Below are 57,671 nucleotides of genomic sequence, written 5' to 3' on the forward strand. Positions count from 1 at the left end.
GCTGGAGCTGCTCCTGGCGATCCGTGCCTCCGAGAAGGTAACCTGGCGCGGCGGCCACCGTCCTGCCATCGATAACCTGCCGGTCTACCCGCGAGCTGTGCAGGACCCGCTGCCGGTGTGGATTGCGACAGGCGGAAATCCCGAGTCGGCGATCCGCGCAGGCACGCTGGGCCTTCCGGTTGCGTTCGCCATCATCGGCGGAATGCCGGAACGGTTCGCTCCGCTGGTTAAGCTGTACAAGGAGGCTGCTGTCCGGGCCGGGCATAACCCCGACAAGCTGCAGATTGCGACCCATTCCCACGGCTTTGTTGGAGAAACTACAGAGCAGGCTGCTGCCTTGTTCTACCCTTCCACCCAAGCGCAGATGAATGTCATCGGACGCGAACGCGGCTGGGGCCAGACTTACAACCGTGCCACTTACGACGATGCCCGCAGCCTGCGCGGCGCGCTGTATGTCGGCGATTCCGAATATGTGGCGGAGAAAATTATTTTGCTGCATAAAAATCTCGGCGTGACCCGCTTCTTCCTGCATGTCAACGTCGGCACCATGCCGCACCGTGAGGTCCTGCGCGCTATTGAGCTGCTGGGAACCAAGGTGGCTCCGATCGTACGCCAAGAGCTGGCCCGGGGCTAAACATTATTTTTGCGAGTTTAAAAGAGATGTTCTGCAGGCCGTTTATCCGGCTTACAGAACATCTCTTTTTTAGCTTTTCACACCATAATAATTCATATATTGAAACTATCCTGCCCTGCTGTTGACTTTGAGCCGGCTTCCCCTTATATTATACTTAACTCAAGTTAATTTATTTACTTTAGTTAATCAAACTCCCTGGAGGTCCTCTTATGATAAATAGGCTGGCTAAAGGTCTTGAGGCTGTAACGGTTAAGCTATGGTTGCTGTTTCTACTATTGTCCCAATCTATTTATGCCGTCATGCAGAACTATTCTATTCCACGAATAAGCCGAGAGGCAGGCGGTCTCCTGATCTTTGATATGAATCCTTTGGGGTATACTTATGAGTATGCGCGTAAGTTTCTAACCCAGTTATCTGAAGAAGGCTATACACTCTATCTGCATGTGCAGTTACCCCTCGATATTTTGTTTCCTATTCTAAATTGCTTGACTGGATTATCTACTTTCATTCTGCTGATTCGTCTATATAATAAGGTGAAGATTACATCAGCATTACCAATATACTCCTCTTTTTCAAAAGCCGTATTGGCCCTCCCAATAGCTGCAATGTTATTTGATTACCTCGAGAACATTATGATATTCATGATGCTTTCGTACAGAGCGGCAGTTCCAATAAGCCTTGTATATGTTGCAAGTATTTTTACAATTATCAAAAGTATATCAACTGTAGTATTTTATATTGTGGTTATCGCTATCTTACTAGTAAACGGTGTAGCCTGGATTAGAAGCAGGTCCAAGAAGGAGCAAAAAGATGGAGAATTTCGGGATTAGAGAAAAAAAAGCAGCTCTTCTGAGGGTTTCTATTCTGGAAGAGATGCTTTGTCTGCTGAGAATGAAAAGTATTAATGATTTAACCCTTGAAGAACTGTGTTCTAACATTAATACAACTAAAGTAACTTTTTTTAAAGACTTTAGCTACAAAGAACAGGTGTTAGATTACTTTATTTGTAAGTGGCTTTATGATAGAAGTTTTGATATACACCTCAAAAGGTATCCAGGTAAAGCAGGATTGTATAAAGTATTTCAATCGATTTGTGAGGATACGGTTCCCGGTAAAAAAATCATGATATCACTCATTCAATATTACAGTAAGCTTACCGAAAAACCACCCGCTATCGAACCTTCACCTTACGAGTATTATCTGTTTAATAAGGAAGCATTTGAACAACAGGTAGAGCCGCTGAGCCTGCAGCAGGTTTTTATCTACCATCTTTCGGAGATAAAAACGATACATCCTTCACAATATAATGAAATAGTAGCTCAATTATTCGCTTTAATGTATGGAGTGCCCATTCAAACGCATATTATGGAACTTGAGAATATGTACCCTTTTTATGAGACAGGTATCAAGCGGATTATAGGGGAATCGTCATAAAAAAGAGGCGGTATCCGGCTCACAGAACATCTCTTTTTTAGCATTATTTAATACCGGAGCTGTGCTTCCACCACGTCTCGGTCGAATAGGGGCGAAACCCGATGCTGTAGTAGAACTGCTGCGATGAGCCGACATACGCCCTTTTTGCTCCCCGTTCCCCGCACCGTCTGATGCCTTCCAGAACCGCAGCCTTACCCAAACCTCTCATCCGGTAGGCGGGATCGGTTGCAACAGGCTCTACCAGCGCATAATCATTCCCGGGCAGATGCCACATGCCGCAATAAGCAACAAACTGGCCGTCCGGGGCGGCAACGGCAATTTTCAGATTCAGATCCGCATGAGGCCCGGAGAGCTCCATCTGTCTATCCAGCAGATCCTGGACGGCTTCAGGCGCTTCTCCTTCATGGTTGAACCCGCGCCACAATACTTTATTATATTTGTTTAAATCGAACTCCTCTGCCAGGCTGACGATACGGTATCCCTCAGGCAAGGTATATTTCATTAAGGATTCCTCGATGGGAATCACAGCATTACACTCCTGTTCCTGCGTGGGTTTGAAACCCATCCCGGCGGCAATCTCCTGAAAATCACTGTCGGAATCACGGATCAGCACCTGGACTTCACCGTCTTTATCCAGCGAGTCTTTGGCATAGAGCAGCATTTCCTTCTTCAAAAAACCATAACCGGGGTCCACACTAAACCAGACATTGCCGACAGTTTGTTCATAGGTAGCGAGTCCCACAATTCTCCCGGCGTCCTCCCAGATCCCGATTTTATGCAGATTCGCTGTATCCAGGAACTTTAAGGAAAACATCCACTCCCAGCGTCCCCACAAAAATCCTTCATTAATCACCTTCGGATCATTCAGCCGCAATAGAAACTCATGAACACGCTGAAACTCTGGAGTAAACCCGGGCACACGGGTATAGGGTTTAAATGATATTGGCATATCCTTTAGCCTCCTGGAACGCTTGATGCCTCTTATTATAGGAGCCGGCAATGGTTAACGATATACCGAGAATGTTTTAAAAAGAAATGACCCGCTCATCCGCCAACAACTCCGAATCGCAATATGTGCAAAAACATGAAAACGCTACTGACATACCGTTGTCAGCAGCGTTTTTTTATAATCAAAGTATTCAATATAAAGGAGTGGGAATACATGCACTTTGCTTCTGTACGCATCATTACCGACGACGTGGACCGTCTCGTCGAGTTCTATGAGAACGTCATGGGTATTTCAGCAGAACGCCCCGCACCCGTCTTTGCCGAATTCGTGTTGCCAGCGTGTACCCTGGCGATCGGCCACTCCCAGACGGTGCAGCTGTTCGGCGCTGGTACGCCTGTGGCAGACAACAATCACACTCTCATCCTAGAGTTCCGCGTCCACGATGTGGATGCGGAATACGAGCGCTTGAAGCCGTTTGTTGACAAGTGGGTACAGGAACCCAGCACGATGCCATGGGGAAACCGTGCTGTACTGTTTCGCGATCCCGACGGCAATCTGGTTAATCTCTTCACGCCGGTGACCGAGGAAGCGATCAAACGGTTCAGCGGCAGACATTGACGGACATTTGAAGCGAGCTGGAGCTCATTTTGTGGTCAATATCATATAGTGTGCAAGAATATTCATAAGCAAGTCAAAGGAGCAGCTGCAGCTGCTCCTTTACTGTTTTTTAATTTTGTTTGCTTTCTGGATTATTATCAGCATGGACTCAGTTCCAAAAGTATTTCATTTCCGTATACCCAACATCCCATATTTTTTCGTCCCCATCAATAGTTATCTTAAGTTCGCTCCCAGCCTCGACAGGAATCTCAAACACCGCCGGAAATAGTTCTGGATCACGGCGTTGAATTTCTCCAGAACTGGTCAATACCTCGCGTCCAGCGACGGAAACACGGATACTTCCGGAATAATCGGTTGGTTCAGGTATTCCGTAATACAAGGAGAAGATAATCTTCTTCTTGTACGAATATGTAAACGTTTCTAAATCCCCACCTGCAACGCCATACATATTATAGCGGGGTTTTACCTTTTGGGCGCTTATTTCAAAGCTATTCAGATTTTTTCCAGTTGATAAATTTCCGGAGCTGTCCATCAATTCGTTTATTGCCACAAAGGGACCTTCTTCTTTGCTGAACGCTTTATCTACAATCCCACACACTCCCCATACCCCTAAAAAAAGAACCATAGAGGAAATGGCGGTTATCAAAGAATTGCGCCAATTGTTTTTTGAACGAGCACCAAGCTTATATGCCCCAAAACCGACTGCTGCGCCTAATGTATTTTGAATGGCATCGTTAACATCGAAGCTGCCGAGAAACGAAAGGGCCTGTATGGTTTCCATTAGAATAATCGAAAAAAAGAACGTTGTAATGAATCGAAGAAAGGTAGCCCGATATAACAATTGAATCAATATACCGTAAGGGATGAACGCTATGACATTTCCAAATCCAACAAAATCCATGAGGGTAGGGTGTAGAAGATCAGATATAGTAGGCAATTTAAAGAAACTATCTGGTAAAAAAATAAAGGTGTAGCCAGCCGTTCGCTCTGCGGCACCCATTCTACCAAATGCGAAAAATAAAAAATAAAGAATTAAGGCAGTATAGAGCATGGTTATGATAAAAATACTTTTACGTTGTTTTGACATGGTTAACTCCTTTGTCGGGTACGTACGTCCAAACTTGCTGCCTCAACCCGTTTTACTACATAAGATTGCATTAATTAATACTTTCCGCATGCTATTCTAAAGCCAAGGTCATCCGTTTTAAAATCAGGCATGCTTTTCCTTCTAATTGTAGATCCACAATTGTTCTCAACTTCTGCCCAGCTGCCTCCCCGAAAAACTCTATAGTTCCCATAACGTTTCGTATCATACAGATCCCAGCACCATTCCCAGACATTTCTATTGGTAATAAATGAATAACCTACGAGTTGGTGCGAAGTATCTAATACTTTTGCGACAACACTCCCCGCCTTGATAAACCCATTTCCATCTCGTTCTTGCTCTAGTTCAATGACTGACCTTATTATCACTTCGTCCAGAGCAGATTCATCAGTACCTTTAACAGAACCTTCTTTCCACAAACGGAGCACATGATTTTCATTCGAGAGCATCAGCCATTCTGATTCATACCTTCTTCTTTGGTTAGGCTCAAGAGGAACACCTTCATAATACTTGTTTACGATTACCTGAAAATGCTCTCGATCGATTAAACCGCTGAAATAGGGATTAAATACTTCTTTATTATGAAGCCCAGTAGTATTAAAGAGCTCTGTCACATTGACTACATTAACTGGCTGTTTTCGATCTCTCAACAAATGCAATACGAAACGTAAGCCTGTTTGATCATGCGCGTTATCCGCGTACCAAATAACAATGGTTTTATTTTCAGGAATATTCTTTACTGCTTCTACCATTTTAAAAAGCATATGCTCTGGGTCATAGCTGAAATCCCCATCGTTTTCCGTCAACCAAAATAATCTATTCTGCTGTCCAGTTTTTGTATCTAAGTTAGATATTGGTCTGACTGAAAACAATTCATTGAATGCTAAGACTTGGCATAGCTCCCGTTTTCCGATTTTACTTAGAGTTACTTTTAAAGAACCTGCATCAGAGAGACTGAAAACAAGATAGACATATTGTTGGAGTTCATTCATTTGTAATTTATGGTTGTGAACTGCCTCTATCTGGCTTTGAAGTATATTAACGAGTCCTTCTGCTAACTTTTTTTCTTCAATACTGCCGTCCTTACCATAACGATCTACTGTATTTAATAAATTGTAAAGAAACAACCGCAAGTCATTTCCATCAAATCGATGTAGGCTATCGTAGAACTTCTCCATTGATATCCTCCTCACGGACATATTCAATATAATACCATATATTGTAATTTAACTGCCAGTTAGTTGAATAAAGGCAGCCGATCGCGTATACCGACCAGCTGCCTTATCGCTAAATGCTCCAAGACCCGGACCTAGCTTACAAATGTGATCCGCCGGTTGCATCGAGAATCTGTCCCGTTACCCATCGACCGTCCGGCGAAGCCGCAAAAGCAACAACATCCGGATATCCGAGGGCTCAACGACGCGTCCAAGCGCCGACATCTCTATTGCAAGCTTGCGGTCATCAGCCGTCTACAGCCATGGCGCATTGACATCCGTATGGACGATGCCTGGCATAACTGCGTTCACGAATGTCGCTCCAGTTCCTTTCGTCTCTTAAGCTACATATGCTCTGCTTGCGTCAGAGAGGCCTATCCGATCAGCAGAGGTCGCATCATCTCGAGGGTCAACCCCTGCTACTTGAACCCCGCGATACGACGGATGGTGAGCAGTTGCTGCTGGTTCTCGTTCGTTGCGAGACATGCCAATGCTGTAACAGCCCATCACTCCAGTTCGTCCCCCCAGTGTCTCACGAATACATGGAAGGTGGTAAACGTCTCTTAAATAACCGTTCAGCCGATACAGAATTGGTAATGAATAAGATTGGCTGAATTTGAAAAAAATAGCCGCAGATTTCATACAAAAAAGGGGGAGCGGATTGGATTATCATTTTATATGGAAAGCGATTGTCATTGTTCTGGGTGGCGCGCTTATCTTGCGATTGGCGGGAAGAAAGTCGATATCGCAGCTTACGGTCGCTCAGACCGTTATGATGATCGCGGTAGGTTCATTAATTATACAACCTGTAGGTGACCGCAATATTTGGATTACGCTGGTCATCACACTTTTGATGGTCTACACCCTGATAGGTATTGAATATATCGTAATGAAATCGGATGCTCTTGAGACATTTATTTATGGAAAATCGATTCCGGTGGTCGAGAATGGAGTATTACTGGAGAACAATTTGAAAAAACTGCGGTTGACTGTAGATATGCTGGAAGTCAGGCTTCGGCAACAAGGCGTCCAAATGATCGGTGATTTGCAGTGGGCTACCATAGAATCGAACGGACAATTAGGGTATATGCTTAAGCCCGGCAAACAGTATGCGACCAAAGAAGACATTGACAGGGTGACAACAGCATTAGCGGCTGCTCTGCCCCACCTGTCCATTCCGGAACCGCAAAACCAATCCCTAGGAAGTGATTCACTATTTGCCGAAACCAAAAATAAACAGCATCCGAATGAACATTCGGATCGCCTGAAATGAAGGTACGGAATATGAAAACAATCCTAACGTATAAAAATGTCCTGAAGGTTCTTAGTATATGGATTATTATAGGTGGTTTAATCGGTACCGTTGTAGGATCGTTGACGTCATTGCTGTTGGAAACTAATGATTTTCTGGGAAAGGTCAGAGAAGCCAACACCTGGTTGATAGCGCTTCTTCCACTGGGCGGTATTGCAGTGGGGTTTCTATATATGAGGTTTGGGAAATCCATCTTGAACAACACTTTGCATGACTCTGCCGAAGGGAATAATCTGGTGATTGACAGCGTTAACGGCAATAAAAAGGTTCTAAGAAGAATGGGGCCCATTGTATATTTAGGTACGTTCATTACAGTTTTTTTCGGGGGTTCTACAGGCAGGGAAGGTGCTGCGATCCAAATGGGAGGGAGCGTTGCGGAAGCCGCAAATCGTTGGCTGAAGGTAAAGCCGGCCGATACGCTAATCATGCTGATGAGCGGAATCAGCGCCGGGTTCGGCGCAGCCTTCGGGGCCCCTATCACTGGCGCAGTGTTTGGGATGGAAATGGCCGCCCTCGGAAAATTAAAGTTCGAAGCGGTCGTCCCGTGTCTTGTTGCCAGCTTTGCCGCCCACTTTGTGACGGAAGAAGTGTGGGGGGTTGAACATGAAAAATTCATCATCCAGACACTGCCCGGGCTATCGATGATGACCTTTTTAAAGGTAGTGCTCGCAGCCGTTATTTTTGGCTTGTTGAGTGTTGTTTATAGCCAACTGAGACATGGAATTCAAAAGTATTCAGAAAAGCTGTTTAAGAAAAGCCATATAAAAAGGGCTTTTGTCGGCGGACTACTCATTGCAGGGTTCACTTTATTGGCCGGGTCCCAGGATTATAACGGTCGCAGTCTGGACTTGCTGGAGCAAAGTTTTAAAGAAGACGTCCCTCCTTTCGCCTTTCTGGCAAAGCTTGTGTTCACAGCGGTGACACTCGGAACCGGCTTTGTCGGCGGCGAGGCAATCCCTTTATTTATTATGGGTGCCACCTTGGGGAATTCCTTACATCATATGATTGGTTTACCAATGTCATTCTTGGCCGCCCTAGGTTTGGTCGCTACATTCTGTGGCGGTGCGAATACACCGATTTCTGCCTTCCTTTTAGCCATGGAGTTTTTTGGCGAGAAAGGAGCGGAATATTTTTTTGTGGCTTGTGTGGTCAGTTACATTGTATCGGGGCACCATGGATTGTGGCCTTCTCAAACCGTGCATGAACCGAAGAGCCGCTTATATCAAGTAGCTAAAGGAGATACGATTGGGAAAATTGAACAAAGGAAAAAGTGAGACTTCTAAAATCGGGATTTGGGGAGCTCCCGTATTTCCAGCGTATCTGGTTGACCTAATCATACGCAAAAGGCTGTCTGGAGTCAGGTCTCCAGGCAGCCTTAGCTATGTGTTGCTTATTACATTGTTTCAATAAGTTCCTTAATGGAACTGTCGCTCTTTAAAGCGCGCAGGAGGACGGTTACGGCTTCAGCGCGTGTGGTCTGGTTATCGGGCCTGAACGAAGAGGGGGTTACCCCTTGAATTAATTGGGCTTTATAGGCTTCCCCAATCACATTCTTAGCCCAATGTTCCTTGTCTACATCATTGAAAGAAGCCTCCTTCCCCGTTGCTAGCTGACCGAGGTCAAGGATTCGAGCCAAAATAGTAACGGTTTCTGCCCGGGAAATTTCCGCATTTGGTCTAAAGCTTCCATCTGAATACCCGTTAATAATCCCCTTCGCAGCTAATGTCCGGATGTAATCGGAAGCCCAATTCGTTGCCGTATCCTGAAACGGCGCCGAACCCTGATCTGCATCCAATCCGAAAGCACGACAGACCATGGCTGCGAACTCTGCTCTTGTTACGGAAGCATTAGGACGGAACGTTCCATTCTGGTAACCGGTGATGATACGCAGCTTCACTGCCAGAACAATCTCATTGCGGCTCCCATGCTGAGAGATGTCGCTGAACGAAACGCTCATATTCTTCGTGGCGTTAATCGATTCCTTGATGGCTTGAATTACATCTTCCCCGTTAGTCACCTTATTCTGGAAGACATTCGTCTTGGCAGGCACCGGGTTTGTGCCAGCCGCCGGTGGCTTTGGTGTCGGCGAGGCCGTTGGTGCCGGTGAAGCCGCCGGTGTCGGCGAAGCCGTCGCGGTTGGTTGTCCGCCGCTCCCCGGAATAGGCGAAGCTTCCCGGATCACCGTTACTGTATAGGTCTTCGTTGTGCCATCTTGCGCTGTAACAGCAATCGTAATCAGGTTGCTTCCTACGCTCAAGGCGACTGACTCACTGGCCTGACCGATTACAACCGCTTTATTATTTACTTTAATCATCGCATTGCTGTCAATTGCTGTAGCCGTTACGCTGGTACTGGCTACCCCGTTTGCAACGCTGGCGCTGTACGATGTGATCCCGGCTCCGAAGGCGGGGTTAATTGTGGCATTCGACAGCGTGAGTCCGCTCAAATCTGCATTACTGCTCTTGGCACGGTTCACTATCAACGTATAGGAATTTGTCGGGCCATCCCCATTCGACAGCTTAATCACGATTGGATTCGGACCCACAGCCAGATTTGCGGTGCGATACTCGTATACGTTGCCGGTCACCGAGGCGTATGTTGCGCCCGTAACCGACAGAACCGGATTGGAGTCCCCTGTCTTCAAGAAGATGCCGAGACTGGAAACGGAATTCGCTACATCAACACGATAGTTGAATACCGGTGAAGAGAATGCCGGAGATATCGTTCCTTGATCCACGGACAATCCGGCCAAGAATGCCGGCATCGGAATTTCTCCTCCGGTATTCCCGGAGACTACCTTGATTGTCTTAGCTTCTGTAGTCGTCCATGTATTCCCTCCATCTCCTGAGAACCTCATTACATATTCCCAGTTTCCGGCTATATCCGGAGTGAAATTAGCCCGGTAGACGTCGTTATTGCCATTGTCCTTAGCGTAAACGGCGTCCGCCCAAATATACTGGGTGTCTTCGCTGAGCTTGTATCCTAATTGAGCTTGAATATGAACACCGCGTCCCGTGTAATTCGTCACATTCTGTGAATTCACTTCTGCTGTAATGTCGTCGGTTTTAGTGCCTGCGTTTATTTCTTTAGACAATACAGACAAGTTCTCTGCTTTTGTGATCGGAAGGTTTGGCAATTTTGCGCTCGGAGTTCCGGCCGTTTTATCAATGGTGTACTCGTCAAGCACGTTGCCATTCTTCTCAATGGCTTTAACCGTCAGCTTATCTCCGTTTACACTCACCGAAAGATAGTTGGTGTCATCCGTATCGTTTTTGTAATACGCATCCCATACCTGTTGAAACGGATCACTGTAGTTTTTATTGCCCGAACGGCCGGTTATATAGTACACGGTACCCTTGGCCGTATTGTCAACAAAGTTGTTATTGTTAATCGGATAAGTTCTTGTAATGGTATGGTCATGGGCTCCGAATACCAGATCCACATGATACTTGTCAATTACCGGTTGGAACGCCAATTTAACTTGCTCTGCATCGGCTGCACGGCTGCTTCTGCTGTAATAGGAGGCCTTATGATAGAACACGATTTTCCACTTCTTATCCGTGTCCTTCAAGTCCTGATCCAACCATTCCGCCTGCTCCGCAAGAATGTCTCCCATTTTCTCGGTCTGATCCGTGTTCGCTTCTGTATTCTGCGAGTTCAGAACAGCAATATGCACATCCCCATAGTCATAAGAATAGACCAGGCCCTTCAGGCGGTCTGGACCGTTCTGCGGGAGATTGAATTGCATCTTGAAATGATCCGCCTGCTCATTCACACCATAGGTGGAGTAATATTCATGATTACCTGTGACCGGCATCTCAGGGATGTTTTCGATTACGCCTTCTGCGCCTTCAAACCATTTATGCCAATGCTCATAGCTTCCCTTTTCCACCAGGTCACCGTTATTGATGATGAACTTGGCTCCCGGATTCGCTTGATAAGCGGCGTTAACCGTTTCTCCCCATTTTGCATAATCCGACTCTTCTTGTCTTCCGCTTTGACTATCACCGAAGATCAGAAACTGGAACGGCGCGGCAATAGACGCCTCTGTTGTAAAGGTCGCGGTGTCGCTCCAATCTGTACCCGCTCCGACCCGGTACACATATGTAGTCCCCGGCTTCAGACCCGTCAGTGTTGCAGTATTTACGTTTGTGCTAACGTTTGCACTATGAGGCGTGTTAAACCCTTTCCCTTCCGCCTTTACCAGGGTATTCACACCAGGGAAAGACCCTTCATTGGCCTTCTCGGTATACTGGACGTAGCTTTCGCTAACATCCGACCCGGTTTTCCAGGTAATGGTCTGGGTAGTTTTCGCGTCCTTCGTCCATGTCAGCATAACATCAAACGGTTTAACAATTGTCTGTTCGTCAAAGAACTTATTAACTTTATTGCCCAACATTTTGTGATCCCAGGTTAAACCGTTGTCCAACGAAAAGCGCATGGCATAATACCATTTGCCCGCACGGTCAGGAGTAAATTGTGCACTGAACCGGTCGCTGCTGCCAACATCGTCTTTATACGCCGCATTTGTCCAAGTATAATCCGGATCGGTTTCAAAACGGTATCCCAGTTGGGCGACCAGGTTGTTCCCCTTGCCGGCACCGTTCGTGATATCCTCAACCTCAACCTCACCTGTGATCTCTGGAGTCGCTTGGCCAATCATCAGCCGGTCATTCAAATCCGTCAGGTTGGCTGCTGATTTAACTTTCGGAACTGCCAATGTTTCTACAATTTTTAGGGTAGTTGTCGCGCTGACCCCTTGATAAACACCGGTAATGGTCACCGTTCCCGTTGGAGCCTCAGGAGCAACCAGAACCGTTCCATTCGAGAATGTAACAAAAGCCGGTTCACTGCTTGTCCAAAGTACAGCATCCGTTAAATCGGTTTTATTTCCGTCTGACAAGTAGCGAAACGCCTCGACTGATGCGCTTTGACCCGGTTCCAGTTGCTTCTGACTCAGAGCAAGCTTCAAAAAATACACCGCAGAATTTCCGCTAACCTTCGGGCTGGCGTTCAAAAAGTCAACATAATCGCCCGACCAGGAGGCCTGTGGAATGTATTTGTACTGAACGACGCCTCCCGTCTTATTGAAGTCCTGAGTACTCATACTGTAGGAGAATACGTTCTGTTGCACGCCGTCAACCAGGATCGTGCCCGTTAATGACATGGGCTTAAATACGACCCAATCTGTAAAATTACCATTGATATACATCTCATTCTTGGGGGAATATGTATTCACGGTAACCGTTCCATCTCCGTTAAACTCCGGACTGCTTACAGTTCCGCCGCCATCGGCAGCGTTGACTCTTTGAAATCCACCTGGCATCACTACACCTAAAAGCAGCATACTAACCAAAATGATTGCAGATACCCTTTGAAACCTTAATCTTGAAAACAAAACTCTTCCTCCTTCATGAATGTAATTATTTGTAATCATTTGAAGTTGCTCATGCTTTTTTTGAGCAACTTCAAATGATTTAATAATAATCTTAGCGCGGATTTGTCAACTGCATGTGCATAGAATGTAAAATACGGCCCTTTTGCTGTTGGCTATGCTTTGGGCTTGCTGTTGTTTTTTTGCCTCGCTACTGACATCGTTCTTATACTTCTCTTTAAGTACAGTTAGCTCCGGCTGAAGGACGGCCATCTTTTCTTTCATGTCCATTTGTTTCTTGGTTTGATTCATCATAAGCGGCATGATCGCAAGTCTGATGATGAAAGTCATCAGCACGATCGATAATCCGTAGTTTCCGTGAAATGCATTCGCGAAGAATTTGATCAAGAGCGAAAATGGATAAATAAAAAAGTGGTTAAATATCCCTGATGAATCGGCATTAATCGAGTTTAATTGGGATGCTGTCGAACACCCGCTGAGCACAATGATCGGAATAACTCCAATCAACATGAAGAGAATGGGCTTGGCCCATTTTTGGAGCAACAAAATCTTTTTCATCGTTGTCCTCCCTAATTGAAAGTATGGAATATCAATGTGGGGAAGGACCATTGTCTTCTTCATCAGGAGCTTCTCTTCGTCTGGCGATACGTTATTCTTTGTTTTCTTTACTTAACAGATCGGCGAGCTCTTCCGAGTTATGATCCTTTAAGTCCAGCATCTTTTCACTATTACTTTGTTTAATCAAGAAGCCATTTTTGGTTTTGAAGTCCATATAAAGGCTGTATTCAACAACCTTAGAATCAGCGTAGGTAACGGTCATCCGGTATGTTGGTGAACCCACATCAACAGACCCGCGTACTTTTTTAACAGTACTTATCGCATCTTCGAAGATTTGAACGCTCTTACTGTCAGAGTAACTGATCTCATTAGTTTCGGACACCAGGTTAACGCTAACGATATCTTGTTTGGGTCTGGCAAATACAAAAATCAAAATCACTAATAGTATGATTGAAATTGAAAGGATTCTAATTTTTTTCATATACTACCTCCCTACTAAGGAAATCTGGAGACTGAATATTCAGCCGGAATCCCGTTAACTGAACCTAAATCCACTCTTTTCCATGTTCCCGAATGAATTTAATATCGCTTTGATAATGTTCAAGATGCCCCTCATCAATCATCTTTTGAAAAGCAATGTCACCTTCACTGCTTTTTCTCACCATTGTTTTACATAACCCTTCTAATCGTAGCAATACCATTTCCAAATATTCTTCTTCTAATTCTTTACCGTAAGATTCAAAAAACAATGTAACCCTTTGTTTTATACGGTTAGCATGCTCAAATGAATTATAATAAATGACCTCTCCTGATTCAGAAAGATGAAGCCTGCTTAAGGGAACGCAAGTATAGAGAGTATATGCTATGTCGTAAAGTCTTGGACCAGGTCCGGCATTGTCAAAATCAATAATACCTATTGGTCTTTCATTATTAAAAATAATGTTGTATATCGCAAAATCATTATGGCACAGCACTTCAACTGGTTGGGGTGTGAGATCTAGCAATTCCCAGCTCTCATCAAATGAAAAATCTTGCACAGAATCATGATAAAAGCGGAGCATTTTTGCTATTTCGATTAAGCAATCATCAGAGCACATGTATTTTTTCAATGGATAATTACCAGCTTCTCCTTCAATATACGAGAATTCTCTAAATGCTTTAATAGCTTATGAATCCTGTAACTATCTGGTTTCAACTCGCGTCGTACAGTGTCTCCCGAACGATAAACATTAGAGACATTTCCACCTGTCAGCATTTCTTCGCTTTCCTGGTTTGTCATTAAAATATCCCCCCTATACGTCTAGTTAAGAAGCCGCACCCGCAGATTCTCTGCTTCCTCCGGCATCCCCATCTCTGTAAGTTGCCCGGCACACCATTCAACCAGCAGCGGGTCTGAACTTGCATCATGCTGCATATTGCGGATGAATGCGAGCTTTACTTCCTTTTCTGCTGTGCGAAAATAAACCTGTAATTCCTCCAGATCCTCCTCATCTGTTAAATGATCAGGTATTTCCGCAGAGATGATTCCCGTTTGTCCGTTCAGCGCCAGAACCCCCAAGGTATCATTGGTTGCAACGCGAACGTTCCGCTCGCGCTCCGCACGAAGCTCCTGCTGGTATTGCCAAGCCTGCGGAATCGGCGCAAAATGAAATTGTTCCGCAGCCCATGCGGTTACCTGAGCCTGTTCGCGTCTCCAGCGGTCCAGATCAAACCACTCCGTACTTTCCTGCCGGGCAGCCTGCTCCTGAACACTTTCGAGATACTCCTCCTCACTGCTATACTCCCCAAGCAGCAGCAGTTCATCATAAAAATGCAGACAGAAGAAATCGAACAAATTCCGGGCTACCAGCCGGGTATGCTGAGACTCCATCGGCATAACACGAATAACAGGGGCTTCCGCCAGACTCATGGTAGTCCCAAAATCACTCAGAAACGCAAAGTGTTCTCCATCCGAGCCCGTCCGGGCGAAACCCACAGCATCCACAGGCGTGCAAAAGTAACCCGTGTCACTACGGTCGATCCCCAGATACAGTCCTGTAGGGGGCTCGAGATAAGGAACCTCCGAGGCAATCTCCATTTGCCAGCTCCGGAGCTGTTCAAGCAATATTGGCGTTTGATATTTGTAAGTCATCACGCTCAGTTCCTCTCTTTATCTGCATCGTTTTTACTGCGAAGTCACATTATAAGTTACGGTCTTTACCTTCCCGTCAGGCACTGTGGCATAGGTGAACGTCATCACGTTGCCCTCCCGCTTCTTTAGCACCAGCATTTTGGTCAGATAAAAGGAATCCGTCCCATCCGCCCGATCCCATTCCTTGCGGTCCTCGCTGCTAATTAACTTTTCGCTCAGGTTCGTGCTTAGTCCGCTCGCCGTATGAATGGCATACAAATGTGTGTTTGTCATCATGCGCACCAGGATAATATCTTCGGCGGCATACTCGACGGAGAAGTTCCCTTCCGTTCCTGTGATACTCTCCAGGTCAAAGAGATTACCCAGACTGCCGTCATTGTTAATATACTGGATGCTTGCGCCGTCGGTCATGTAGAGCTGTGTAGTTTTTAACAGCGGGACTTTGGTATAGGAAGCGCCGCTGTAGTGATATTCCATTTGCTTTACTATTTTGCCGTCTTGAATGAGAGCCTGGTAACCATTGCTGAAATCATTAAACATCGCATAGTGGTTATCCGTAAGCAGCAGCAGGTCAACTCCCTTTCCGACACTCTTGACCTCCAGGCCATGAGTATAGGTTAAATCAGCAAACGGAAGTTCGCCGATCAGCACTGGCTTGCCGGCAGATGAAGCGCTGTAGAAGACATCACCATTTTTTTGCGAGACCCAGTATAGTCTGCCTTGGGCAGAAGCGACCGAATAACGGAGTTCATCCACAATATTCAGGCTGTCGCTGTTTTTGTCGTACACCGTTTTGCCGCCCATTGCACTGACCGCTGAAACCAGCGGCACATAAATTTTTCCTTTGAGGACGCGCGGCGCTTTTGCCAGGGTTATCACCTTATCGTTTACTGTAGTCGTGGTCACACCGGCTGTCACTGTAACTTCACGGTCTGGACGGACCAGCCTCGCGGACTTCGTGCTCTGGTTCCAGCTAAGGGCATAGCCCATCGTCTGTGCCAGCTGCTGCAGCGGAACAAGCGTAGTTCCCCCCGTAACCACCTGGCTGCTCCCTAGTAAAGTCTCTTTGTAATTCAGCAGAATATGGCTATCCGCCGCTGCGGATACGGAACCCGGGCTTAAAGCGATGGCTGCCGCCAGAATGCCAATTGAAAGCTTCCCTTTTCTCACCTCTGCCAATCTCCCCTCATCATAGTTATCTTTAATATTGGACGAAGCGGATTGGAAAAAGTTTCTATAAGCGGCACTTCCCGCTTTCATATAAAAACACCCCGCCTGCCTGCAGTAACAACTACTGCAGACGGACAGGGTGTCTTCAACGTTTATGAATTCATCAGATAGGGGATTACCGGATAAGAGATCAGGTTGCGGTCTCTGTGTGCAGAAAGGATTACGTCGCTGTGTGCGCTCAGAATTCCATTTTGCAGCAGAACCGGCCGGAAGCCGCGCTCACTCGCCCCGTTATAGGTGAATTGGACGCAATGCTCAGCCGAGAAGCCGGATATGATCAGCAGCTCAACACCATGATCCTTCAAGATCTGCTCCAGCTCCGTCTTCCAGAACGCATTGGAGTACTCTTTGGTTACCTTCAGATCACTATCCGATACTTGAACTTCGGGAATGATATTATACTGCTCTTTCGTTGCTTCCTCCATGCCTTCGATATCCTGAATATGGATGATCAGCTGGTCCTTCGCCCGGAGTATATCTGAGACATAATTGATATATTCACAGGCCCGGTCCAGTGTTTTCTTGTCCACATGCTCCCGCACGTGGATTTCCTGCATATCGATAATCAAATACCCCAGCTTCATGAAGAACCTCCTTGTAGGAAACGTTATGCCGATATCGTACAACATAATGGGCAGGAAGCCAACTGGCCATGTCCTCAAGCCCGCTTTTAACTATCACATTAGAACTATAGGTGATATCCTGAAAATAACTTGTTTTTCAGTGAATGATCAAGAATAAACCTTTAATCCTATATGCAAATTTGCAAGTCCTTTGTGTAAGCTTATTAAAAGCAATTGGCTTTTAATCTTATTCGACAAGGGAGACATCTTATCATGCGATCAACTGCCACTTACGTAGAGGAAAATACTTCTACACTCAGCGTCTCAAACCGTCTTCCGTGGGTGGGGCTGCTTGCGCTGGCCATGGCGGGATTTATCTGTATTTTGACAGAAAGTCTGCCTGCAGGGCTGCTTCCGCAAATTTCCCAGGACCTTCAAGTCACGGAAGCACTTGCAGGACAACTGGTCACTCTATATGCGGCGGGTTCTCTGCTGGCTGCCATTCCGTTAACGGCCGCTACTCGGGGCTGGAGGCGAAAGCCGCTTTTACTGCTGTGCATCACCGGATTTCTTGTATTTAATACCGTAACCGCATGGTCTTCCGACTATGCAGTAACGCTTGTTGCCCGTTTCTTAGCTGGAGTATCCGCCGGGGTGTTATGGGGAATGACTGCCGGTTATGCGCGCCGCATGGTTCCTGATGTTTTGAAAGGAAAGGCGATGGCTGTGGCGATGGTCGGCACCCCGCTGGCTTTGGCATTAGGCGTCCCTGCCGGAACTTTTTTGAGTAGCTTCGTTGGCTGGCGGCTGATTTTTGGAATCGTATCGGTACTGGCAGCAATGCTGATACTTTGGGTTCTCTGGAAGATGCCGGATTTCGATGGTGAGCCCCGCGGTGAGAGGCTTCCCCTCCATAAGGTCTTGCTGTCCCCTGGAGTACGGCCTATTCTGGCAGTAGTTGTCGCTTGGGTGCTGGCTCATAATATTTTATATACTTATATTTCTCCTTATCTTGCGGTAACCGCTCTTGGTGACCGTGTTGATGTGGTCCTCCTTATGTTCGGCATCACCTCGGTTATCGGTATTTGGGTGGTAGGCATACTGATTGACCGCTTTATGAGACGGCTGCTAATCGCAAGTATTACGGCTTTCATCCTGGCCTCCCTGGCAATGGCGCTGGCTATTCATCAACCTTTGATCGTCCTCACCGCTGTCTCCATATGGGGACTTACCTTCGGCGGTGCTGCCACCCTATTGCAGACAGCCATTGCTAAGGCCGCAGGCAAAAGCGCAGATATCGCACAATCGATGCTGGTAACCGCCTGGAACTTAGCAATCGGGGGTGGAGGTATTGTCGGCGGGGTTCTGCTGGAGCTGCTCAGCGGCGGCTTCCTTCCCGGCTCCTTGTTTATACTGCTGCTTCCGGCTTTACTGACAGTCTTGTTCGCCCGAAAGTCTTTTTCCTAAAATACAGCTTTTATCTGCCTATAACAAACAGGAATCCGATCACCGGATTCCTGTTTGTCTTTTTATAATGAAGCTAATCCTTATGAACGGCCACTAGATTAGGTCCTTGAATGAGATTTTTATAAGGAATCGGAGACGATATCACAATTATTGTGGTGTAGGTTCCGTATGCATCGCATCTATTCCCAAACTCTTCGAGGTCTTGAGTAGATTCCGTCAATACTTTTAACAGGTAATTATGTTCTCCGCTGATTCGGTAACACTCGGCGACCTCCGGCGATGAACGGCAGAAATCAAGAAAAGCATGGCACTCTCTAGTCCGGAAAAGCACGTATGCAGCGCTCTGTTTATTTAATTTATGAGGGGCGAGTACGGTACGATATTCCGCGATAACCCCCTTTTCCTCCATTCGCTTGACCCGCTCCGTGACTGCTGGCTGAGATAACCCGACCAGCTTGCCCAATTCGGTCATCGATAATCTCGCGTTATTCTCTAAATGGAACAGAATATTGTTATCGATTTCGTCCACTTTCATCTCTCCCTTCAATTTCAAAGATATTTCAGGAAAATACCTTTAAATCCATACCAGTTGAATTCATATTACCTTAAATGGCTTATGTAAAGAAGCTAAAAATATTAATATAATTAACCACACTTACTCTAAATAATCAAGTAAGCAATACAAGGAGAGGATTTGAAGACCATGAGTACCAGCGAGGCTAATTTTTCACATCATTATGTAGATCAAGTCATCAAACGGACAATTGCCGGGAAAAGAATTGTAGGCACTGTTGTTCTAATAGCTTTAAAAGGGCAGGTGGTGTACTGCCGTGCTGCCGGTTTAGCAGATCGGGAACAGAACCGTCCTATGCATGAAAATGCCCTGTTTCGCTATGCATCTGTAACCAAACCGATTGTATCAACTGCGGCACTTAGCTTAGTGTCGCAAGGAAAGCTGCGTCTGGAGGACCCTGTGGTAAAATGGCTGCCTGCCTTCAGCCCGAAGCTGCCGGATGGCCGGGGAGCGGCTATGACGATTCAACACTTAATGACTCATACAGCTGGGTTAACTTACCGCTTCTTTCAGGAAGAACAAGGAACCTATGAGCTGGCCGGAGTGTCGGACGGTATGGACATTGCCGGAATCACCCTTGAAGAGAATCTCCGGCGGCTCGCATCGGTGCCGCTGTTGTATGAACCGGGAAGTTTGTGGAGGTATTCCATCGCAACGGATGTCCTTGGAGCCATTATCGAAAAGGCTGCGGGAATGCCGCTGAGTGAAGCCGTAGAGCTGCTTGTCACTCAACCGCTTCATATGAGTGACACTAGTTTTGCAGCCGTAGACAACAACAGGTTAACCGCGGCCTATGCGGATGGCCCAGACGAACCCCGCCGCCTGGCTGATAACTATGACACCGTGCCTTTTATTGAAGAGACAGCCGGTTTCCGCCTTGCACCGGACCGTGCTAAACATAAGCTTGCTTATGCTTCAGGCGGAGCCGGGATGGTCGGAAGTGCCGGAGACTTCCTGAAATTGCTGGAAACGCTGCGGCAAGGAGGCGCCCCTATTCTGCCAAAGTCAATCGTCACAAAAATGACCACCAACCAGATTGGCGGGCTCGAAATGCCTTTTTGGCCGGGAAGAGGATTTGGCTTAGGCTTTACGGTACTTAAGGACCCTGCAGCAGCCCATACTCCGGAATCCACGGGAACATGGCGGATGGGCGGGACCTACGGGCACTCCTGGTTTGTTGATCCCACCGAAGAGCTTAGCGTTGTAGCCTTCACCAATACAGCACTTGAAGGAATGTCAGGCAAATTCACAACGGATCTGTGTGAAGCAGTCTATACGGGTTTGCATGGGTAAATAAAAATAGAGGAATCTGCATATTAAATAGGATTTAATATGCAGAGCCCTCTATTTATTTGAATCCGACAAGAACACTGTATCGCTGCCTGGCTGTTATTCTTTAACGCCTCCGAGTGCTACACCCGCAATAATATACCGGGATAACAGGAAGTAAACAATGAACAGTGGTAGTGATGTCAAAGCCAGACCCATATAGATCGATCCGAACTCCGTCTTGTAGATATCACCGCGAAGCAGGCTGACCATAATTGGCATCGTATATTTTTCTTTCTGTGTCAACAGGATCAGCGGCATGAACAGGTTGTTCCAGTTGGCCACAAAAGCAAAGATCGCTTGTGTCGCCACGGCCGGCATCATCAGCGGCAGGATGATCCGGTTGAAGGTCTTGAATTCACCGGAACCGTCTACGCGCGATGCTTCTACGATCTCGAGCGACAGCGTTGCCAGCAGATACTGGCGCATGAAGAATACTACCGCAGGCGCTGCAATCGCAGGCAGAATCAGCGGAAGAAAGCTATTGGTCCAATGCAGTTTGTACATGAACTGATAGAAGCCGATCGCGCTTGCCTGGGATGGAATCATCATCACGCAGATTATGAAAGTAAAGAATGGCTTACGCAGCTTCCAGTTATAGGTCACAAGCCCATAGGCGGCCAAGGACGAGAAATAGACCGTGCAGAGGGTTGCAAAACTGGAGATAATCAGTGAATTCAGAAATCCTTGAAGCGGATCAAAGCTCTTGTCGAGCAGCACCCGCAAATTGCTCATCATGTGAGTCGAAGGAAGCAGCGAGAGTCCGCTTTGGATTTCCGGTGTAGATCGTGTGGCGTTAACAAACATGATCCAGAACGGCAGGATACTGAGCACCGCCAAAAAGATACAGACGATATAGATAATCGTTCTGGTTATTTTTTGGTTAACCGAACTGCTCTGTTGAATTTTCCCCATGGGTTACACCTCCCTCACGGCTGCTGCTTTGGCCGCTTTTCTATAGTTTTTTTGCGCTTTTTTCAATTTCGCCTCATCACGGTCGCGCATCAGGTAGAAGAGGAATCCTGATAAAACTCCCGAAATTACGAACATAATCATACTCGCCGCTGCAGCGCGATTATACATATAGCTGCCCTTGAATGCCTGCCCATATATAAACATTGACGTGGTAAGGGTGGAGTCATCCGGTCCGCCTGCAAGGAACAGCTGCGGAATATCGAACATGGTCAGACCGCCGACCATCGATGTAATCAAAGTAAATAGTAATATCGTCCGCAGACTTGGCAGCGTGATTCGGAAGAAGGTCTGAAACCCGTTCGCGCCATCAATCGCCGCTGATTCAAAGAGCGCGGGGTTGATACCCATAACGCCTGCCACAAGAATGATCATAGTATTGCCATACCACATCCAGAACTGGATGAACGCCACAACGCCGCGTGCCGTCGTCTTGTCCTGAAGGAAGAAAATCGGAGCGTCGGTCCATCCCAGCATTTGAAATAAACTGTTTACGGGACCCATCGGATAGGCAAACAAAGTGCTGAACAGTACGGCAATCGTACTTGCAGTGATAATATTCGGCATATACAGCAGAACCTTGAAGAGGCCTTTTCCCTTTATGTTAAGACGCGCATTCGTGAACCATGCAGTGAGCAGGAGCGCGAGGGCAATCTGGGGAACGAAGTTGAGAATCCATAGTAGCCCGGTATTGATCAGTGACTTCCTGAAGGATGCATTATCAAAGAGTAGATCTTTGAAGTTCTGAAAAGGATTATCCAGAACATGGATTGGTTTCGGTATTAATCCCTGCATATTGGTGAACCCGATAAATGCCGTATATAAAATGGGATACAGCGAAAAAATCAGAAATGCCAGGACAAACGGGAAGGTAAAAATATAGCCGAATTTCGAATAGTTGACACCTTTGCGGCGCATGCTCTCACCTCATTAATTGATATGAAGGGGCGGGAAAACTCGCCCGCCCCTTCTGCTCCATCTTATTCGCTGTCAATGCCAAGCTGGTCTTTAACTTGCTGTTTGAACGTTTCGATCGCTTTTTCACGATTTTTGTTGCCCGCAGTATATTCGCGGGTCTGATCGCGCCAGAGCTTATTGATCGTTTCGTCGTACTGGGTCAGGTTTTTACCAGAAGCGTTAGCGTTAGCCGGAACGAATACATCGAACATGTTCTGTCCGCCGAGCAGCGGAACTTCGCCGTTGGAGTTGCCCATGACTACGGCGGAGGCCACACTGTCCTTCGTGCCTTGCTCGCCTTCCTTCATTGTGCCGTTAGCCCAGTATGATTGAAGTCCTGTATCGGAAGTATCGAGTGTAACCCATTTGATAAAGTCAGCTACAGCCTGTTTCTTGGCATCGTCCTTAGCAGCTTCTTGGCTGGCAAGCAGCCAGGTGCCTCCCCAGAAGAAGCCTGTAGGCGGTTCTGTTACAGCCCAGTCGCCATTGGTGTCTTTCACTTGACCGTTCATTACGTAGTTAATGAGCCAAGCTGGACCGAAGAAGCCAAAGATCGGCTGAGCGCCGGCACCGGACATATCCGCGTACCAGGCTTCTGTCCAGTCTGTCGTATCATTATGATAGCCATTGTCTTTCAGCTTTTTGGAGAGATCAAGGAACGCTTCGCGTTTCGGATCAATGTGAAGCTTGCCGTCAACAATCCAGCCTGCGTCCGAACTGTTCTCGATCGGGTGCCAAATGTCCCCGTCGCCGGAAACAATACCGTATCCTTTAGCTTTTAGCTTTGCGGCTGCATCGAAGAACTTGTCCCAGCCGGGTCCAACTTCAGTTTTGATTGTAGCCGGATCGTCTGTTCCGAAAACTTCCTTAGCAATCGAACGGCGATAGATAAAGGCACCGCCAGTCGCCTGGTAGCCAAGACCCTTCAGCTGTCCTTCTTTACTGCCGATATCTACGGAGTATTGGGCGATGCCCGCATCCTTAACCAACTGGTCATCCAGACCCAGGTCAGCATAATTAGCGGCATAGCTGGAAGCGTCGCCTTGTGTATACTTGAGCACGAATGCCGATTCAGCGGCATAAATATCCGGGGCATCTTTACCGCCAGCGGCCAGAGCCTGGTCAAGAGCCGGCTGATAGGCGCCATCGGTGGTGGCGATCACCGTAGTTTTGAACTCTACATTCGCTTCAGGATGAATTTCCAAATACTTCTTAGTCATGTTCGGAATCTCATCCGTAAAGCTCCAGAGATTGATGGTGACTTTCTCGCCATTGCTCTTTGCTGGAGCTTCGGTAGCGTTTGCAGCTGGGGCTGTAGTTGGACTTGAAGCGTTTGAGTTCGAGTTTGAATTTGAGTTACCGCCGCACGCTGCGAGAGCAGATGACATCACGAGCAATGTGGAGATCCCTACTAAAACACGTTTCATACTTTTCATACTTTGCCTCCCCTTTTTTTCTTAATCACTCGGTTTTATGTAACCGCATTCATATTATAGAACCTAGGGATCCCGGACATAAGTAACCTGCCATTGGGAGAAATTCCACTATTTTTGGATTTCACTCCCTATCAAACAAAAAAGACACCCAGGCTATACCTGGGCGTCTCAAGAACTCTAATGTTCTATTTTTCTAGTTCAGCAGGTTTTGTAATCGTTGTAACCTTGTTGTTCTTAGAATATTTAGCTTCAATTTTTGTGGTATATGTATCTTTCGTTCCGTCCGCAGCCAGCGCATAACTCAGATCAACGGTCAGCTTTTCTGTCTGCCAGGTCTTGGTATTAAGGAATAATTTCCAGGTTGCGCTTTTCGGCACCAGCGTCTCACCGTCCCAGAGATTTTCCTGGTCATAGAGGGTAATGAGTCCCTTAGCCGCTGCCGGATCGGTTACCGTAACCTGCAGAACAGTCTGGGTGCCGGCAGTAGTGACTTTCATCGATTTTTTCACATTTTTGACCGAATTCAGCATCGATGCAGGATCATACTGGGCTTTGGAATAAAAAGACTCCCATTCCTGCTTCTCCAGTCCAAGCCAATACTGTGCTTCAGGATCGATGGGCTCTCCGTCGCCGTCTGTTACTGCATCAGAGCTGCTAACCTCTCCGTTTTCTCCGGTATCTGCGGCTGTATCCTCAGAATCAGCAATAAGTTCGCTTCCGTCTACAAGATAGTAGAATTCCTTATCATTGGCATATGAATCGTAGGATGTTTCCAGTAAACTGATATCCACGTAGCCTGCAGCTGCAAAATTCGGCAAACGGTTGATATCCAGCTTCAGCGTGTTGGTGTTGCTGATCCGCACTCCACCGGTCTGAATATCCTGTTTCTTGATCACATCCAGATGGAAATTCTTCAGCGTTTTGGCAGCTGCCGTTACTTTGCCGATGACCTGATCCACGGTAGGCGTTTTGGCAGCTGTTGTTGCTGCTGAGGCTACTTCAGGACCAGGCATCCAGCCCGCCGTTCCGGACAGCAGTAATACACCTGCAGCCATAATTGTACCTACTGTTTTTGAAACCTTCTTCATGTAGTTCCCCTTTCGGGTCCTTGCGTTAATCATAGATATCCCTATGCAGCCTGGCGATCATGACCTTCTATCCTCGGCTTTAGACCCATGGCTTTGTGTCATCCTCTTTCGGGGATTTTACCTTTAACGCGGACACTTCGATTATTGGATTTAACTTCCGGGGCGCTTGTCCCTTTTATAATTTATCATGGTTATAATTACCTGTAAAACAAAACCGGTCTTAGTCCCCTGCAATTCAGGACTAAGACCGGTTTGTGGTTATAAAATACGCTTAATGCGCTATTCTTCTCCCGTTCCCACACTGGAAAGGAAGAACTCATATTCAAGGTTTTGCTCGGCCGGAATCGTATATTCCTTATGCACCGGTGCGCCCCAGCTGTCATCACCGCCTACGCCCATTTGTCTTCCGGCTACTGTCACTACAGTGTAGTGAACCGGCGGGAGCTCAAACGGATGTGCGGCATGCTCCAGCTCGAATGCAGTATAAGGAGACAACGTACACTCTACAGGAGCGCTTGCCGGAGCTGTGATCTTTAGTCCGATTCCTGTGTTATCGGTAATCTTCACACGGCGTACACCGGTACGGTTACCCGATTCCTGCGGCACCAGGTAACGTGACGGCAGATCCTGCACCTTCCGGCTGAACACGCCAAGTCTGGCGCCGAACGCACGGTCGATGTAGTTCTCTTCAGGTCCCATCGCATACCATTCCGACTGATTGTAATCCGCTGACATTTTGAAGGATAACGCCACGATGGGCAGGTCCGGAAGTCCGGCAGCGCCAGTATAACGTGTACGTACCCTTACTGTTCCGTCGCCGTAGACGGTATAAGCTGTCTTGAGCGCCAGCTCTTCATGAATGCTGAACCGGTAATCGAAGCTTACCGTTACTGCACCTTCCTGCTGCTCAAGGCTGACCTCAACGCATTTGCGGGCCAGGCTTGCCGCATACCAGCTTCCGCCATGGTACCCGAGCTGGGTTCCCTTGTCGTTGTCGGTAGTCGCACGCCAGAACAGCGGAGCCGGAGGTGCCTCAATCATTTCGTGTCCATGGTAGTTCAGCGACACCAGCGATCCGACCTGTTTGGAGAAGATTACGGTGAAGCCTTCGCCAATTACGCCAATCTGCACATCTCCTTGTACTACTTTGATTGCGCCTGCAGGCAGTTCAGCCCGTTCAGCTTCCACATTGAAGATATACTCGCCAAAGGCAATTTCATATCCCGCTTCGGCCCAAAGCTCTTCTTCCTTCAGTACCAGAGAAGCCTGGATGCTGTATTCGCCCGGAGTTCCTTCTGTCTGCGGAAGCTCAATCGGTACCAGCACTTCACTTTGCGGAGCTGCATTAACTTCAGCAGTCCACTTGCCAAGCAGTTCACCGTCACAGTACAAGCTGTATTCCAGTGCCAGATGATCCGTTCCTGCGAACAAGCTTTCATTCATTACCCGGATACCTGTCCGGTCTGGCGCAAGCTTGTAGTTCTGATACAGGAATTTAACCTCCTGCATCTTCGGTGTCCACTGGCGGTCGGCATAAACAATGCCGTTGCCGCAGAAGCTGTAATCCGTCGGACGGTCGCCAAAGTCGCCGCCATAAGCGAAGAACTCGTTACCATAGCGGTCCTTCTTCAGAATCGACTGGTCAATGTAATCCCAGATGAAGCCGCCCTGGTACATCGGGTACTTGTTCTCAAGCTCGTTGTATTTATGCATACCTCCGACAGAGTTACCCATCGCATGCATATATTCGCAGCTGAGATAAGGCTTGTCTGGGCTAGCGTTCAGATATTCCTCAATGTCAGCCGGCTTCGCATACATCCGGCTCTCCATATCGCTTGTCGCATTGTAATTGCGGTCATAGAACACGCCTTCATAGTGAACTAGACGGCTGTTGTCCCGGCTGCGGAACCAGTTCGCCACATCCAGAATGACTTGGCCTGCATAGGATTCATTACCGCAGGACCAGATCAGGATGGACGGATGATTCTTGTCCCGCTCGACCATATTAATCGCACGGTCCAGCACGATATCATGCCATTTCGGGTCATTGTGCGGAATATTCCAGGACGGCTCAACCGCGCCCATCTTCTGCCAGGATCCGTGCGTCTCAAGGTTCATCTCGTCGATGACATAAATGCCGTATTCATCGCACAGCTCATACCATAATGTCTGGTTCGGATAATGCGAAGTTCGTACGGCGTTGATGTTGCTGCGCTTCAGTGTGCGGATATCCCACAGCATATCTTCGCGGGTGATATTCCGGCCGGTACGGCAGTTGAATTCATGGCGGTTGACGCCTTTGAAGACAATCCGCTTGCCGTTGATGCACATCAGCTTGTTCTTCATTTCGAACCGGCGGAAGCCGGTTTTCTGTACAACGGCTTCCACAACCGTCCCGTCTGCACCGGTTAGCGAGATACAAGCCGTATAGAGATAAGGATTCTCCGCACTCCAGGTCAGAACATCTGCCACTTCTCCAGAAAGCATAAGCACCTGTCCGTTAAAGGCTCCATCAGTGCTCAGACAGACTTCACCGTCCCGGTCCTTCAGCTCAAGCTTGGCGCTGACTGCTTCCTGCGGCGTATCCAGCAGCCGCATGGTTACGTTCAGGCTGCCTTTCGTATACGAATCATCCAGCTCCGCCCGCACCTCAAGATCACGGATATGAACCTTCGGAACAGTGTACAAATAGACCTCACGGAAAATCCCGGAGAACCGCCAAAAATCCTGATCCTCCAGCCAGCCCCCGGTACTCCGCTGATACACTTCAACGGCCAGTTTGTTTTTGCCCGCCCGCATAAACGGGGTCAGGTCAAATTCGGACGGAGTGAAGCTGTCCTCGGCATAGCCGACGAATTCGCCGTTCAGCCAGACATAGAAGGCCGACTCCACACCCTGGAAGGAGATGAAAAGCGGTCCGTTCTCCATATTCTCCGGCAGGCGGAATTCCTTTACATAGCTGCCGACCGGATTATGCTCTGGAGAGATGTGCGGCGGGCGGAGATCAATCAATCCATCCCACGGGTACATTGTATTGACATATTGCGGCCGGCCGTAGCCCTGCAGCTGGATATGTCCGGGAACCTGAATATTGTCCCAGCCGGTGCAATTATAGTCCTCCTTATAAAACGCTTCTACACGGCTCGCCGGATTTGGTGCATAGCTGAATTTCCAGCTCCCGTTCAGGCTGTAGCGCATATCCATCGGCGCACCGGCCTCTGCCTCAGCCATATTATTATAGTAACGATGGTCCGAATGAGCCTCCACCCGGTTCACCTTGAAGGTACCCGGATCTTCCAGCCAGCTCAAGCTTGGAGTAACTGCCAATTTCATTTCCTCCTTCAGAACATATAATTATTTCACGGATCCCACCATACCGGCAACGAACTGCTTCTGCATCAGGAAGAAGACAATTGCTGTCGGAAGTGTAGAGATGACAACTGCAGCCATAATCACGCCGAAATCCGGGGAGTAGCTGGAGCCCAGGTTCGAGATCAGCAGCGGAATGGTCCGTTTCTCCGGGGTCTGCAGCACGATCAGCGGCCAGAGGTAGTTATTCCAGCTGGACATGAACGTGATGATTGCGGCAGCAGAGTAGGTAGTCTTCATCGTCGGAATATAAATTTTGAAGAACAGACCCAGCTCCGATAATCCGTCGATCCGTCCGGCTTCCAGCAGCTCCCGCGGGAACATCTTCGAGCTCTGACGGAAGAAGAAGATCAGGAACGCCGTAGTGAACGTCGGCAGGACAACCGCAGCGACTGTGTTAACCCCGATAAGCGGAGCAGCAGCCGACAGTTTGGAGAACATTTGATACAGCGGAACCATCAGCGCGGCAAAAGGGATCATCATGGATAATAATAACAGATTGAAGACCATATCTTTCGCTTTGCTGCGGTAAATTTCAAATCCGTATCCGGCCAGGGAGGCAACCAGCAGGGCCAGAACCGTTGTTGTCAGGGCAATTTTGAGTGTATTCCACAGGGCAGGTACAAGGTTGATGGACTCCGTCAGCTTCCGGATATTGTCAAACAGATGCGTACCGGGTAACATTCTTCCCTGGGTTACGTCTACTGAAAGATTTGTCGCGCTGATAATCATCCACAGAAACGGAAAAATCGAAACAAACGCTACAAAGGACAGAAAAACATAAATTGGGGCACGGCGTAAAGTTCTCATTATTTATCATCACCTGCCAGTTTGATTTGAAGGAAGGCCAATACAATGATCATGATAACGATGGAGTACGATACAGTAGCAGCATATCCAAAGTCAGGCGTGTACTTAAACGAAAGATTGTAAATATATTGGGAAATGGAGAGCGTCGCGTTTCCGGGACCTCCCTTGGTTATATTCATAATTTCATCGAACAGCTGCAGGGTACCAATTGTCGAGGTAATCGACGTAAAGAGAATGATCGGTTTGAGCAGCGGTACGGTAATCGAGAAAAATTGTCTCGGGCCCGAAGCACCGTCAATCCGTGCAGCTTCATAAATGGAACTGTCGATGTTTTGCAGCGAGGAGAGGAAAAAGATCATATTGTATCCCGTCCAGCGCCAGGTAATGGCGATAATAATGGTAACTTTCGCCCAGAAAGGATCGGAGATCCACTGGATGGGTTCAGACAGGATGTGCATGTTCAATAAAGCCAGGTTGATCAGACCGTCATTTCCAAACAGATATTTGAATACAACGGAGTAGGCTACAAGTGAGGTTACGCAAGGCAGGAAGATCGCAGTACGGAAAAAGCCTTTGAAGCGCAGCTTGCTGTCATTCAGAAGTACCGAAATCATCATCGCAAACACGATCATAACTGGCACCTGCACAATCAGGAACAAGAAGGTATTCTTGACGGCGGTAAAAAAGGTTTTATCACTCAGCAGGCGCTTGTAATTCGCTAACCCGTCGAAGTGAAGATTAGCCCCTGCGCCCGTTTTGAACGAGAGCAGCAGTGCCTGAATCATCGGATAGAAATAAAACAGACAGATCATGAGGACGGCCCCGGCAATAAATAACCAGCCGGTAAGCTTAGCGCGGTTGCGTATGGTATGGTTCACAACTCTCATTCCTTTCTCTATGCAGGCGTAAATCTTGTTAAAAGGAGAATCCGCCGTCCTCCGCCCTGGCACTAGACGGCAGGTTGGGAGGACAGCGGATCAATCAGATGTTACATTTTACTGGATCTGGGACTCAGCCTGGGACTGTGCATCGCTAAGCGCTTTGTCCAGCTCCGTACCGTTCAGGAAGTTCTGCATTTCAACCTTGAGAATATCCTCAATGGCATAAGTGTGCAGGCCGTAGTTTACGTTAGGGATTTCAGCTGTCCATTTTGCAAAGTCAGCGATAACCTTTTGTCCGCCGAAGAATTCATCAGCTGCACCGTAAGCTTCGCCTTCAGCAGCAGGTTTGTATGTTCCTACAACGCCTACATCGGTTACAAGCTTCTGGTACAGAGCAACGTCGGAGCCGAGTGTTGCGCCCAGGAATTCGACAGCTGCTTCTTTGCCGTCATTGTTAAGCACGTACCAGGAGCTGCCGCCGAGGTTCGATGCGTGTACAGAGTTTGCTGCATTTTTGAGTTTAGGGAAAGGTACAACCGCCCATTTACCGGACTGGTCAGCAGAAGCTTTCACCGAAGGTGTAATCCAGTTACCGGTAGGAACGGAGGCAACGTCACCGCTGTTGAAGCCGGCAAGGAACGAGCTCCAGTCAGAGTTGACTTTAACGATATCGGCATTCATCAGCTCTTTGTAGCTTTCGAATGCTTCTTTCAAAACCGCGTTGTCTTTCAGGTCAGGTGTTGTACCGTCTTCTTTCAGATACCAGGAGCCTGCGGACTGGATCATCATGCGGATCAGCCCCAGATCGTTAGGGTCCTGGGTCAGCATGTCTTTGCCTGTTTTGGCTTTAACAGCTTTACCGATTTCAATGTACTGCTGCCAGTCGATATCCTGCAGATCGTCAACTGTATAGCCTGCTTCCTGCAGATAATCTGTGCGGACATAGAGGCCTACAACACCGGAGTCAAACGGTACGCCGTATTGCTTGCCGCCAAAGCTGGTTGGTCCAAGCTTGTATTCGGCGAAGTCAGTAGTTTTAATGGCATCTCCCAGTTCCTGAAAAGCGTCTGGATACGTTTGCAAGAAGCTCTGTGCACGGTAATCTTCAATCAGAACGATGTTAGGCAGACCGGAAGCGGACCCGGAGTTAAGTCCTGTGTTAAGCTTCTGGATAATATCATCCTGCGCATATTCAACAACTTCGATTTGCGCATCCGCATTTTTTGCCACATAAGCATCCTTAGCCAGATTCATTGCAGCGATATTGAAGTTTTTGTCCCATGCCCACACTGTGATTTTCTGGGAGCCCGCTGCATTCCCTTCCGTTCCGGTATTGGCCTCGTTTTTGGTATTGGAGTTGCTGGAGCATGCTGTCAGCAGCATAAATCCGGCGAGCAGAAGCGCGGTAGCTTTTTTCTTCATGATGTATATCCCCCTAACATGTATTTGAAAGTGCTTTCTTTTAAAGAATATCATCCCGGATGCTTATTTCGATAGAAATGATTTTAGTTAAAATAGTGATAATATTGTCTACTGTATCCGCTTCCACGGTCCACAGATTAGCATTATTTTTCCCCTTTCGCACTTTTTTTAGGTGAAACAGGCTCCGCAGATGCAAGAAGCCGGCGCCGGTATGCGGCGCCGGCTTGCGGCGTAGCTGTTATATTATGCTGCAAAATCAAATTTTCAATGCGCTGCTTAACACGGTATTCTGATAGAGACCTTTGTCCCTTGCCCCGGGGTGCTTGAGATGGATACGCCATACGGTTCTCCGTACAGCAGCAGCAGGCGGTCATGGACATTGCGGATGCCGATGCCGCTGAACAGCTGGCGGCTGCTTGTGGAGGCGGGGATGGTCTCTTTGTTGTCCAGATCCATACCGTCACCCGTATCCACCACCTCGCAGTGCAGTATATCCCTGTCCTTCATGATGGTGACATAGATATAGCCCGAGCTTTTGATATTGAAGGCGTGAAAGAAGGCATTTTCAATAAAAGGCTGCAGAATCAGCTTGGGTACCTTGGCGCTCATGCAGTCCGGTGAGACAAAAGTCTCCACCTTGATCCGGTTGCCGTTACGCACCTGGTTGATAAATACATAATGCTTCAGGTTGATCAGCTCGTCCTCTACTGTAATCGTTTCTTTAACATTGCTGATCGTATTCTGCAGCAGCGAAATCAGGGCATGAATCGTCTCTGTCGCCTGCTCCTTGCTGCCCCGCTGCACCAGGATATTGACCGACGCCAGTGTATTGTACAAAAAATGGGGATTGATCTGCTGCTGCAGAGCGGCCAGCTCCGCATTGCGCTGCTCCTTCTGCGTCTCTACCAGCTGGGCAACATAATCATTCAGCTCCCTGAGCATGTAGTTGAACGCTGTACTCAGCTGTCTTGTTTCATAGCTGCCGGTGACAGCCATATAGTTATGGAAATTCTTTTTGGTCACATTGGACATTTTTTTGACCAGCGTGCGCAGGGACTTCGTCAGCCGTTTGGTCAGGAAATAGATCAGGAGCAGCGCAACCGCTGCAATCGCCCCGCCAATCAGAAAAAGCATCTTTTTATCAAACAGCGTGCCGATCGTCTCATTCTTATCAATCAGATTCACAATATAAAAGTTATAGGACGGCAGATAATCAGCCAGCACAATGACTTCCCGCCCGCCGAGTGTCAGCTCCTGGCTGGCAAGCCCCGATTCGGCAATCTGCTTCGCGCTGTTCAGGAGCTCGGGAGACAGGCTGCCGACCTGCTCCGTCCGGTTGCTCGATACAATCCGTCCCGCCGTATCCAGAAACATGACATCATTGCCCTTACTCGTAAAGCTGGCGTAGTTCTTGCGGAAATCACTCTCGCGCGTGAACATGTACAACGTGCCATACGGCTCTGTAAGTCCGGGTGCAGTCAGCGCCTTGGCGGCAACCAGATACCGGCTCTCTGAATTCAGGGGGCTTGCGTCCATAAAGCTGTAAAACAGCTTCCCGCCCTGCTCCTGCGCAGCCGCTGTAATCGGATTGTTCCTCAGCTGCTCGGAAGAGCCGGACCAGTAGGTCACATCGCTGGTATAGCTTCTGCCGTTCCCTCCCAGTATGGACAGGCCGATATTAGCAGCCCCGACACCAGACTGAATACGGTCCATCTGATCGCGCATGCTGTAGTACCGCCGGAAATTAGTCAGCGAGCTGCCGTCCTTCTCGGTCATGAAGCTGCGGATGACGCCGCTCTGTCCGACATTTATTGCTGTATTCACGGTAGTATAATGTGAGTTATCCAGTGCACTTTTAATCTGGTCGATGATTTTTGAATTGGTAATACTGAACGTCTGTACAAACAGCCTTTGCGACATTTGCGCCGTTACCGTGGTAATCAGCACTGTAACGAGCACGATACTGATGACCATGACGACAAAAATTTTGCTGAACAGACTCTGGTCCCTAAGCTTTCTGAGCCAATTTTCCATTAATCCCATTTCGGGCTCCTTCCAACTCCTGCATTATCCCTTCCGGTATTGGCTGGGCGAAATCCCCATCAGCTTACGGAATACTCTGGTGAAATAGCTGTGGTCTGAATACCCCACAAGACTGCTGATCTCGGCAATTGACAGACTCGGGTTCTCTTTCAGCAGCAGACAGGCTTTTCCGATCCGCACCCGGTTTAAATATTCGTTGAAGCCTTCCTTATTGTGCAGGGTAAAATAATTCGACAAATAGGACGGGTTAAAATGAAATTCCCGGGCGACTTCCGTCAGCGTAAGCTGGCGTGAAGAATGCTCATCGATATACAGGAGAATCTTTTGCATCGCCGGTGTACCGCCACGGTTCTTCGTAACGCATTCGGTCGCATCTTGCAGAAACTGCAGCAGCCGCTCCTCTGTCTCCCCGATATGCCGGGCTTCATGGATGGAGCGGAAGTACTCATATTTACTGTCATCCAGGGCACGGGCCTCATAATGGAATTGCAGCAGCATGCCGATGATCTGAAAAATGCTGTGGCACAGGAGGGACTTGAACTCGGACACTCCCGTATCGCGGCGGCCGGACATAGAGGATACATAGCTACTTAACCGGGTAAAAGCCTGATCGAACTCCTGCCGGTTCAGCTCTGCAGCGAAGACCTCCTGGTCAAAGACCGGTCCCGGCTGCACCTCCCCGCCATGATCGACCAGCAGACAGCGTTCCGGCATGAAGAATCTGCGGTCCAGCAGCTGCACCAGTTCATCCGCATAGATGGTATGCAGCGCCTCCAGCTCCGTAAAGGTTCGGCTGACCGCCAGATTCAGGAACATATTAGCCCGGATACCGGCTGCGAATATCTGCTCTGCCAGCTGCATAAGAGCCTCCCGCTCCTCCCCGGCCAGGTTAAAGAGCAAGCGGACATGCCCCTCCAGCGGAGACAGACGGCGGAAGGTTACCCGGCTGCCGCCGCTCTGCAGCAGGGAACGGATGCTGCTCTCCAGCCACTCTTCCTTGCGGCTAATGGCAGCTAGATCGTCCCCCGTATCCGCAAGCAGCAGCACAAACTCCGGAAAAGGAAACATCGTCTGGAGCGCATCTGCCTCATACTCAACCGGATAGCCGCTAACCAGCTTGTCCAGTATATAGTCCGCAGACTGCCGCTTGTTGCTTCTCCAGTCAACGTGCTGAAGCTGCGGAATCCGCTGCGCGGTTTTTTTCAGAACGGCTAGCAGAGAAGCCGCCTCCAGCTTAGGCTTCAGAATATAATCGGCGACCCCGCTCTGGAAGGTCGAACGCACATATTCGAACTCACTGAAGCTGCTGAGCACGATCACTTCAATTTCCGGATACATCCCCTTGACGAGCCGGATCAGCTCCTCCCCGTCCATGACGGGCATAACGATATCCGTCAGGATGATATGCGGCCGCTGTATCTCAATTAATTCCAGCGCTTCTCTTCCGTTGGAGGCTTCACCCGCAATCTGAAACCCTTCCCCTTCCCAGTCCAGCAGATGGATAATTCCCTGCCGGACCAGCATCTCATCGTCTACCACCAATATTTTACAGAACGTTGTGTCCATGTCTTCTCCTTTTTGGGAACGAAAATACGCTAAAAAAACAAAATGAAACCCGCTTGATCAAGTGGGTTTCAGCTCACAGAGACATAACTTCCAGCCAGAAATGAAACAGCTTTCATAATCTGATTTACATTATAGGTATAGGCCGGAGGACTGTCAATTGGCGGGCGGCCGACTAACCCTGTCCCAAAAATAAAGCCATTGCGCACATCCTCTGTATATGCTGGTCCTTGACAGGCGTATGATATATTAACATTAACGGCATTAAAAATCTGCATACCAACAGGAGAGAATATGGAACGTAATAAAGTAATACCAGACAACATTACAGAAGAGGACCATCGGCTTTTCGCTTTATTAAGCGTTTATCTAAACCATACATCGGATTTCATCAGTAAAGAGGACATTGAGGAGATTGTTAACTATGGGGTCTCTGCGGAGTATGCTTTTAGCGTTGTATTCGCAGCTGCTTTAGGACTGGATATTGTTGATAATCCTGAGGATAAGGATCTGTTCAACAACTATTTCACCAAAATGATCCATAAACTTGATCCTAATGAATACTATAACAATCCGTATTTTATGAATATCAAGATACCTGCAATCCGGATCGGCAATAGTGAACTCAAATATGAACAATACAAGCCTTACGAAGGCTTTGTCTGCAATGATATCATCACAACACAGGAAGGCAGGCAAATCCCGCAGATTGGTTTCTTTGAAACGGACTTTATGTTTCCGGCCATTTTAGAGAACAACAGAATATGGATGACCATCACGCCGAATGAAATTGAAACCATGAAAGATCCTGTCGCTAAAGCTTTTGGTAATGTACTGACGTTTGGACTGGGACTCGGCTATTATGCCTATATGATCTCTGAAAAAAATCAGGTTGAACGTGTTACGGTTGTTGAAAATAATGAACATGTTATTCAATTATTTAAGCAATATATTTTGCCTCAATTCAAAAACAGTCAAAAAATAAAGATCATCCAGTCCGATGCGTTTGAATACGCACAAGAACATATGTCCAAGGAGAACTATGATTTTGTGTTTACGGATTTATGGCATGATGTTTCGGATGGAATGGACCTGTATTTGAGAATGAAAGGTTTTGAACAAGAACATCCGGCCACAGAATTTATGTATTGGATCGAAAAATCGATTTTGTGCTATCTATAACTTACGACGGCCTCCGAATTACTCCAGTGAATTTAACCCCTGCACACCTGCGCGAAAAAAGTCCCGGTGATCAAAAAGCATCCCCGGGACCTCCATTTATGCTTATCCTGTAACGTTATTTCTGGCTTGCAAGGAATTCATCAAGCTGCTCATGCTTCTCGGTAAAGAACTTGGCACCATTCAAAGGATTTTCGCAATAGCACTACCGTTTACAGATGCGACCCGCCGGTCGCATCCAGCATGTGTCCCGTCACCCATCGACCGTCTGGCGACGCCGTGAAAGCAACGATGTCCGCGATATCAGATGGTTCACCGACACGTCCAAGCGCGGACATCTCTCCGGCAAACTTACGTCCTTCTTCTGTATGCAGCCACGGAGCATTGACGTCCGTATCGACGATGCCCGGCATGACGGAGTTAACGGTGATCCCACGTGGACCCAGAAGCTTGGCCAGGTGCAAGGTGAATGTATTGAGGGCCCCTTTAGTTAAGTTATAGGCCAGAATACTCGGATAGGCAATACGTGTCACTCCAGATGAGATATTGATAATACGACCACCGTCCCTCAGTCGTCCAAGCGATTGTTGTACGAGAAAAAACGGCGCTTTGACATTGACTGCGAACAGCTGATCGAACTCTCCTTCGTTCGTCTCTTCAAATAACGAGGATGTGCCAATGCCTGCATTATTGACCAGAATATCGAATTGATTGCTGCCTGTCCTGCGAATGAGCTCCTCATCCAAACTCTTAAGCAGCCGATCGACTCCGTCCAAGGTATTGAGATCTGCACCGACGGCGAAGGCTTTGCCACCCGTTGCTTCGATAACGTTGACAGTCTCATCCGCAGCATCTCGCCGTGTGCCGTAATGTACAACGACAAGCGCACCTTCAGCTGCGAGGCGCAGTGCAATCCCTCTGCCGATCCCCCGGCTGGCTCCTGTTACAATAGCGATTTTACCTTCCAGACGTTTTATATACATGTAGATCCACTCCTTATCATTTGGTTGATGCCATAATAAACCCTCCCCAGAAGGGGAGGGTCAAGAGTGTATCGCTATCTTTTTTAAGCCCGATCGATTGGTACAATTACCTCAGCCATTCGGAGCTGGCCGTAGATTTCTTTGTCAGGCGTCAAATAAACCTCTCGTACCGGAATTTCCTCGCACAGCCCGTATCCCTCTTCAGCGATCCATAACCGAACCACCTCACTTGCTTTGCAATTGTCCTTATAGGGGTCGCACTTGTGGGTATAGAAGGCTGCTTCCTTTATTCCAGACAATTGATGAACCTTCACCCTGCCGCTCTCAGGTATCTCCTTAGAAACAGGAATAGCGACCTCGATATCCGAAGGCTCTTCGACGCGGTCAGCCCGCCTATGCCAGATGATGGTTAGGTTGAGATCTGACTTTTCGCCCTGTGAGCGGACATACTGCTTAAGTTCATCGAGTATCAGACACAGTTGGGTTTGAGGCAAAATCCCGCGGATGGAAGCAACGAGAACTGGTTCCACGCTTCGCAGCGAGATTCCTCCTTCCGCTGCACCCTCCGCCGCATGCCGTTCAATCTTCACGATACGCTCATTAATCTCTGCAAGTTGCCGCTGAGCCTCCTGAATCTGTTGCTCCAGCTCCTTCCGCTTACTAAGCAACGTACGCTCCGCCAGTGCCAGAGAGACCGGTCCGCTCAACAACGGGCGCATCATTTCGAGCGTTAATCCTTGTTCTTTGAACCCCGAGATACGACGGATAGTAAGCAGTTGCTCCGCCGTATAAAAACGGTATCCCGATTCTTTGTCTACTCTCGCAGGCTTTAACAAGCCCAGTTCATCATAATGCCGCAGTGTCTTTACCGTCACACCGCTCATTTTGGCAAACGTCCCAATCTTGTACATCCAGCCCCCCCTTATCTGTACTCCCGCCTGGCTGGCACCCCATATAGCCGTTTTCCCATAAATTCACTATAGTTATCAAGAAATCAATATAGTAAAAAGACACTGAGATCCTATTCATCAGTGTCATTATTGTTGATACTTTTCCACCAACATCTTATTTCATCGTTGGACTCAGACTCATTCACTTTAGCCCTATTATTTCAATCCGGGGATTAGGATTTAGAGCAGCTTAATCAGCTCTTCTAGCTCTTCAACCAAACCTTTTGCCAGTTCAAAATCAGTATTTTTTAAAGCCACTTCTATTTTTGTTTCCACTGATTTTTTCTGTTGTTCAGTTTCTAAGTAGTCTTTATCAAAATGACTGGCATAAATCATCTTTCTGAATTTTCGCATACTCATTTTTCTAATGGTCTTATCGTCAATGATCAGGACATAATCCATACCATTCACCACAGAATAGAAATCATGAGAGATCATGAGAATCGCACCCTTATAGTCCCCAATGGCTTTCTCCAGTGCTATTTGTGTATAGGTGTCTAAATGGCTTGTCGGTTCATCAAGAAGCAATACGTTTGCTTTACTGGCAGCAACTTTAGCCAATTGAAGCATGTTTTTTTCTCCGCCGGACATAGATTCTATCTTTTGATTAACAATTTCTCCTTCAAAGCCATAGTTTGAGAGATACGTTCTAATCTCATCATAAGTTGTAAAACCGGCCTCGATGAATTCCTCAAGAATAGTATTGGAATCCTTCAGCATTTCGCCTTGAAGCTGAGATAAATAAGCCACTTTAACATCAGCATTGATCTCAATGGAATCATGATTATTTTTATAAATCTCCCGGAGTAAAGTCGTTTTACCGGTGCCGTTTGGACCGATAAGGGCTACTTTATCCGTAGATTTTATCTCAAAGTTAACATTTTCTAAAAGCAGCTCATCAAAGGCAATACTATAATCATTAACATTTATAACAACGGTATCTTCAACTATTTCATGATCCACACCAAAACTGATATCCGGTTGCTTAATATCTACGAAGGGTGCTTTAATTCTGCGCGCTTCCAATCTTTCCTGAAATTTAACCCTGGCTTTTAATGCTTTCCCTCTGGATGCTTCGGAATTATAAGTTGCGATAGCTCTAAGATTATCGATGATATTGTCGTTTCTCTTAATTTCTTCCTCTTCAGCGACTGCGAGTTCTTGCAGCTCAATTTTAGTTTGAAGTAAGAAGAAGTTATATTCAATATATCGCCCGTCAAACTCTTGGATCTCCATGTTTTCAAGGTGAATAATTTTGTTGAAACAATGATTCAATAAATAACGGTTGTGCGTAACAACCAGCAGAATTCCTTTGTGAGAATTAATTAGATGTTTAAGCGCATTAAGGTTTTCAAAATCCAAAAATACATCAGGTTCATCCATAATCATCAATTCTGGACTATTAAGCATTTCCTTCATTACCTGAATAAGTTTGAATTCCCCGCCACTCAGATCAGATACCCTAACATCTTTGAGCTTCATGAGGTCTGCCAGATTTAGTTTCTTATTAATATTGCTTTCGTAATCATCCCCGCCCATTGCATCAAATGCATCTAAAGCTAATTGATACTTTTCAAGCAACGGATCAATATCTGTGGCTGTCTCCATTTCAGTGAGAATAGAGTTTATTTCATTTTGAATCTTAATAAACTTTTCGCCGATATATTCAAAAACTGTTGTTTCTTGAGATTTGTCTGGTTGAGAGAACTGACTTACATACCCAATTGTGCAAGTTGGGTCTATCTCTAATCTGCCCTCATACAAATATCTTTCTGGATCCATCAATATATCGATCAGTGTGCTTTTCCCGCTGCCACTCGTTCCAATAAAAGCGCAATGTTCTGCCTCTTCAAGCGTAAATGAAATGTTTTTATATAGTTCTTTTTGCGGAAATGCGAAGGATAAGTTTTCAACTTTTATCATAGGATTACCTTTCTTTATAACTAAATTTCTGACTATTATTTGTGACTATTATTAGATGTACTGAAGAGTTAGAATAACACTGTTTACAGTCAACTTCAATCAATTCACATTAAAGTTGTTCGTTAAATCGAAAAACACAACTGGCATTGTCACCAGTCAATGAATTGTTCAGTGACATTAAATTATGTCAATTATAAAAGAATGAGTAAATTCTTATGTTAGAAACTACTCCGAGAGCTTTACTTGACCCATCCTAATTCCTTAAAATATTCCTAAATGAATAGGGTGCCTATACTGAATTCAATATGCAGCGGAGCCGCCTTATCCCAGGTTTTGCAGCCGATTCCGATTTGCACGATTTCGCCGATCCCGCTTGTGGCCAGCACTTCCATGTCTTCAGTCCCGTCCTTCCGGGCAAACCCGAACGTATAACTCTCCTTGCGTTTCCTGATATACAATACGATGCCGTTGACGCTGTTACCCTGGAACTCCGTGCTGCACAAAGCCCGAAAGTCTCCAATTTTGGAGAGCATCACAGCGGTTCCGTTAATCATTCCCCAATAATAGAGCTCACCTAATACCGTGCGGAAAACAATCCCGGACTGAAATAATACGTCATCATGATAAGGAAGCACTTCCATTTGCATGGACAAATGAAAGTCCCCCCTCAGAAACTCCGTTTGCCGATACATCGCTTTTGGCGAGTTGTCGGAAATCCAGCAGTTATACAACTTGTCTCCTCTAAAGATAAAGCGGGCTTTATTGCCATCAAAGGCGATGATGCCGTCCTCGTTGTTTTCCAGCAGAAATTGGCTGGCCATAGTGTCATGTTCCTTGCAGCCGTCCGGATTCAATCTCTTCCATTCCTCTCCGACGTCTATCAGACAATGGCGCATGCGCCGGTCCGCTTCTCCCGCAGTAGCGGTTTTCTCCACGATATCGAAGTTTTTTTTGCGCACGGCGTTAATAATGTAGCTGTTGATGACCAAGTTCCATTCCCCGATCAAATCGTTCTTCGCGGCCATCAGCTCCTGTATGACACTCTGGGCTTGGCCAAAGTATTCTTTCAAATGATTAATCAGTTCGGTATAGGCCACTTCTTTGTGCTTCACAATTTTAAACAAAGGCAAGCTAATGGAAGCGGCGGTAATGGGATCGGCCAAGGGCTGATCCATTAACGTTATTTCCCTGTAAGGCTGTTCATACAGCCCAGAGGCAAGAAAATCAATACAATCCAGTATGATGCTTGTTTCGTGAAGGGGTTTGCGGCCGTTTTTTTCCATGGCATACACTTCATGAAGCGGATAAACCGCCTTATAAGACTCATACATGGCTGTTACAACATCGAAGGGAATGGCAAATTCCTCGTATTTTTGTTCCTCCGTCTTCTTTTGACAGCCATCCAGCACGAAAAAAATATTCTTATCGTCGTCGTATCCCTTAATCAGGAACAAATGCTCCCAATCGGAGGTCTTATAATGATAGGAATAGAATAATTCCCGTAAATTCCCCGGTACGAATACCGGATTATGCAGATCAATCTCCGCCTTTATAGAAGAGATCAAATCATCGGACAAGGCGAGCGTTTTCAGCTTCAGTCCGAAACGGGGCATCATTTCACGGGTGTATTGAAAAATCTCATCGGAGTTATCAGTCAGATTATAGTAGGCCCTCATTAGTTTCAAGCAAATATAGAATAAATTTCCCCATCCGGGCTGCAGGCTTTCGATGGCTATTCCCAAGGGCTTCTCAAAGCAACTGATATAATCAACCGTATAATTGTCGCGATTGGGCTTTAACTGAACAATAACCTTCCTCATTTCCGGCACCTCGTTTCCGATTAATTCCCTGTACTTTCATAATGTTTAAGACCCGTCTTCCAAAAAAGTAAGGAACCAATAAAAACGGCTATGCCGACAAATAAAGTGAGGAATATCCAAATCCAGTGATGCCGCTCTGCGATAAAAAAACGGGAGGGATAATAATTGACGAAAGCCAGGGGGATGCAGAATGTGAGAATCCATTTGATCAGCTTTGGATAGATGGACAACGGATACGCAATAAATCCTCTCATTTGATAAAACAACAGCTCCTGAATCTGCCCCGATTTGGTAGTCCAGAAAGTCATAACGGCAGAGAACAAAAGCAAGGCCCCTTGAATTAAAGTTCCTCCGATCAGTACTAAGACAATAGCCAGCACGTTCTCCAGCGACAGTGAAAGTTGAAGCCTGCTGTACGAATAAAAGAACAAAAGGAGGCCTAATGTGCCATGCCCCAAGGTTGCCATTACATCCGACTTTCGTGCGATTACCTGAAAGAAAGGAGCAACCGGTTTGGTTAGATATCCGTCAAACTCCCCCTGATGGACAATTCCTTCAAAATCCCGAACGCCGGTAAAAACTAAAATGCATATACTGTAAGTCAAAAATACAAAACTATACAGAAATAGAAGCTCACCAATATCCCATCCTCCGATTTCAGAAAATTTCTGCAGAATCAGATACAGCGATATTATGGTCACACATTCTCTTATTAAAACAGCAAGAGACAGCAGAAACGTATCCAGTTTATACTGCATTCGGGACATCATCGTCATTTTCAGAAAGCGGAAATACAATACGAAATAACCGGACAGGCTGTGTTTTTGAAAAGAGTTCCGCATCTTTTTATCCCCCTTGGATAACCAGCTTGTACTGGGCTTTTCTCCAAATTAAGCACCCGATGGTCAAGAGCACGGCAATCCATAGAACCTGACCGATATACAACGACCATATTTCATGTAAAGTTGCCTTCCCAAGATAAATACTTAATGGTGTAAAGTAAATAGCCTTGAACGGCAGCCATGCCAGTATATCCGCCATCCAATCGGGCATGAACCATAGCGGTATTACGGCACCCGACAACAGCAAAATCAGCGCATTCTTAATCGTAACGATGCTCCATGTATGATGAACCCAGAAAGCAGACAGCCAAACAATGAGATTAAAGCTGTACAAGACAAAATAACTCAATACCAGGCTCACTACAAACAGTACAATAAACACTGTTTGCTCGGGAACGACAAGGTCAAAAATGAGAAATGCCAAAATCAGTACAGGCAGAACCTTAGTCCATATGTTGTAGAGGACTTCTCCCAGGACTATAGAGAATATGTAATCGAGGAAACGGACAGGCCGCAATAAATCGGCTGCAATCTCGCCGGTGTGAACCTTATGATCGATCACGAATTCATTCATGGAGAGCATGGCGCGCATAATCATTCCCAAAACGGAATATGTGATCATTTCTTCCCGTGTAATCCCTTCAAATATTTGCCTGCCTCCATAAACCGCATCCCATATGGCGGCTCCGATAAAAATCGTCAATATGGAGTTGAACAAGCCCAGAAAGTATTGAAGGCGGTAAATAGCATGGCTTCGAAACGACCTGCTCATGAATTCCACATATGTCCTCATATAGTCACCTTCACGTTGTTACAATAATTAGGGTCGCCCTCATTTACATAAATCTCTCTAATAATCTGGTCGATTTCCGGCTCTACAATTGTCAAATCCGTCACTTCGTTGTATCTGGACAGCTCGACAAGCAGCGCCGCCGCACTAATCTCATCCTTATGAAAGCGAAAGGACACCCGCATGCCTTCCAACCGGGTTACTTCCACCCCGGGAATGCCGGGAATATGGCTAATGGAATGAAATTCAACGATCAGCTTTCGGTACTTTCCGTAGTTTTTTCTAATCTGATCCATTCCTCCGTCATATACAAGCTGACCTTTGTCGATGATAATCATTCGGTTGCATGTTTTTTCGATATCCTTCATGTCATGAGTGGTCAGCATAACCGTGACCTTTTTTTCTCTGTTGATATTTACCAGAAGATCCCTGATCTTTTCTTTCGCGATAACGTCCAAACCGATGGTTGGTTCATCAAGAAAAAGAATGCTCGGGTTGTGAAGCAAGGCCGCCAGCAGGTCTCCTCTCATGCGCTGCCCCAGGCTTAGCTGCCTTACGGGTGTATTCATGAATGAGCCCGTATCCAGCAAATCACTCAGAAACCTCAGGTTCTTACGAAAGTCCGATTCCGGTATTTTATATATGTATTTGGATAGCTCCAAGGATTCCGACAAAGGGAGATCCCACCATAACTGAGTTCGTTGCCCGAATACCACGCCGATATCTGCTGCATTTTCCATCCGATTTTTATAGGGGATTTTACCGTTCACATAAAGTTCTCCCGAGCTGGGAACGAGAATTCCGGTCAGCATCTTGATCGTTGTCGATTTACCGGCCCCATTGGGACCGATAAACCCGACCATCTCTCCGGAGTCAATGGAGAATGAAAGGTCTTTAACCGCCTCCTTCAACTCATAGCTTCCAGAAAAAAAACTCCGGACGGCCCCTTTAAACCCACTTTTCTCTTTACGCTTCAGCTTATAATGCTTTCGCAGCCCGTGGATCTGAATCAAGCTCATTTCCCCACCGCCTGGTAAGCTTTTTCAACCAACCGCACAATATCCGACAGTTTTTGACTGCTTCGAATTTCGATTAATACGCTTTCCAGTGAAATATCCAAGCTTTCTTCGATTTCTATCATCAGGTTGACAAGCCCCAACGAATCCAGGCCGGATTCGGCGCCAAGGGCAGCTTCTAAAGAAGGCTCTAATTTTACAGGATAGTCCTCCAGTACCTTCTTGTAGCTTTCTATTACAGTTTCAGCAAAATTCACCGTTTAGTCCTCCTTGTTCAAGCAATTGTTTGGCCGGCTCCGGCCAACTCCGGGGCTTCGGTCCCCATTGGCTTAAGGCAGCCAAAACCCATCGCTCCAGTCCGAAGCCGACACAGCCGGTCACGCTAAGTTCCTCATTATTAACCTTGATATCAAATGGGCCCGTAAATGCTTTGCCGTGAATATTAAAGGATGCCACCGCTAAATACTGGTTGGGCTTACACTCAAGCTGAAGCTCGTATTTACTTCTTTCCTCATGCTGAATTTTTTTGAATTTCTGCATCGCCGGAACAACGAAGGGATCATGCGCGGCGCATAGCCGGAATGATAAGCCGACTTCAGAAAGAAAGGCCACGACTTGCTCAATAACCGCGCTTCGGCATCGTTCAACAAATTCGGAATTCCCCACAAAGACAAGCTCCCTCACCTCATAATCACGCAGCCTGCCAAAATCATCCCAGTTCAACCGCCCTTCGTTGCGGAACACGTTTTGTCTTGTCGTAATTACGGTAGGTGCACTTAACCGGGAGCCTTCAAGATCCATGTAGCAGTGAAAGCAGGCAGCAGGAGACAGAACATAACGGGGTGCCTCAAGGTCGTTCAGCGTTTGGTTTCTGTCGGCGGATTTATACAGATTGAGAAGCACGTCTATATCCTCTTGGGGATGGCAAACGAAGCTGGAGTATTGAGGAGACGTTCGCAGGTACGCTGTCTTTTTGATGGCCTCCAACGGAAGCAGCGTGGGATATCGCATTTCCACTGCCCCAAGCTTCAGGGCAAACCGCCTGAATACGGCATCAAAACCGTTTAGCAATTGAAGGGCTTCACCCTTTAAGGAAATCAATCCGTTGCCATATTGCTGGATGCTGTCAAAGCCGTTGGGGTTGTAAAAAACCATACTCGCCGGGGAGCTTTTTTCCGCCACAATCTCATCCAGCAAGCCGCTCCGGTTTCGTTCAAATTGCTTGAGAATTTTCTCGATTTTGCGGGTCAATTCCTCCGAATCGACCCGCTCCGCCGTCTCGATTTGGAGCAGACCGTTTTGAAATTGAATCTGAAGGATTTCGCTTGCTGCAAAACACAAAGCTTTAATTAAATCCCCCGCATAATTATGCGTCTCCGGCAGCAAAGGAATGTGGAGTGTCGTCATTTCAACTCTTCCTGCATTTTAAATTTCAAATTGAAAGCCATCGAATGGAAAGAGTTTTCCCTTTTAACCACTTGATTCTTGCCGGAAACCATTATTTCATCGATATAATCGGCTTCGAAAGGCTTCAACTGCTCCAGAACGCCGGACGGAACAAGATTCCTGTAAAATTCATTCACATGGTAAAGCGTATAATACGCAGCTTTCCGAAGGTGCAGCCGTTCAATCACCGTCATCCATCCGTTCCATTTATCCGTATCCGTATTAGAGCGGATCGTATTCACAATATCGATCAGCTTATATAGAACAACATCTCTGCGTCCGCTGCTCCATAAGGAGTTGGAACCTTCCCTGAAAAAATGAACACACAAATGGACCAGATTCGTCTCCCAGGGCAGCCCCAAAAATCCCCTGTCCCCGTATTGGTAATGCACGGTTCCATAATCAAGAACCAGCTTAGTTACATCGTTATACTTGGAATCAAAATGAAAATTGATATCAATCTCATGAAAATCAACAAAATCGGAATCTATCTTTTTTACATAAGGCACCAGATCGTGATAGTTTAAGCGTTGAATCAGTTTGTCTTTCCGGCTGGCTTCTATTAATTCATTATTGGGCAGCAATGACTGCTTGTACCCGAAGTTCCGTAAAATCGTGTCAAGTCTGTCCAAATCTTCTTCATACACCAGCAGATCGCTGTCATTAGAGCGCCTGTCGCCCATTTGGTAAAGGGTCGCATTAAAGACCAGGCCTTTCAGGGCCGCATAACGGATATGCTGCTGTTCCAGCTCCTGTAGAACCGGAAGGATGATATCGTTAATTTCCTGGGTTTGTCTTCTTTGAGCTTTTACAATAAGCTCCAGCGTTTTCTTGAACTCCGGGAAAAGCTTCCTGGCTTGGTCCTGCCGTAAACCGCTGCAGAAGTAACCGCTCAAACGGTGATGGGCCAGTTGTCCTGCAACAAAACCCCAATCGATTTCTTCTTCAAGCAATTGATACAGTGCTTCTTCTTCCCGATCGGTCCTATTCCTTAGAACGGCTGTCAGAATCAAATCAATTTCCCGCTTCATGTCATTCATCCGGACAAAGGCTCCTTTTATTGTGGATTTTCGAACCTAATCCCATGACAGGGAATTTACATACTGAACCGTTTGATCGCCTTCGACAATTTCACCGATAGGGTAAGTCTCGCAGCCTTTGGACTCCAAATGCCGACGGATGCTGTCGGCTTCGTTCTTGGAAGATATCAGTGTGATGCCCACTCCCATATTGAAGGTGCGGAGCATGTCCTTGTCGTCTACGTTACCGTAACGCCGAAGGGTCTTGAAAATTTGCGGTACCCGGATATGCTCAAGATCGATTCGCGCAGCGGTCTGTACGGGCAAGATGCGATTTAGATTCCCCTCTATTCCACCTCCCGTTATATGGGCCAGACCGTGAATAAGTGATGTTCCGAGTAAATCTTCCAGCTCTTGGTAGTAGCACTTATGCGGGCGTAATACTACATCCATAAACGGTTCTCCGTCTATCGTCTCCGTCATCATCTCGGGACGTTCTTCCATCAGCTTGCGAACCAGCGAGTATCCGTTTGTATGAAGCCCATTGGAGGCCAAAGCAAGGACAACATCTCCGGCTTGTATCCGGGAGCCATCAATAATTTTACTTTTATCCACCACGCCCAGGATGCTGGCATTAAGCATATACCCCCCTTCCGGCAATACACGCGGCTGCTCGGAGGTTTCTCCGCCGATAAGCTGGCAACCCTGTTTCCGGCTGGCCTCTGCAATAGAGCGAACAATACGGAGCACAATTTCTTTCTCTATTTTTCCGCATAAAATAATATCGAGAACTACCTCCGGCTTTGCGCCCATTACGATAATATCGTTGATCAGATGATTGATGAGGTCAAAGCATACTCCCTCGACCTTATCCTGTTCGAAAGCGAGCAACTGCTTGGAACCGGGTTCTTCCGCTTTAAGTACCAGCACCGGATTGTCGACTCCGGGAAACTTGGCTTCAAATAAAGATGCAAAAGCTCCGGGGCGGTTCAATATTCTGGTGTCGTTTGTTTCCATGCTGTCGGCCATTTCTCTCTTGGCTGCGTCTGCGGCATCAATATTAACGCCGGATGATTTGTAGGAAAATTCTTTTGTCATGTGTTTATCTCCGCCCTTTATTCAAAAGTTGATTTTAAATAGATGCGCTCGATCTCACAGCGCTCGCTTTGAGTTAATACATGTATCACCTGATTAGCTACATCCTCGGCATAAAGCGAAATTGGACGGTCTCCCGGCTTCTTTCCATTAAAAAAGGTGTCCACACGTCCCGGCCCGATAGTTGTAACGGTAATCGGGGTTCCCTTCAATTCCTGCCTGACGGAATCTGCAAATCCTCGAAGACCGAATTTCGAAGCGCAATATAAACTTCCTTCGGCAAACCCGATATGATCGGCGTCGGAGGTAATATGAATCAGCCTGCCGAAATTTTTCCGCTTCATATGCGGCAGAACGTATTTTGTAAGCAAAAAAGGTATAGTGAGATTTAAAGTCAAAACCCGGTTCCAATGATCCAGTTCAAGACTTTCAGCTAAAGCGAACTTGCCAATTCCTGCGTTATTGATTAAAATGTCGATTCCCCCGGAATCCAGTAATACACAAAGTATGGTTTCGATGGATCGGGGAATGTCCGTAAGATCGCAAGAATACAAATTCAGGCTCCCAGCCAAGTCGGGGGGGACATCCTGGGGATTTTGCGTAATGGCATATATAGTGTACTCGCCCTGCTCTACCAGCTTCTTAGCGATAGCTTTTCCAATGCCCTTACTACAGCCCGTTAATAGTACAGTTCTCTTTATGACTCATCAGCTCCATTATCGTTGTTATCAGATGTTTAGTCTGATTGCACACGGCAGGCTTACTAACCAGCACAATTTTGGATTGATAAATAACGCTTTCTTCCGTCAAATTGTGCAACAGCAATGTTTTTCCAGTTTCCACGCAGTCCACACAGCAATTGTAAAGACTTGGAACCAGCGCTTCACTAGACCCCGAAATGTTGTCGATGGTCACATTGTTATTATGGGTCGTATTGAAAAAATTACGGGTGATTCTTGGAAACTCCGTGATGCAGCGAATGCCTCTGTTCCCGTTTAATACAGGTCTGTCTTTGTCGCTGATTAAGCTGATCCGGGTGTCGCACCAATCCAACTCCTTATGGATGTATAGATCGGAATCATTCTCATAGAGCCATTCCGTTGAGGTAATTCCTACATCCAAATATCCTAAATCGATAAGTCCCGGAATATCTCTATGCTTCAACAAATAATAATGAACATCGTCTTGATCGGAAAAATGCAGCTTGTCTTTGTCAATGGGAACTCTCAGCAAGTCTTCAATTAATGCAATAGACTTGCGCTTTACGACGCCTTTAGGCAGTCCGACTCGAATCAACGCATCCCCCTCCTGCAATATCCTGATACACCGACAATATTTTTGCAAAGCAGTTTTCTTCCCTGTAAATCCCGCCTTGACCGTCAATCCATCGGACCATACCGATCTTCAACCCAGATAATATGCCAGGCTTGAGCAGGCATTCCATTATCAGCCCTTCAAGCTCCTGCGGGTGGTCCCGTTCAAACAAAAGCCCGTTACGCCCATGTTCAATGATTTTGAGAGATGCATCGTTCCGTGTTGCGATGACCGGGGTACCGGTAAACATCGCTTCCAGAAGAACCGAGCTGAAATTGCCCTTTTGCCTGGCATCAATGAGAAGGGTTGCCTTTCTGAGAAGTTGGCCAACGCTTGCCCTGTCCAGATATCCCGTGAAAAGTACCGATTCCCCTATATCAAGTCTTTCCACCGTTTCCTCCAGTAATTCTCGGTGTATTTGTTCCGGATGGTCGTCCTGACCCGCAATGACTAAACGGCAAGGTATCTTCCTTACGATTTCCGCGAAAGCGGCCAGTATGGACATAATCCCCTTTTCGGGGCTGAAGCAGGAGTTGATGGTGGCCAGAATGGGCAACTCTTCGTCTATACCCAGCTTACCTTCCCCGAAAATCCGCTCATCCAGAGGCATCGGAATTTCCTGAATGTTCCGGTGCAGAAATTCCGAGGGATACATACCGCATATCTTATTATTGAGGGTTTCGTCAGTAACCAGGATCCGACTGGCGTTTGAAAAGCTTCCGTCAATCAACCACTTGATTCTCCGGTCATGCTCGTATCCGAGGTTAACATCCCTGCCGAAGCTGGACACGATATATGGCACCTCCGTCAATCCATAAGCCACATATGCGCCAAAGCTGTTGAAGGAACCATAATGGGCATGAATCAAGTCCAGTCCCACTTCCTCATGAAGCTCTACTAAATAGCTAACGATGGCCGACAACGATCGGGCATAAGCGGCTGAGCTTACTTCACGATCGTCTATAATAGGATGTTCCAGCAAACAGGGGGCGATTTCTATGTATCTCATAAGCTCTTCGTTCACGTCATCCGGAGGTTTGCTCCCCAACAAATATGCTTCATGACCCTGAGAATGCAGAAAGGCAAATAAATTCTTTGCATAAATAATACTGCCAGAGTTATATGACAGATCGGCCGAAGGCACGATAGCTATCTTCATAATCCCATCCCTTCATGAAAATGATCACGTACTTTCATCGCGCACACCGGATCGAAAATATCCGCACTTAGATAACGCAACTTGAAGTTTCGGAGCAAATGCTTGATTAAAACAGTTTCTGCGGCTAACAGGCTCATACGTTCCGAAAATCCGGCATCCCGGTGGTAATCGACTAGGTCCTCCTTCAAATCATAATTTCCCGCTGCCGCTGCAAAATAAGTCATAAAAGACAAAGCCGTTCTGTTATCCAGCGGGGAGCAAGCGAATTGCCCTTCTCGGTTGCAATCGATAACATAAATCGCATGAATTGTTCCATTAGCCGGTTCCCGATGCTCAGGCAAAATATAGCTCTCACGTCCAGCGGAATCTCTTATCCGTCTCCAGCTAGGAATGGCCCATGCTTCATGATCTTTTACCATGACATGCGTATTTCCGGCAAAATAATAACCTGTTTGCTCCAAATACGAGGCAAGTGTTGTTTTACCGCTTTTCCCCCTCCCCAGAAGCAGGATGGCCTTCCCCTTTTTCAACAGCATGGAGGCTTTCAGGTGCAATGCGCCATGCCTCAAGGCCATACAGGTAAAGATCTGCTTCAGTGCGTAAGACCATACGATTTTCTCATAAGCCTGCTGCGACTCGCTTCCAAGTGTAATGCTCAACGAATCGCGATCTAGCCGCATTCTTCCCGAAACACCGTGATGGTGCCCGAGATATATTCCTCTTTCAAGCATTTCTTGGCGGTAAAACTCCGTTTCCGGCGGCAGTTCCCTGTGCAGATAAAGTTGATATCGGCTCTCGGCAAACGTTCTGGTGTATGAGGCTTGTCCAAGCACACGCTCAGCCAGATAGGCGGGATTAGGGGAATGAACAACCAGCTTTCCGAATGGCATGCCGATTTCCCTACTATGCATTATTCAAATCCGCCTCTGAACCATCCGATTGAAGTCCCGGTTCTTGAGCGGCATATTTCAAGCAACCGTATTGCCGGAGTTGCCGGTTCACTTCCTTTGTAAACGTTCGCTCTAATGCTTCGGATATTTGAATATCCAATATGTTTCCAAGGCATAAAATCCAGGCCAGGAGATCTCCGAGTTCCCCCGTGATGTCCTCCTTCGATTTCCCCTTGCGAACCGCCGCTACCACCTCGCCCATTTCCTCCACCATCCATATGATGGATTTATTTAAATCGTAACGGCCGTATAGAGTTAACGAGGTTCTCTGGATGATGTCCAGTTTTGCCGCAACTTGTGCAATGTTGTCCATGTAGTGTCCGGTCCTCCTCAAGACAGCAGCTTAATGTCTAGCAAATTGTTCAAAGACTGGATCTGCTCAGCGCTTTGATTGTTGATTTCTGACAGCAATATTGCGCAAACGTTTGCATAAACAGGCTGATGAATTCTGAAATACTGTGTAAAATACGAATGCAGAGCTTCAAAGATATCTCGTTGCGTATCTAAAAGCTTGGATTCCAAAATATACTCTCTGCCCCAACTGTTTATTCTAAGCTGTTTGACTCTGTCATCTCTGATTTTGAATTTCTTCGCTGCGGTAAACCGGTAAACAAGCTTAGCTTCATCTACTGCAATGAAAGCGTATTTCAGTAATCCCGGCTCAAAAATTCTTCCCAAGGCCTCTCCCATCAAATGGCCTATGGAGTCATCATCCAGAATATAAAAATGGTATTGGGCCTTTCCTTCCTGCTTCAATACCAAATCTACCGTATAGAGAGCAAGCAAAATCACTTCACCGGGATCTGCCCGGTACGTTCCCATACGAAATTCCGGAATCCTGCTCCGATTCAGCCTGTAGCGTTCGATCGGATTAAGAGCATCCCATTCGATATTGTCCGCCAATGGCACTTTATCCCCCTTATCATCATAATAATCCTCTTACGGCAAAAATGGACTCCAATGAAAGCCCTGCCATTTACTGAAATAAGAATGCCCTTAAAGAAATAAAATCCAAATATTTGGAAATAAATTAATTACATTCAAATTAAAGTAATATACTGGAATCTATTTTTCACAATATTAATACCTTAGTTCCTTTGTGTCAATAAAAATAATGGCAGATAAAAGGTCTGGGAAAACAATTAAGGGAAAACCTGAGGGGAAATGCCTGAGGGAAAATGCCTGAGTAAAGAGCGAGAAAAAAGCCGAGCGAAATCAGGTGTGGATACCTGAAATTCGTCGGCTCGTAAGCAAACTTTAAGTCGTCAGCGGCAAACTTTAAGTGCGGAGTGGAAACTTAAATAGATGGGGACAATAGCTTTCTCCAATTCCTTGTCCCCTCCTTCTTTAGATATTTACTTTGCAGCTTTTCTTTTCTTCCGCCCCGCTTAGACAAACTCGCTACCTCCTGAAAGTTCCTCTGTACCCCGATAATAGCCCCAAAAATGACTAATGGCTCCGCCCCCTAATACAAAGGGCGAAGCCATTAGATATAAATTTTTTTGCTGTGATCTAGATGCTCTTAATTGCATTTTAATCAAGAGTGGCTGCCAATAAACACTCTGACACCAACTCTATTGTAAAGGCACTGACTTTGTTGTAAAGGAACCAACTATAATGTCACCATACACCAATCTTTACTACTATTAACCCTTATTCCACCGTTACACTCTTCGCCAGGTTACGTGGTTTATCCACATCGTGGCCCAGGGCCAGCGAAGCGTAGTAAGCCAGCAATTGGGTAACGACTACCGATAACGCGGAAGTCAAGAGTGGCAGTGTCTTAGGAATAACGAACGCCTGATCGACGGATCTCAGCAGGTCGGTTACATGCTCTTCGTGAGTGATCGCCAGTACGTCTGCGCCGCGGGCCTTCACTTCCTTGATGTTGCTGACGGTTTTCTCCAGAACGGATTCCTGGGTTGCCAGGGCAATAACCGGTACGCCTTCTTCGATCAGCGCCAGTGTTCCGTGCTTCAGTTCACCTGCAGCATAGGCTTCAGAGTGAATGTAGGAGATTTCTTTCAGCTTCAGCGAGCCCTCTTGAGCTACTGCGTAGTCTACGCCGCGGCCGATGAAGAACAGGTGCTTGTGCGCGGAGATTTGCTCCGCATAAGTTTTGATGGCGTCCTTCTGTGCCAGAACTTCTTCTACCTGCTCAGGCAGTTTGTTCATGGCTGCAAGAATCTCAGCGACTTGCTCATCGGTTTGCGTTCCGCGTACTTCAGCCATATACAGACCAAGCAATGTAAACGCAATAATCTGCGAAGTATAGGCTTTGGTGGAAGCTACAGCGATTTCCGGTCCAGCCAGGGTAACCAGCACATCATTAGCTTCACGTGCGATGGAGCTGCCCACCACGTTGGTGATTGCCAGTACATGCGCACCATTAGCTTGACCTTCACGCAGTGCAGCCAGTGTATCTGCAGTCTCACCGGATTGGCTCACTACGATAACCAGTGTTTCCGGTGTTACGATCGGAGCACGGTAACGGTATTCCGAAGCGATATCGTTCTCTACCGGAATACGAACCAGGGACTCGATCAGGTTGCGTCCTACAAGACCAGCGTTGTATGCAGTACCGCAGGCAACGATCTGGATGTTGCGGATATTCTTGATTTGTTCTTCAGTCAGATTGAGTTCTGGCAGAATCACTTTAGTGCCTTCAGCATTGATGCGTCCGCGCATAGTATCACGGTAAGCCTTAGGCTGCTCGTGGATTTCTTTCAGCATGAAATGCTCGTAGCCGCCTTTTTCTGCGGTAACAGCATCCCAATCGACAGTAATCATTTCCCGAGAAATAAAGTTGCCTTGGATCGTCATGAGTTCGACAGCATCCCGTGTCAATACAGCCATTTCGCCGTCGTTCAAAATAAATACGTTGCGGGTGTATTCCAGCAGAGCAGGAATATCCGACCCGATAAAGTTTTCGCCTTCGCCAAGACCGATAATCAGCGGGCTGGCTTGACGCACAGCTACCAGTTTATCCGGCTCATATTCAGTCAGAACACCCAGTGCGAACGCTCCGCGCATGAAAGTGATCGCTTTTTGCACAGCTTTAACGATATCTCCTTCATATTCACGGGCGATCAGATGGGAAATAACCTCTGTATCTGTTTCGGAAGAGAAATGGCATCCGCCGGCAATCAGCTCTTCTTTGAGGTCCAGGTAGTTTTCGACAATCCCGTTGTGCACGACCGAGAACTTCTGGCTTTCATCCGTGTGCGGGTGGGAGTTCTCGTCGGAAGGTTTACCGTGAGTCGCCCAACGGGTGTGCCCGATTCCAGCACTTCCTGTCAGCGGAGTGGCTTCAAGTCTTGACTCCAGGTTAGCCATACGGCCCTGTGCCTTAACAACCTGCAGGCCTTCCTTCGTGAATACGGCAATACCTGCCGAATCATACCCGCGATACTCCAGCTTCTTCAAACCCTCTACCAAGATTCCCTGCGAATTCTGATTACCAATATATCCTACAATACCACACATTATATTTTCCTCCGTCCAATTTATCGTAATGTGGGCGGCATAAGGAAAGAAACGTGCCGTGCGGCATGTTTAGAGAATAAGCAAATATTCTGTTGTCTTGAGACACTCAACAAAATAAACCTGTCACCTGCATAGGTAGTTCATGACATGCACAGTCTTCTCCTCTGCCGCAGCAGAAACATCTGTTTCTTCCGTTTAGCGCATACCCATGAGTTAATTCAATTCTTCCTGCACCCACAAAAGCGTTGTGTGAAAGGTCGCCCTCTCATTTTCCGCTTCCATTTACGGCTCTGGTGCATCACCGGGAGGTCCCCGCCGAACATTTCGAACACCTCCACCTCGTCAGCTTACATCTGCCGTGATCCGTTCAAGCCTTGCCCCTAAAGCTGGCAGTTCCGGCTGTCCCTTCTCCCCCGCGCAAGATCAAGCTCTGGCGCTTGTTATTGCTGTAACCTTACTATCCCCGCTTTCCTTCTGGAATGACACCTAATCATTATATGCACCTCACATCACTTTTGGCAATGCAATAATGCTTGAAACCTTTGGAATTTGCAGAAAAATCTCACAAAATAGCCATACAGCCGGCAGTTAAAGAGCTTATCTCTATCCACCGGCTCTGCTGGCCCATCATATTATACGTATATTAAACCAATTCACGCTGAACGACATCCACAATTCGTCCGACATACAGATCCAGCTCAGACTTATCCGGACCTTCCGCCATAACACGAATCAGCGGTTCTGTTCCCGAAGGACGTACCAGCACGCGGCCATTGTCGCCGAGTTTACCTTCTACTTCTTGGATCGCCGCCTCAATGGCCGGATTGTTCGGGTAGTTGGTCTTATCCTGTACCCGCACATTCACGAGCACCTGCGGATATTTAGTCATCATTGACTTCAGCACGCTCAGCTTCTTCCCTGAAGCCTTCATCGTATCAACCAGCTGGATTGCAGTCAGAATACCATCACCGGTTGTATTGTAATCAAGGAAAATTACATGACCGGATTGCTCTCCGCCTAGGTTATAGCCGCCACGGCGCATTTCTTCCATTACATAACGGTCACCGACAGCCGTTTTAGCTGTATTCAGTGACAGTTTTTCTGTTGCTTTATAGAAGCCGATGTTGCTCATGACCGTAGAAACAATTGTTGCATCTTTCAGCTTGCCTGCACGGTTCATAGCATCTCCGCAGATGCAGAGGATAAAGTCACCGTCGATCTCATCGCCCGTTTCATCAATAGCGATCAAACGGTCAGCATCGCCGTCAAAAGCAAGTCCCAAGTCCGCGCCATGACGCAGCACTTCTTCACGGAGCTTCTCCGGATGGGTCGAACCGTAGCCGTCATTAATGTTGAGGCCGTCCGGCTCTGCTCCAATAGAGATGACTTCAGCACCAAGCTCTTTGAACAACCGCGGGGCCAGCTCATGAGCCGCTCCGTGCGCGCAGTCCAGTACAACCTTAATGCCTTCAAAACGATTGGAAATCGTTGTCTTGAGGTATTCCAGATACAGGTACTTGGCGTCGTTGTCCACGGTAAGCATACCGAGACCCGCGCCTACAGGACGGGGGAGCTCATCCTTCTCTGCGTCCATCAGTTCTTCAATCCGCAGTTCCGTTTCATCCGTCAGCTTAAATCCGTCTCCGCCGAAAAACTTGATTCCGTTGTCCTCCACCGGATTGTGTGAAGCGGATATCATTACACCCGCATCAGCCTTCAACAATCTGGTAATATATGCCACAGCGGGTGTACTTACAACACCTATACGGATAACATGGGCACCAATAGACAGTAATCCGGCTACAAGTGCTGATTCCAGCAGCGGACCGGAAATCCGTGTATCCATACCGATAACCACTTTTGGCTTCTCTACATTCCCTGCCAGTACATAACCACCGCAGCGGCCAATACTATAAGCCATTTCTGCTGTCAATTCCTGGTTTGCGACTCCGCGCACACCGTCAGTTCCAAAATACTTACCCATCTTTTTTCTCCTTTAAATACGCTACATTGTAGAATGTGAACTTAAGAATGTTATGTATAAAGCTCCATTCTTAAGTTCATCTTATATAGCTTAATGAATTATTGTATGAAAGAATCCTGATTCTGTGTAACTATACTACTGTAAAATAGACGTGTTCCCGTATAAAAAGTTACGTTCCGCCGGTACTCGCTGCATTATTGGCATTTCCGCTGCCGGCAGGAGTACTGCTGTTCTCGGAAATGCCTGCTGTAGGGGCTGGGGTCGCGGTAGCTGCACCTCCGCTATTGGAAGGCTCAGTATCCGCCTCCTCCCCGGAGACAGGCTCAGAGCTCGGCTCAGGGGTGGGGACACTCCCTGTATTGGGATTATCAGTTGTCCCCGGTGTGGCTGGCGCTTGCAGATCTATAGTAACTATATGCGGCTGTGAAGAATTGACGAGTGATATAAACCGCGGCATCGAGATTTGCAGAGATACCTGATGAACACCAGCGGCCAGTCCTCCAACATCCGCAACAACACTAATATTATCCTGATCGAGCTGATCCAGCAGTGTCGGCGCCCCGGATAAAGTCAGCGTAACAGCTTTGGCAACGGGATCCGTTACGACCGCTGTCAGGCCGCTGCCCACACCCTCCAGCTTGATCGGAATATTCTCCATTGT

49 protein-coding genes, 1 pseudogene and 1 riboswitch (1 of these 51 cut by a window edge) are annotated in these 57,671 nt (G+C 47.0%); of the genes and pseudogenes, 9 read left to right on the forward strand and 41 right to left on the reverse strand.

Translation table 11 applies throughout. The annotated features are described in order from the left end of the window. The 3 genes from AQR02_RS27435 to AQR02_RS27445 all read left to right on the forward strand — a co-directional run. Positions 1 to 634: LLM class flavin-dependent oxidoreductase (locus AQR02_RS27435; RefSeq protein ID WP_148449232.1), on the forward strand; the 634-nt coding region annotated here is incomplete at its 5' end. A 209-nt stretch (positions 635 to 843) separates the two neighbouring features. Then, complete coding sequence (locus tag AQR02_RS27440) at positions 844 to 1,464, forward strand: hypothetical protein (RefSeq protein WP_054943512.1); 621 nt, start codon at positions 844 to 846, stop codon at positions 1,462 to 1,464. Beyond that, positions 1,445 to 2,068 (forward strand): hypothetical protein, encoded by a 624-nt coding sequence (locus tag AQR02_RS27445; protein WP_054943513.1) that lies wholly within the window; start codon positions 1,445 to 1,447, stop codon positions 2,066 to 2,068. Before AQR02_RS27440 ends, AQR02_RS27445 begins: the two co-directional genes overlap by 20 nt. A 43-nt stretch (positions 2,069 to 2,111) precedes the next feature. Here AQR02_RS27445 and AQR02_RS27450 read toward each other — a convergent pair whose 3' ends face one another. Beyond that, a complete protein-coding gene (locus tag AQR02_RS27450; protein WP_054943514.1) occupies positions 2,112 to 3,017 on the reverse strand; it encodes a GNAT family N-acetyltransferase in 906 nt (301 codons plus the stop codon). A gap of 213 nt (positions 3,018 to 3,230) precedes the next feature. On the opposite strand from AQR02_RS27450, the gene AQR02_RS27455 reads away from it, so the two are divergent. Continuing rightward, positions 3,231 to 3,635 (forward strand): VOC family protein, encoded by a 405-nt coding sequence (locus AQR02_RS27455; RefSeq protein ID WP_054943515.1) that lies wholly within the window; start codon positions 3,231 to 3,233, stop codon positions 3,633 to 3,635. Positions 3,636 to 3,783: 148 nt separating this feature from the next. On the opposite strand, the gene AQR02_RS27460 is transcribed toward AQR02_RS27455, so the two are convergent. Together AQR02_RS27460 and AQR02_RS27465 are read right to left on the reverse strand one after the other, a co-directional pair. After that, the gene (locus tag AQR02_RS27460) at positions 3,784 to 4,722 is read right to left on the reverse strand and encodes a VanZ family protein (RefSeq protein ID WP_054943516.1); all 939 of its coding nucleotides are present in this window, start codon (positions 4,720 to 4,722) and stop codon (positions 3,784 to 3,786) included. Between the two features lie 74 nt (positions 4,723 to 4,796). Beyond that, positions 4,797 to 5,918: a DUF1835 domain-containing protein gene (locus tag AQR02_RS27465; protein ID WP_054943517.1), complete on the reverse strand. Its 1,122-nt coding sequence runs from the start codon at positions 5,916 to 5,918 to the stop codon at positions 4,797 to 4,799. Positions 5,919 to 6,615: 697 nt separating this feature from the next. Here AQR02_RS27465 and AQR02_RS27470 point away from each other — a divergent pair. Continuing rightward, the gene (locus AQR02_RS27470; RefSeq protein ID WP_054943518.1) at positions 6,616 to 7,227 is read left to right on the forward strand and encodes a DUF421 domain-containing protein; all 612 of its coding nucleotides are present in this window, start codon (positions 6,616 to 6,618) and stop codon (positions 7,225 to 7,227) included. Positions 7,228 to 7,238: 11 nt separating this feature from the next. Then, positions 7,239 to 8,540, forward strand: coding sequence for a chloride channel protein (locus AQR02_RS27475; protein WP_054943519.1), 1,302 nt, complete (start codon positions 7,239 to 7,241; stop codon positions 8,538 to 8,540). Between the two features lie 119 nt (positions 8,541 to 8,659). On the opposite strand, the gene AQR02_RS27480 is transcribed toward AQR02_RS27475, so the two are convergent. From AQR02_RS27480 to AQR02_RS27510, 7 genes and pseudogenes are all read right to left on the reverse strand, one after another. Next, positions 8,660 to 12,592, reverse strand: coding sequence for an S-layer homology domain-containing protein (locus tag AQR02_RS27480; RefSeq protein ID WP_209444322.1), 3,933 nt, complete (start codon positions 12,590 to 12,592; stop codon positions 8,660 to 8,662). Between the two features lie 177 nt (positions 12,593 to 12,769). Continuing rightward, entirely contained in the window at positions 12,770 to 13,219 is a 450-nt protein-coding gene (locus AQR02_RS27485) for a YidC/Oxa1 family membrane protein insertase (RefSeq protein WP_159067857.1), read from the reverse strand. Between the two features lie 91 nt (positions 13,220 to 13,310). Further along, positions 13,311 to 13,700 (reverse strand): YhfM domain-containing protein, encoded by a 390-nt coding sequence (locus AQR02_RS27490; protein ID WP_054943522.1) that lies wholly within the window; start codon positions 13,698 to 13,700, stop codon positions 13,311 to 13,313. A gap of 64 nt (positions 13,701 to 13,764) precedes the next feature. Continuing rightward, a pseudogene (locus tag AQR02_RS27495) lies at positions 13,765 to 14,498 on the reverse strand (phosphotransferase family protein). Positions 14,499 to 14,519: 21 nt separating this feature from the next. Beyond that, complete coding sequence (locus AQR02_RS27500; protein WP_148449226.1) at positions 14,520 to 15,353, reverse strand: hypothetical protein; 834 nt, start codon at positions 15,351 to 15,353, stop codon at positions 14,520 to 14,522. A 30-nt stretch (positions 15,354 to 15,383) separates the two neighbouring features. Beyond that, on the reverse strand, positions 15,384 to 16,610 hold the full coding sequence (locus tag AQR02_RS27505) for a copper amine oxidase N-terminal domain-containing protein (protein ID WP_054943524.1): 1,227 nt from the start codon (positions 16,608 to 16,610) through the stop codon (positions 15,384 to 15,386). Positions 16,611 to 16,672: 62 nt separating this feature from the next. Next, positions 16,673 to 17,164: a cysteine hydrolase family protein gene (locus tag AQR02_RS27510; RefSeq protein WP_054943525.1), complete on the reverse strand. Its 492-nt coding sequence runs from the start codon at positions 17,162 to 17,164 to the stop codon at positions 16,673 to 16,675. Between the two features lie 252 nt (positions 17,165 to 17,416). Between AQR02_RS27510 and AQR02_RS27515 the strand changes: the two genes are divergently transcribed. Further along, positions 17,417 to 18,610 (forward strand): MFS transporter, encoded by a 1,194-nt coding sequence (locus AQR02_RS27515; protein WP_054943526.1) that lies wholly within the window; start codon positions 17,417 to 17,419, stop codon positions 18,608 to 18,610. A 73-nt stretch (positions 18,611 to 18,683) separates the two neighbouring features. On the opposite strand, the gene AQR02_RS27520 is transcribed toward AQR02_RS27515, so the two are convergent. Beyond that, complete coding sequence (locus AQR02_RS27520) at positions 18,684 to 19,139, reverse strand: Lrp/AsnC family transcriptional regulator (RefSeq protein WP_054943527.1); 456 nt, start codon at positions 19,137 to 19,139, stop codon at positions 18,684 to 18,686. 174 nt (positions 19,140 to 19,313) lie between these two features. Here AQR02_RS27520 and AQR02_RS27525 point away from each other — a divergent pair, with 174 nt between their 5' ends. Beyond that, positions 19,314 to 20,477 carry a serine hydrolase domain-containing protein gene (locus AQR02_RS27525; RefSeq protein WP_054943528.1) on the forward strand — a complete coding sequence of 388 codons (1,164 nt, stop codon included), beginning with the start codon at positions 19,314 to 19,316 and terminating at the stop codon, positions 20,475 to 20,477. Positions 20,478 to 20,573: 96 nt separating this feature from the next. On the opposite strand, the gene AQR02_RS27530 is transcribed toward AQR02_RS27525, so the two are convergent. The 10 genes from AQR02_RS27530 to AQR02_RS27575 form a co-directional block, all read right to left on the reverse strand. Next, complete coding sequence (locus AQR02_RS27530; RefSeq protein WP_054943529.1) at positions 20,574 to 21,428, reverse strand: carbohydrate ABC transporter permease; 855 nt, start codon at positions 21,426 to 21,428, stop codon at positions 20,574 to 20,576. Positions 21,429 to 21,431: 3 nt separating this feature from the next. Then, on the reverse strand, positions 21,432 to 22,403 hold the full coding sequence (locus AQR02_RS27535; RefSeq protein ID WP_054943530.1) for a carbohydrate ABC transporter permease: 972 nt from the start codon (positions 22,401 to 22,403) through the stop codon (positions 21,432 to 21,434). A 62-nt stretch (positions 22,404 to 22,465) separates the two neighbouring features. Next, on the reverse strand, positions 22,466 to 23,878 hold the full coding sequence (locus AQR02_RS27540; protein WP_082452115.1) for an ABC transporter substrate-binding protein: 1,413 nt from the start codon (positions 23,876 to 23,878) through the stop codon (positions 22,466 to 22,468). A gap of 185 nt (positions 23,879 to 24,063) precedes the next feature. Next, positions 24,064 to 24,966, reverse strand: a complete 903-nt coding sequence (locus tag AQR02_RS27545; protein WP_054943531.1) for a DUF6612 family protein — start codon at positions 24,964 to 24,966, stop codon at positions 24,064 to 24,066. Positions 24,967 to 25,007: 41 nt separating this feature from the next. After that, positions 25,008 to 25,098, reverse strand: a riboswitch (cyclic di-GMP riboswitch). A 147-nt stretch (positions 25,099 to 25,245) separates the two neighbouring features. Next, positions 25,246 to 28,299 carry a beta-galactosidase, LacZ type gene (gene lacZ / locus AQR02_RS27550; protein ID WP_054943532.1) on the reverse strand — a complete coding sequence of 1,018 codons (3,054 nt, stop codon included), beginning with the start codon at positions 28,297 to 28,299 and terminating at the stop codon, positions 25,246 to 25,248. Positions 28,300 to 28,320: 21 nt separating this feature from the next. Next, on the reverse strand, positions 28,321 to 29,145 hold the full coding sequence (locus AQR02_RS27555) for a carbohydrate ABC transporter permease (RefSeq protein ID WP_054943533.1): 825 nt from the start codon (positions 29,143 to 29,145) through the stop codon (positions 28,321 to 28,323). Continuing rightward, a complete protein-coding gene (locus tag AQR02_RS27560; protein WP_054943534.1) occupies positions 29,145 to 30,032 on the reverse strand; it encodes a carbohydrate ABC transporter permease in 888 nt (295 codons plus the stop codon). The genes AQR02_RS27555 and AQR02_RS27560 overlap by 1 nt, the downstream gene beginning before the upstream one ends. Before the next feature lie 108 nt (positions 30,033 to 30,140). Beyond that, positions 30,141 to 31,448, reverse strand: coding sequence for an ABC transporter substrate-binding protein (locus tag AQR02_RS27565; protein WP_054943535.1), 1,308 nt, complete (start codon positions 31,446 to 31,448; stop codon positions 30,141 to 30,143). Positions 31,449 to 31,724: 276 nt separating this feature from the next. Next, positions 31,725 to 33,482 carry a sensor histidine kinase gene (locus tag AQR02_RS27570; RefSeq protein WP_187388834.1) on the reverse strand — a complete coding sequence of 586 codons (1,758 nt, stop codon included), beginning with the start codon at positions 33,480 to 33,482 and terminating at the stop codon, positions 31,725 to 31,727. Between the two features lie 33 nt (positions 33,483 to 33,515). Next, positions 33,516 to 35,057 carry a response regulator transcription factor gene (locus AQR02_RS27575; RefSeq protein ID WP_054943537.1) on the reverse strand — a complete coding sequence of 514 codons (1,542 nt, stop codon included), beginning with the start codon at positions 35,055 to 35,057 and terminating at the stop codon, positions 33,516 to 33,518. A 291-nt stretch (positions 35,058 to 35,348) separates the two neighbouring features. On the opposite strand from AQR02_RS27575, the gene AQR02_RS27580 reads away from it, so the two are divergent. Beyond that, positions 35,349 to 36,236 carry a spermine/spermidine synthase domain-containing protein gene (locus AQR02_RS27580; RefSeq protein ID WP_054943538.1) on the forward strand — a complete coding sequence of 296 codons (888 nt, stop codon included), beginning with the start codon at positions 35,349 to 35,351 and terminating at the stop codon, positions 36,234 to 36,236. A gap of 209 nt (positions 36,237 to 36,445) precedes the next feature. Here the strand turns inward: AQR02_RS27580 and AQR02_RS27585 are convergent, their stop codons facing one another. From AQR02_RS27585 to AQR02_RS27680, 20 genes are all read right to left on the reverse strand, one after another. Then, positions 36,446 to 37,210, reverse strand: coding sequence for an SDR family oxidoreductase (locus AQR02_RS27585; RefSeq protein ID WP_054943571.1), 765 nt, complete (start codon positions 37,208 to 37,210; stop codon positions 36,446 to 36,448). A gap of 89 nt (positions 37,211 to 37,299) precedes the next feature. Beyond that, positions 37,300 to 38,127: a MerR family transcriptional regulator gene (locus tag AQR02_RS27590; protein ID WP_054943539.1), complete on the reverse strand. Its 828-nt coding sequence runs from the start codon at positions 38,125 to 38,127 to the stop codon at positions 37,300 to 37,302. A gap of 219 nt (positions 38,128 to 38,346) precedes the next feature. Beyond that, positions 38,347 to 40,089: an ABC-F family ATP-binding cassette domain-containing protein gene (locus AQR02_RS27595; RefSeq protein WP_054943540.1), complete on the reverse strand. Its 1,743-nt coding sequence runs from the start codon at positions 40,087 to 40,089 to the stop codon at positions 38,347 to 38,349. A 272-nt stretch (positions 40,090 to 40,361) separates the two neighbouring features. After that, positions 40,362 to 41,774, reverse strand: a complete 1,413-nt coding sequence (locus AQR02_RS27600) for a hypothetical protein (protein ID WP_159067858.1) — start codon at positions 41,772 to 41,774, stop codon at positions 40,362 to 40,364. A gap of 155 nt (positions 41,775 to 41,929) precedes the next feature. Beyond that, a complete protein-coding gene (locus tag AQR02_RS27605; protein WP_054943542.1) occupies positions 41,930 to 42,751 on the reverse strand; it encodes an ABC transporter permease in 822 nt (273 codons plus the stop codon). Positions 42,752 to 42,755: 4 nt separating this feature from the next. Beyond that, complete coding sequence (locus tag AQR02_RS27610) at positions 42,756 to 43,544, reverse strand: ABC transporter permease (RefSeq protein ID WP_054943543.1); 789 nt, start codon at positions 43,542 to 43,544, stop codon at positions 42,756 to 42,758. Continuing rightward, positions 43,541 to 44,560, reverse strand: coding sequence for an ABC transporter ATP-binding protein (locus AQR02_RS27615; RefSeq protein WP_054943544.1), 1,020 nt, complete (start codon positions 44,558 to 44,560; stop codon positions 43,541 to 43,543). Before AQR02_RS27615 ends, AQR02_RS27610 begins: the two co-directional genes overlap by 4 nt. After that, positions 44,557 to 44,814: a phosphopantetheine-binding protein gene (locus tag AQR02_RS27620; RefSeq protein ID WP_054943545.1), complete on the reverse strand. Its 258-nt coding sequence runs from the start codon at positions 44,812 to 44,814 to the stop codon at positions 44,557 to 44,559. The genes AQR02_RS27615 and AQR02_RS27620 overlap by 4 nt, the downstream gene beginning before the upstream one ends. Next, positions 44,801 to 45,964: a class-II aminoacyl-tRNA synthetase family protein gene (locus AQR02_RS27625; RefSeq protein WP_054943546.1), complete on the reverse strand. Its 1,164-nt coding sequence runs from the start codon at positions 45,962 to 45,964 to the stop codon at positions 44,801 to 44,803. Before AQR02_RS27625 ends, AQR02_RS27620 begins: the two co-directional genes overlap by 14 nt. Continuing rightward, on the reverse strand, positions 45,961 to 47,043 hold the full coding sequence (locus tag AQR02_RS27630) for a nucleotidyltransferase family protein (protein ID WP_054943547.1): 1,083 nt from the start codon (positions 47,041 to 47,043) through the stop codon (positions 45,961 to 45,963). The genes AQR02_RS27625 and AQR02_RS27630 overlap by 4 nt, the downstream gene beginning before the upstream one ends. A 36-nt stretch (positions 47,044 to 47,079) precedes the next feature. Further along, entirely contained in the window at positions 47,080 to 48,120 is a 1,041-nt protein-coding gene (gene purM / locus AQR02_RS27635; protein WP_054943548.1) for a phosphoribosylformylglycinamidine cyclo-ligase, read from the reverse strand. Positions 48,121 to 48,137: 17 nt separating this feature from the next. Continuing rightward, positions 48,138 to 48,818 carry an SDR family NAD(P)-dependent oxidoreductase gene (locus tag AQR02_RS27640; RefSeq protein ID WP_082452116.1) on the reverse strand — a complete coding sequence of 227 codons (681 nt, stop codon included), beginning with the start codon at positions 48,816 to 48,818 and terminating at the stop codon, positions 48,138 to 48,140. Further along, complete coding sequence (gene hisG / locus AQR02_RS27645; protein ID WP_054943550.1) at positions 48,787 to 49,413, reverse strand: ATP phosphoribosyltransferase; 627 nt, start codon at positions 49,411 to 49,413, stop codon at positions 48,787 to 48,789. The genes AQR02_RS27640 and hisG overlap by 32 nt, the downstream gene beginning before the upstream one ends. Further along, a complete protein-coding gene (locus tag AQR02_RS27650) occupies positions 49,391 to 50,455 on the reverse strand; it encodes a glycosyltransferase family 4 protein (RefSeq protein ID WP_425340032.1) in 1,065 nt (354 codons plus the stop codon). Before AQR02_RS27650 ends, hisG begins: the two co-directional genes overlap by 23 nt. Before the next feature lie 131 nt (positions 50,456 to 50,586). Further along, entirely contained in the window at positions 50,587 to 51,501 is a 915-nt protein-coding gene (locus tag AQR02_RS27655) for a hypothetical protein (protein ID WP_054943552.1), read from the reverse strand. Then, positions 51,494 to 51,853: a MazG nucleotide pyrophosphohydrolase domain-containing protein gene (locus AQR02_RS27660; RefSeq protein WP_054943553.1), complete on the reverse strand. Its 360-nt coding sequence runs from the start codon at positions 51,851 to 51,853 to the stop codon at positions 51,494 to 51,496. Before AQR02_RS27660 ends, AQR02_RS27655 begins: the two co-directional genes overlap by 8 nt. 17 nt (positions 51,854 to 51,870) lie before the next feature. After that, entirely contained in the window at positions 51,871 to 52,332 is a 462-nt protein-coding gene (locus tag AQR02_RS27665) for a hypothetical protein (RefSeq protein WP_148449227.1), read from the reverse strand. 861 nt (positions 52,333 to 53,193) lie between these two features. Continuing rightward, positions 53,194 to 55,026 (reverse strand): glutamine--fructose-6-phosphate transaminase (isomerizing), encoded by a 1,833-nt coding sequence (gene glmS / locus AQR02_RS27670; RefSeq protein ID WP_054943555.1) that lies wholly within the window; start codon positions 55,024 to 55,026, stop codon positions 53,194 to 53,196. Between the two features lie 643 nt (positions 55,027 to 55,669). After that, on the reverse strand, positions 55,670 to 57,010 hold the full coding sequence (gene glmM, locus AQR02_RS27675; protein WP_054943556.1) for a phosphoglucosamine mutase: 1,341 nt from the start codon (positions 57,008 to 57,010) through the stop codon (positions 55,670 to 55,672). A gap of 169 nt (positions 57,011 to 57,179) precedes the next feature. After that, a protein-coding gene (locus tag AQR02_RS27680; RefSeq protein ID WP_054943557.1) for a CdaR family protein crosses the window boundary here: on the reverse strand, positions 57,180 to 57,671 show its final stretch. It continues 954 nt past the right edge of the window; 492 of the gene's 1,446 nt are visible here — the last part of the coding sequence; its start codon lies beyond the right edge, outside the window; the stop codon is at positions 57,180 to 57,182.

Source organism: Paenibacillus ihuae (assembly GCF_001368795.1).
Classification (GTDB): Bacteria; Bacillota; Bacilli; order Paenibacillales; family Paenibacillaceae; genus Paenibacillus_AQ; species Paenibacillus_AQ ihuae.

Bases quoted from the DNA above. Each gene is read 5' to 3' on its own strand.
- AQR02_RS27545 (WP_054943531.1), bottom strand. From the start codon at position 24,966: ATGAAGAAGGTTTCAAAAACAGTAGGTACAATTATGGCTGCAGGTGTA.
- AQR02_RS27655 (WP_054943552.1), bottom strand. From the start codon at position 51,501: ATGCATAGTAGGGAAATCGGCATGCCATTCGGAAAGCTGGTTGTTCAT.
- AQR02_RS27445 (WP_054943513.1), top strand. From the start codon at position 1,445: ATGGAGAATTTCGGGATTAGAGAAAAAAAAGCAGCTCTTCTGAGGGTT.
- AQR02_RS27560 (WP_054943534.1), bottom strand. From the start codon at position 30,032: ATGAGAGTTGTGAACCATACCATACGCAACCGCGCTAAGCTTACCGGC.
- AQR02_RS27580 (WP_054943538.1), top strand. From the start codon at position 35,349: ATGGAACGTAATAAAGTAATACCAGACAACATTACAGAAGAGGACCAT.
- glmM (WP_054943556.1), bottom strand. From the start codon at position 57,010: ATGGGTAAGTATTTTGGAACTGACGGTGTGCGCGGAGTCGCAAACCAG.
- AQR02_RS27485 (WP_159067857.1), bottom strand. From the start codon at position 13,219: ATGAAAAAGATTTTGTTGCTCCAAAAATGGGCCAAGCCCATTCTCTTC.
- AQR02_RS27615 (WP_054943544.1), bottom strand. From the start codon at position 44,560: ATGAGCTTGATTCAGATCCACGGGCTGCGAAAGCATTATAAGCTGAAG.
- AQR02_RS27540 (WP_082452115.1), bottom strand. From the start codon at position 23,878: ATGAAAAGTATGAAACGTGTTTTAGTAGGGATCTCCACATTGCTCGTG.
- AQR02_RS27460 (WP_054943516.1), bottom strand. From the start codon at position 4,722: ATGTCAAAACAACGTAAAAGTATTTTTATCATAACCATGCTCTATACT.
- AQR02_RS27505 (WP_054943524.1), bottom strand. From the start codon at position 16,610: ATGAAAGCGGGAAGTGCCGCTTATAGAAACTTTTTCCAATCCGCTTCG.
- AQR02_RS27625 (WP_054943546.1), bottom strand. From the start codon at position 45,964: ATGACGACACTCCACATTCCTTTGCTGCCGGAGACGCATAATTATGCG.
- AQR02_RS27565 (WP_054943535.1), bottom strand. From the start codon at position 31,448: ATGAAGAAAAAAGCTACCGCGCTTCTGCTCGCCGGATTTATGCTGCTG.
- AQR02_RS27450 (WP_054943514.1), bottom strand. From the start codon at position 3,017: ATGCCAATATCATTTAAACCCTATACCCGTGTGCCCGGGTTTACTCCA.
- AQR02_RS27510 (WP_054943525.1), bottom strand. From the start codon at position 17,164: ATGAAGCTGGGGTATTTGATTATCGATATGCAGGAAATCCACGTGCGG.
- AQR02_RS27480 (WP_209444322.1), bottom strand. From the start codon at position 12,592: ATGCCAGGTGGATTTCAAAGAGTCAACGCTGCCGATGGCGGCGGAACT.
- lacZ (WP_054943532.1), bottom strand. From the start codon at position 28,299: ATGAAATTGGCAGTTACTCCAAGCTTGAGCTGGCTGGAAGATCCGGGT.
- AQR02_RS27630 (WP_054943547.1), bottom strand. From the start codon at position 47,043: ATGAATGACATGAAGCGGGAAATTGATTTGATTCTGACAGCCGTTCTA.
- AQR02_RS27515 (WP_054943526.1), top strand. From the start codon at position 17,417: ATGCGATCAACTGCCACTTACGTAGAGGAAAATACTTCTACACTCAGC.
- AQR02_RS27455 (WP_054943515.1), top strand. From the start codon at position 3,231: ATGCACTTTGCTTCTGTACGCATCATTACCGACGACGTGGACCGTCTC.
- AQR02_RS27660 (WP_054943553.1), bottom strand. From the start codon at position 51,853: ATGGACAACATTGCACAAGTTGCGGCAAAACTGGACATCATCCAGAGA.
- AQR02_RS27535 (WP_054943530.1), bottom strand. From the start codon at position 22,403: ATGCGCCGCAAAGGTGTCAACTATTCGAAATTCGGCTATATTTTTACC.
- AQR02_RS27605 (WP_054943542.1), bottom strand. From the start codon at position 42,751: ATGCGGAACTCTTTTCAAAAACACAGCCTGTCCGGTTATTTCGTATTG.
- AQR02_RS27530 (WP_054943529.1), bottom strand. From the start codon at position 21,428: ATGGGGAAAATTCAACAGAGCAGTTCGGTTAACCAAAAAATAACCAGA.
- AQR02_RS27595 (WP_054943540.1), bottom strand. From the start codon at position 40,089: ATGATAAAAGTTGAAAACTTATCCTTCGCATTTCCGCAAAAAGAACTA.
- AQR02_RS27475 (WP_054943519.1), top strand. From the start codon at position 7,239: ATGAAAACAATCCTAACGTATAAAAATGTCCTGAAGGTTCTTAGTATA.
- purM (WP_054943548.1), bottom strand. From the start codon at position 48,120: ATGACAAAAGAATTTTCCTACAAATCATCCGGCGTTAATATTGATGCC.
- AQR02_RS27570 (WP_187388834.1), bottom strand. From the start codon at position 33,482: ATGGAAAATTGGCTCAGAAAGCTTAGGGACCAGAGTCTGTTCAGCAAA.
- AQR02_RS27555 (WP_054943533.1), bottom strand. From the start codon at position 29,145: ATGAGAACTTTACGCCGTGCCCCAATTTATGTTTTTCTGTCCTTTGTA.
- AQR02_RS27590 (WP_054943539.1), bottom strand. From the start codon at position 38,127: ATGTACAAGATTGGGACGTTTGCCAAAATGAGCGGTGTGACGGTAAAG.
- AQR02_RS27490 (WP_054943522.1), bottom strand. From the start codon at position 13,700: ATGAAAAAAATTAGAATCCTTTCAATTTCAATCATACTATTAGTGATT.
- glmS (WP_054943555.1), bottom strand. From the start codon at position 55,026: ATGTGTGGTATTGTAGGATATATTGGTAATCAGAATTCGCAGGGAATC.
- AQR02_RS27440 (WP_054943512.1), top strand. From the start codon at position 844: ATGATAAATAGGCTGGCTAAAGGTCTTGAGGCTGTAACGGTTAAGCTA.
- AQR02_RS27465 (WP_054943517.1), bottom strand. From the start codon at position 5,918: ATGGAGAAGTTCTACGATAGCCTACATCGATTTGATGGAAATGACTTG.
- AQR02_RS27525 (WP_054943528.1), top strand. From the start codon at position 19,314: ATGAGTACCAGCGAGGCTAATTTTTCACATCATTATGTAGATCAAGTC.
- AQR02_RS27610 (WP_054943543.1), bottom strand. From the start codon at position 43,544: ATGAGGACATATGTGGAATTCATGAGCAGGTCGTTTCGAAGCCATGCT.
- AQR02_RS27575 (WP_054943537.1), bottom strand. From the start codon at position 35,057: ATGGACACAACGTTCTGTAAAATATTGGTGGTAGACGATGAGATGCTG.